40 protein-coding genes and 1 tRNA gene are annotated in these 42528 nt (G+C 63.6%); 24 read left to right on the top strand and 17 right to left on the bottom strand.

Going from position 1 to position 42528, the window contains the following annotated elements; all coding sequences use genetic code 11:
- Window positions 1-358: 358 nt before the first annotated feature.
- From cueR to F3J15_RS27205, 3 genes are all read left to right on the top strand, one after another.
- Window positions 359-763, top strand: coding sequence for a Cu(I)-responsive transcriptional regulator (gene cueR / locus F3J15_RS27215; RefSeq protein WP_069248450.1), 405 nt, complete (start codon window positions 359-361; stop codon window positions 761-763).
- A 215-nt stretch (window positions 764-978) separates the two neighbouring features.
- Window positions 979-1125: a DUF3563 family protein gene (locus tag F3J15_RS27210; protein WP_166895101.1), complete on the top strand. Its 147-nt coding sequence runs from the start codon at window positions 979-981 to the stop codon at window positions 1123-1125.
- Window positions 1126-1240: 115 nt separating this feature from the next.
- On the top strand, window positions 1241-1609 hold the full coding sequence (locus tag F3J15_RS27205; protein ID WP_174945519.1) for a hypothetical protein: 369 nt from the start codon (window positions 1241-1243) through the stop codon (window positions 1607-1609).
- Window positions 1610-1624: 15 nt separating this feature from the next.
- Here the strand turns inward: F3J15_RS27205 and rlmJ are convergent, their stop codons facing one another.
- Window positions 1625-2470, bottom strand: a complete 846-nt coding sequence (rlmJ, locus tag F3J15_RS27200) for a 23S rRNA (adenine(2030)-N(6))-methyltransferase RlmJ (RefSeq protein ID WP_069248449.1) — start codon at window positions 2468-2470, stop codon at window positions 1625-1627.
- Between the two features lie 111 nt (window positions 2471-2581).
- Window positions 2582-3553 (bottom strand): aldo/keto reductase, encoded by a 972-nt coding sequence (locus F3J15_RS27195; protein WP_166895099.1) that lies wholly within the window; start codon window positions 3551-3553, stop codon window positions 2582-2584.
- Window positions 3554-3717: 164 nt separating this feature from the next.
- Between F3J15_RS27195 and F3J15_RS27190 the strand changes: the two genes are divergently transcribed.
- On the top strand, window positions 3718-4506 hold the full coding sequence (locus F3J15_RS27190) for a 3-hydroxybutyrate dehydrogenase (protein ID WP_089446016.1): 789 nt from the start codon (window positions 3718-3720) through the stop codon (window positions 4504-4506).
- Between the two features lie 120 nt (window positions 4507-4626).
- Here the strand turns inward: F3J15_RS27190 and F3J15_RS27185 are convergent, their stop codons facing one another.
- Window positions 4627-5826, bottom strand: coding sequence for an amino acid aminotransferase (locus tag F3J15_RS27185; RefSeq protein WP_089446015.1), 1200 nt, complete (start codon window positions 5824-5826; stop codon window positions 4627-4629).
- 267 nt (window positions 5827-6093) lie between these two features.
- Between F3J15_RS27185 and uvrB the strand changes: the two genes are divergently transcribed.
- From uvrB to F3J15_RS27160, 5 genes are all read left to right on the top strand, one after another.
- Window positions 6094-8184 carry an excinuclease ABC subunit UvrB gene (uvrB, locus tag F3J15_RS27180; protein ID WP_089484321.1) on the top strand — a complete coding sequence of 697 codons (2091 nt, stop codon included), beginning with the start codon at window positions 6094-6096 and terminating at the stop codon, window positions 8182-8184.
- A 219-nt stretch (window positions 8185-8403) separates the two neighbouring features.
- Window positions 8404-8955 carry an iron transporter gene (locus tag F3J15_RS27175; RefSeq protein WP_021163417.1) on the top strand — a complete coding sequence of 184 codons (552 nt, stop codon included), beginning with the start codon at window positions 8404-8406 and terminating at the stop codon, window positions 8953-8955.
- A 55-nt stretch (window positions 8956-9010) separates the two neighbouring features.
- Entirely contained in the window at window positions 9011-9343 is a 333-nt protein-coding gene (locus tag F3J15_RS27170; RefSeq protein WP_027786891.1) for a cupredoxin domain-containing protein, read from the top strand.
- Window positions 9344-9401: 58 nt separating this feature from the next.
- On the top strand, window positions 9402-10244 hold the full coding sequence (locus tag F3J15_RS27165) for an FTR1 family protein (protein WP_069248444.1): 843 nt from the start codon (window positions 9402-9404) through the stop codon (window positions 10242-10244).
- Complete coding sequence (locus F3J15_RS27160; RefSeq protein WP_166895096.1) at window positions 10241-11638, top strand: 4Fe-4S binding protein; 1398 nt, start codon at window positions 10241-10243, stop codon at window positions 11636-11638. The genes F3J15_RS27165 and F3J15_RS27160 overlap by 4 nt, the downstream gene beginning before the upstream one ends.
- A gap of 274 nt (window positions 11639-11912) precedes the next feature.
- Here F3J15_RS27160 and F3J15_RS27155 read toward each other — a convergent pair whose 3' ends face one another.
- The 3 genes from F3J15_RS27155 to F3J15_RS27145 form a co-directional block, all read right to left on the bottom strand.
- Window positions 11913-12164: a hemin uptake protein HemP gene (locus F3J15_RS27155; RefSeq protein ID WP_166895094.1), complete on the bottom strand. Its 252-nt coding sequence runs from the start codon at window positions 12162-12164 to the stop codon at window positions 11913-11915.
- A gap of 138 nt (window positions 12165-12302) precedes the next feature.
- A complete protein-coding gene (locus F3J15_RS27150) occupies window positions 12303-12785 on the bottom strand; it encodes an SRPBCC family protein (protein ID WP_039370078.1) in 483 nt (160 codons plus the stop codon).
- 99 nt (window positions 12786-12884) lie between these two features.
- The gene (locus F3J15_RS27145; RefSeq protein WP_166895092.1) at window positions 12885-13757 is read right to left on the bottom strand and encodes a pirin family protein; all 873 of its coding nucleotides are present in this window, start codon (window positions 13755-13757) and stop codon (window positions 12885-12887) included.
- Between the two features lie 122 nt (window positions 13758-13879).
- Here F3J15_RS27145 and F3J15_RS27140 point away from each other — a divergent pair, with 122 nt between their 5' ends.
- Window positions 13880-14854: a LysR family transcriptional regulator gene (locus F3J15_RS27140; RefSeq protein ID WP_069248441.1), complete on the top strand. Its 975-nt coding sequence runs from the start codon at window positions 13880-13882 to the stop codon at window positions 14852-14854.
- A 376-nt stretch (window positions 14855-15230) separates the two neighbouring features.
- Here F3J15_RS27140 and F3J15_RS27135 read toward each other — a convergent pair whose 3' ends face one another.
- The 9 genes from F3J15_RS27135 to F3J15_RS27095 form a co-directional block, all read right to left on the bottom strand.
- Window positions 15231-15659: a biopolymer transporter ExbD gene (locus F3J15_RS27135; RefSeq protein ID WP_039370086.1), complete on the bottom strand. Its 429-nt coding sequence runs from the start codon at window positions 15657-15659 to the stop codon at window positions 15231-15233.
- A gap of 13 nt (window positions 15660-15672) precedes the next feature.
- On the bottom strand, window positions 15673-16404 hold the full coding sequence (locus F3J15_RS27130) for a MotA/TolQ/ExbB proton channel family protein (protein WP_085043642.1): 732 nt from the start codon (window positions 16402-16404) through the stop codon (window positions 15673-15675).
- A 36-nt stretch (window positions 16405-16440) separates the two neighbouring features.
- A complete protein-coding gene (locus F3J15_RS27125; RefSeq protein WP_166895090.1) occupies window positions 16441-17172 on the bottom strand; it encodes an energy transducer TonB in 732 nt (243 codons plus the stop codon).
- A 218-nt stretch (window positions 17173-17390) separates the two neighbouring features.
- Window positions 17391-17627, bottom strand: a complete 237-nt coding sequence (locus F3J15_RS27120) for a (2Fe-2S)-binding protein (RefSeq protein WP_039370093.1) — start codon at window positions 17625-17627, stop codon at window positions 17391-17393.
- A 149-nt stretch (window positions 17628-17776) separates the two neighbouring features.
- On the bottom strand, window positions 17777-18637 hold the full coding sequence (gene murI / locus F3J15_RS27115; protein WP_166895088.1) for a glutamate racemase: 861 nt from the start codon (window positions 18635-18637) through the stop codon (window positions 17777-17779).
- Between the two features lie 39 nt (window positions 18638-18676).
- Entirely contained in the window at window positions 18677-19153 is a 477-nt protein-coding gene (bfr, locus tag F3J15_RS27110) for a bacterioferritin (RefSeq protein ID WP_039370101.1), read from the bottom strand.
- Between the two features lie 194 nt (window positions 19154-19347).
- The gene (locus F3J15_RS27105) at window positions 19348-20871 is read right to left on the bottom strand and encodes a fumarate hydratase (RefSeq protein ID WP_166895086.1); all 1524 of its coding nucleotides are present in this window, start codon (window positions 20869-20871) and stop codon (window positions 19348-19350) included.
- 34 nt (window positions 20872-20905) lie between these two features.
- Window positions 20906-21529, bottom strand: a complete 624-nt coding sequence (locus F3J15_RS27100) for a TIGR00645 family protein (RefSeq protein WP_039370107.1) — start codon at window positions 21527-21529, stop codon at window positions 20906-20908.
- Between the two features lie 113 nt (window positions 21530-21642).
- Window positions 21643-22536: a DMT family transporter gene (locus F3J15_RS27095; RefSeq protein WP_166895084.1), complete on the bottom strand. Its 894-nt coding sequence runs from the start codon at window positions 22534-22536 to the stop codon at window positions 21643-21645.
- 316 nt (window positions 22537-22852) lie between these two features.
- Between F3J15_RS27095 and acs the strand changes: the two genes are divergently transcribed.
- The 3 genes from acs to F3J15_RS27080 all read left to right on the top strand — a co-directional run bounded on the left by acs (window position 22853) and on the right by F3J15_RS27080 (window position 27282).
- The gene (gene acs / locus F3J15_RS27090; protein ID WP_069248434.1) at window positions 22853-24835 is read left to right on the top strand and encodes an acetate--CoA ligase; all 1983 of its coding nucleotides are present in this window, start codon (window positions 22853-22855) and stop codon (window positions 24833-24835) included.
- 83 nt (window positions 24836-24918) lie between these two features.
- On the top strand, window positions 24919-25263 hold the full coding sequence (locus tag F3J15_RS27085; protein ID WP_089431320.1) for a DUF4212 domain-containing protein: 345 nt from the start codon (window positions 24919-24921) through the stop codon (window positions 25261-25263).
- A gap of 3 nt (window positions 25264-25266) precedes the next feature.
- Window positions 25267-27282: a sodium:solute symporter family protein gene (locus F3J15_RS27080; RefSeq protein ID WP_166895082.1), complete on the top strand. Its 2016-nt coding sequence runs from the start codon at window positions 25267-25269 to the stop codon at window positions 27280-27282.
- 65 nt (window positions 27283-27347) lie between these two features.
- Here F3J15_RS27080 and F3J15_RS27075 read toward each other — a convergent pair whose 3' ends face one another.
- Together F3J15_RS27075 and F3J15_RS27070 are read right to left on the bottom strand one after the other, a co-directional pair.
- A complete protein-coding gene (locus F3J15_RS27075; RefSeq protein WP_166895080.1) occupies window positions 27348-27950 on the bottom strand; it encodes a hypothetical protein in 603 nt (200 codons plus the stop codon).
- Between the two features lie 385 nt (window positions 27951-28335).
- Window positions 28336-28426, bottom strand: a tRNA-Ser gene (locus F3J15_RS27070).
- A 186-nt stretch (window positions 28427-28612) separates the two neighbouring features.
- Between F3J15_RS27070 and F3J15_RS27065 the strand changes: the two genes are divergently transcribed.
- The 11 genes from F3J15_RS27065 to F3J15_RS27015 all read left to right on the top strand — a co-directional run bounded on the left by F3J15_RS27065 (window position 28613) and on the right by F3J15_RS27015 (window position 42325).
- Window positions 28613-29242, top strand: coding sequence for a LysE family translocator (locus F3J15_RS27065; protein ID WP_069248425.1), 630 nt, complete (start codon window positions 28613-28615; stop codon window positions 29240-29242).
- A 45-nt stretch (window positions 29243-29287) separates the two neighbouring features.
- The gene (locus F3J15_RS27060; RefSeq protein WP_089446001.1) at window positions 29288-29701 is read left to right on the top strand and encodes a hypothetical protein; all 414 of its coding nucleotides are present in this window, start codon (window positions 29288-29290) and stop codon (window positions 29699-29701) included.
- Between the two features lie 242 nt (window positions 29702-29943).
- Window positions 29944-32721: a type VI secretion system tip protein VgrG gene (locus F3J15_RS27055; protein ID WP_089446000.1), complete on the top strand. Its 2778-nt coding sequence runs from the start codon at window positions 29944-29946 to the stop codon at window positions 32719-32721.
- 23 nt (window positions 32722-32744) lie between these two features.
- Window positions 32745-34991, top strand: a complete 2247-nt coding sequence (locus F3J15_RS27050; RefSeq protein WP_089445999.1) for a hypothetical protein — start codon at window positions 32745-32747, stop codon at window positions 34989-34991.
- A complete protein-coding gene (locus tag F3J15_RS27045) occupies window positions 34988-36466 on the top strand; it encodes a virulence factor (protein WP_089445998.1) in 1479 nt (492 codons plus the stop codon). The genes F3J15_RS27050 and F3J15_RS27045 overlap by 4 nt, the downstream gene beginning before the upstream one ends.
- Before the next feature lie 9 nt (window positions 36467-36475).
- On the top strand, window positions 36476-36739 hold the full coding sequence (locus F3J15_RS27040) for a PAAR domain-containing protein (RefSeq protein ID WP_011352637.1): 264 nt from the start codon (window positions 36476-36478) through the stop codon (window positions 36737-36739).
- Between the two features lie 128 nt (window positions 36740-36867).
- A complete protein-coding gene (locus F3J15_RS27035; protein WP_166895078.1) occupies window positions 36868-38205 on the top strand; it encodes a virulence factor in 1338 nt (445 codons plus the stop codon).
- A 430-nt stretch (window positions 38206-38635) separates the two neighbouring features.
- Window positions 38636-39739, top strand: coding sequence for a toxic anion resistance protein (locus F3J15_RS27030; RefSeq protein ID WP_089445996.1), 1104 nt, complete (start codon window positions 38636-38638; stop codon window positions 39737-39739).
- 20 nt (window positions 39740-39759) lie between these two features.
- Window positions 39760-40506, top strand: a complete 747-nt coding sequence (locus F3J15_RS27025) for a VWA domain-containing protein (protein ID WP_166895076.1) — start codon at window positions 39760-39762, stop codon at window positions 40504-40506.
- 45 nt (window positions 40507-40551) lie between these two features.
- A complete protein-coding gene (locus tag F3J15_RS27020; RefSeq protein WP_089445994.1) occupies window positions 40552-41568 on the top strand; it encodes a DUF475 domain-containing protein in 1017 nt (338 codons plus the stop codon).
- 100 nt (window positions 41569-41668) lie between these two features.
- On the top strand, window positions 41669-42325 hold the full coding sequence (locus F3J15_RS27015; RefSeq protein ID WP_039369378.1) for a TerD family protein: 657 nt from the start codon (window positions 41669-41671) through the stop codon (window positions 42323-42325).
- The last annotated feature ends 203 nt before the right edge of the window (window positions 42326-42528 follow it).

The raw sequence follows: 42528 nt of genomic DNA, 5'->3' as shown, positions 1-42528 counted from the left end.
CGAGTCGGTCCCACCCCTTCCCATCCCGAACAGGACCGTGAAACGACTCTACGCCGATGATAGTGCGGATTCCCGTGTGAAAGTAGGTAATCGTCAGGCTCCCTAAGCCAAGAACCCCCGCCCGAAAGGCGGGGGTTTTTGCATTTCAGCGGCGGAAATGCATGCATGGATGGTGAAGAGAAGAGCGCTCCATCCATCACATCCCGACGGCACATCCGCCAGATCAATCAGCTGCCATCCTGCAGTCAATCCTCACCCCGGGAACGAAATCACACGATTTGATACGATCGACGTGCCGTCGGCGATTGCACACGTCGACGTTCATGTTCGAAACCAGGGCTTGATGGAGAGGGCGGGAATGAATATCGGCGACGCGTCGCGCGAATCCGGAGTCAGCGCAAAGATGATCCGGTACTACGAACAGGTCGGTCTGCTTGCGCCAAGCAAGCGTACTGATGCCGGCTACCGGATCTACGGCGCAGACGAGATCCATATCCTGCGCTTCATCCGTCAGGCGCGACGCCTTGGCTTTCTCGTCGAGGACATCCGCAAGCTGCTGATGCTCTGGCAAGACCGTTCCCGCGCGAGCGCCGAAGTGAAGTCGATTGCCCTCGAGCATGTGGCCGAACTCGACAAGCGCATCGCCGAGCTGAGCGACATGCGCGACACACTGGCCGATCTTGCTGCGCACTGTCATGGTGACGGGCGGCCCGAATGCCCGATATTGGCGCGTCTGTCCGACCCTGTCGATGAACCAAATTAGTGCGCCCACTCGACGTCCAAATCAGGCCTCGACTCGATTTTCATAAAAATCAATGGGTTATGCGATGTTGGCGGCCAGCCATTCCGATTAGGAATGGTTTCCATGCAAGTATTTCACTAGCATCTTGGTGCGGCATCGCTATAATTCGGGATAACCCTATACGGGAAATCCCTGAACACCGATTCACCAGGGGTCCCCCTTCCTTGGAGAATGTCATGATCGCCTACATCGTCGAAAAGCTGAGCAACTGGTTCGAATCCGCAGAACGTGAACGCCGTGAGGCCTACCTTGCCACGTCGTCGGACATCGTCCAGCTCGAGAGCCGCATTCGCTCGCTGGAAATCAACGGCTACTCGCTGTAATCGGAGTCGCCGTCAGGTGCCACGTGGCACCGAACGATAAGCAAGCCCCGTATTTGACGGGGCTTTGTCTTTTTGTGCGCCGGATCTGGCGCAATCGTCAGTGCAGCGCTATGGTATGCACCTGCTTTTCATCCTGAAGGACACGATCATGCGTTTGCGTCTCGATGTGCGTCGAAGTGCCCGCGCGCGTCTCGTTCTGGGGGCGGCGGTGCTTGTCCACGGACTCGCGGCTGTTGCCGCGACGCCGTCCAAGCCGCTGATTCTCGATACGCAACGCGGTATCCAGGACGGCAAGGGCGGGCTGGTGCTGCAAACGGCACCGTTGTCTTCCGAGCCGATCGTCGAGCCCGCAGGGATGCGGGCTCCGGCCGGGCAGGCGCCGAACACGTCGGTTCCGCTGTTCGTCGCGCCGTATATCAATGTCCCCGCATGGGGTGGGCAGCCGGCCAACCAGCCGAGGCTCGCGCCGAGACCTCAGCCGTAACGGCCCGTCGCCCGATCAGTTTCCGCGGTGCTCGATCTGGCAGCGGGCGCCGCTATCCTGTCCGAGCATCTCGACCAGGTAGGGCAGTGCCTCGTTCATGCTCTGGGCGAGCGTATACGGCGGATTCAGAATGAACATCCCGCTGCCGTAGAGACCCAACCCGTCAGTCGGCGGATTCGACACCGTCAGTGTCAGGTGCAGCCAGTTGTTCGGTTGCAGGCGCTTCAACTGCTCGGGAAAACGCTGCGATTCCGTCCGGGTCACCTGCGGGTACCAGACTGCATAGCATCCCGTCGCGAATCGCTTCAGACACTCCGTCACGCAAGCCACTGTGCGCGCGTAATCCTTCTTGTCCTCGTAGGACGGGTCGATCAGCACGAGTGCGCGTCGCGGCGGCGGCGGCAGCAGCGCCTTGATGCCTTCGAAGCCGTCGCCGGCGAAGATCATCGCGCGTCGCCCTGCATCGCGAAAATTGTGGCGCAGCACGTCGATTTCTGTCGTGTGCATTTCGAACAGGCGCATGCGGTCCTGCTCGCGCATCGATCGCCATGCGATGTAAGGGGAACCCGGGTAGAAGCGCAGTTCACCGTCGTCGTTCAGCGCGCGCACTTCATCCACATAGTCGCCCAGCGCCTCCGGCAGGTTCTTTTCGTTCCACAGCCGGCCGATGCCGGTGTCGAATTCCGACGTCTTCGCCGCGTAGCCGTCGCGCAGCGAGTACACGCCGGCACCTGCATGCGTGTCGATGTACCAGTAAGACTTGTCCTTCTTGTTCAGGTAGCGCAGCAGCTGGACGACGACGGCGTGCTTGAGCACATCCGCGTGGTTGCCTGCGTGAAAACCGTGACGATAACTGAGCATGGCGGGCTGCCTGAAACGAAAGGTGAATCGATGAAAGCGATCGATCGTGCGCGGCCGTCAGGCCAAGCGCCGATGCGGGCCGCTATTGTACGCGAGTGGTCGCGCATCGCCTTACTCGTACGCGTCGCCGACCACCTCCTCGATGCGTTGCTTCACATCCGGCGTCAGCTTCACGGCAACGTCGAGCGCGCGCATGTTGTCACTGATCTGCTCGATCCGCGACGCGCCCGTGATGACTGAACTCACACGCGGATTTGCGAGTACCCACGCGATCGCGAGCTGGGCCGTGCTGCAGCCGAGCTCGGCTGCAATTGCGCCGAGCCGTTCGACGATGTCGTTGGCGGCCGGATTGGTCAGGCGGTCGCGCATCCAGTCGTAACCCTGCAACTGTGCGCGGCTGCCGGGCGGCACGCCGTTACGGTACTTGCCGGTGAGCAGGCCCGATGCCAGCGGGCTCCAGGTCGTGAGGCCGAGACCGTAGTCTTCGTAGAGCCGCGCATATTCCTGTTCGACCCGCGTGCGGTGGAACAGGTTGTACTGCGGCTGCTCGACGACCGGCTTGTGCAGGTGATGCCGCTCGGCGATCTCGCACGCAGCACGGATCTCGTCGGCACTCCATTCCGACGTGCCCCAGTACAGGGCCTTGCCGCGCACGATCATGTCGCTCATCGCCCAGACGGTTTCCTCGATCGGCGTGTTCGGGTCGGGGCGATGGCAATAGACGAGGTCGACATAGTCGAGTTGCAGCCGGCGCAGCGAGCCGTCGATGGCGTTCAGCAGGTATTTCCGGTTCAGCGTGTGATATTGATTCGGCGCTTCGGCGAGCCCCCAGAAGAATTTCGTGGACACGATGTAGCTGATGCGCGGCCAGTCGAGCGCCTTGAACGCGTGGCCCATGATTTCCTCGGACTTGCCGCCGGCGTAGACCTCGGCGTTGTCGAAGAAATTGACGCCCGCGTCGCGCGCCGCAGCCAGGCATTCGCGCGCGACCCGCTGGTCGACCTGGTTGCCGTACGTCACCCACGAACCGAGCGAAAGCTCGCTGATCTGCAGGCCGGAGCGGCCTAGCCGTCGATAGTGCATGCGAATCTCCTGCGTGACAGAACCGACCTTAAGCTTAGACGTTTTGCGCGCGAACGGCGGGGCCGATCGTGCACAATGACGGCTGGCCCGCCAGCACGATCACGCGACGGTAGCGGATTCGGCGGGCGCGTGTTTTATCGATCCGACAACGGGAGGAGACGGACATGGCAGCACATCTGAACGGCAAGACCGCAGTCGTCACGGGCGCCGCGAGCGGCATCGGCAAAGAAATCGCACTCGAGCTCGCGAAAGCGGGCGCGGCCGTCGCGATCGCCGACCTGAACCAGGACGGCGCGAACGCGGTCGCCGACGAGATCGTCAAGGCGGGCGGCAAGGCGATCGGCGTCGCGATGGACGTGACGAACGAGGACGCCGTGAACAGCGGTATCGACAAGGTGGCCGAGACGTTCGGCTCGGTCGACATCCTCGTGTCGAACGCGGGCATCCAGATCGTCAACCCGATCGAGAACTACGCGTTCTCCGACTGGAAGAAGATGCAGGCGATCCACGTCGACGGCGCGTTCCTGACGACCAAGGCCGCCCTCAAGCACATGTACAAGGACGATCGCGGCGGTGTCGTGATCTACATGGGTTCGGTGCACTCGCACGAAGCGTCACCGCTGAAGTCGGCGTACGTGACGGCCAAGCACGGCCTGCTCGGCCTGGCGCGCGTGCTGGCGAAGGAAGGCGCGAAGCACAACGTGCGTTCGCACGTCGTGTGTCCGGGCTTCGTGCGCACGCCGCTGGTCGACAAGCAGATTCCGGAGCAGGCGAAGGAGCTCGGGATCAGCGAAGAGGAAGTGGTGAAGAAGGTGATGCTCGGCAATACGGTCGACGGCGTGTTCACGACTGTTCAGGACGTCGCGCAGACGGTGCTGTTCCTGTCGGCCTTCCCGAGCGCCGCGCTCACGGGCCAGTCGGTCGTCGTCAGCCACGGCTGGTTCATGCAGTGATGCGGATGCGGGCGGGGTCGCTGCCCGCTGGCGAATGGCATAAAAAAACGCGCTCCACGGAGCGCGTTTTTCATTTTGGCAGGGCGGGGCCGATGACGGCTGCCGCCTGCTCGAGCCGCATTACTTCAGGACGGCTGCGACCGCATTGGCGACCGCGTCGAGGTTGCGCGTGTTCAGTGCTGCGACGCAGATCCGGCCCGTGCCGACTGCGTAGATGCCGAACTCGTCGCGCAGGCGATCGACTTGCGCCGAGGTCAGGCCCGAATACGAGAACATCCCGCGCTGCTCGTTGATGAAGCTGAAGTCGCGATCGACACCGCTTGCCTTCAGGCGCTCGACGAGACCATTGCGCATTGCGCGAATGCGATCGCGCATTTCACCGAGTTCCTGCACCCACGAAGCGTGCAGTTCCGGCGAAGCGAGCACTGCCGCGACCACGGCGCCGCCATGGGTCGGCGGGTTCGAGTAGTTCGTGCGGATCACGCGCTTCAGTTGCGACAGCACGCGCGTCGCTTCTTCCTTGCTCGACGTGATGATCGACAGTGCGCCGACGCGCTCGCCGTACAGCGAGAACGACTTTGAGAACGACGACGACACGAATGCGTTCAGGTCAGCTGCGGCAAACAGGCGCACGGCAGCAGCATCGGCCTCGATGTTCTCGCCGAAACCCTGGTAGGCCATGTCGAGGAACGGCACGAGGTTGCGCGCCTTCACGACGTCGACGATCTGTTGCCATTGCGCTTCGGTCAGGTCCACGCCGGTCGGGTTGTGGCAGCACGCGTGCAGCACGACGACCGTCCCTGCTGCGTAGCCGTTCAGTGCCGACAGCATGCCTTCGAAGTTCACGCCGTTGGTGGCAGCGTCGTAATACGGGTACGCAACGACTTCGAAACCGGCTGCTTCGAACAGCGCGCGGTGGTTTTCCCAGCTCGGATCGCTGATCGCGACCTTCACGTTCGGGTTCACGGTGCGCAGGAAATCGGCGCCGATCTTCAGCGCACCCGTGCCGCCCAGTGCCTGGGCCGTGACCACGCGACCTGCTGCGATCAGCGGCGAGTCGTTGCCGAGCAGCAGCTTCTGCACGGCCGCATCGTAGGCGGCGATGCCGTCGATCGGCAGGTAGCCGCGGGGCAGGCCGGCCTCGACACGCGCCTTCTCTGCTTCACGAACCGCGCGCAGCAGCGGAATCTTGCCTTCTTCGTTCGTGTACACACCGACGCCGAGGTTGACCTTGGTCGGACGCGTATCGGCGTTGAAGGCTTCGTTCAGGCCCAGGATCGGGTCGCGGGGAGCAAGCTGGACAGCGGAGAAGAGCGACATGATGATTCGGCAGTAGTGAAAAGAGGGTCAGGCTTTCAACGGGCGGGGCGGGCGCGGTGGATGAACCGCGCGCTGGCAGGCACGACGCCGGAAAGCGCAGCAGCCTAACATTGTAGCGAATTCACGCAGGCGGGGGCGGCGTTTCGGCGGCGAAATTCGGCCGGGGAGCGCGATTTCGGGCGGCCGTCGCGCGTCAGGAGCCGACAGCAGTTCGCGAGGCCGCGAAGCGCTAGAATGCTTTCTTTGCCCTCGCTCCGGCCGCATTCCATGTCCGAACATAAAGCCGAAACCGGCGACGCGCTCGACGAATCGAAATTCGTGACCTTCGAAGGGTCGCCGTTCCAGCTGTATCAACCGTATCCGCCCGCAGGCGACCAGCCGACCGCGATCCAGACGCTCGTCGAAGGGGTCGAGGATGGTCTCTCGTTCCAGACGCTGCTCGGCGTGACGGGCTCGGGCAAGACCTTCACGATGGCGAACACGATCGCGCGACTCGGCCGCCCGGCGATCGTGTTCGCGCCGAACAAGACGCTCGCCGCGCAGCTCTACTCGGAATTTCGCGAGTTCTTCCCGCGCAACGCGGTCGAGTACTTCGTCTCGTACTACGACTATTACCAGCCTGAAGCGTACGTGCCGCAGCGCGACCTGTTCATCGAGAAGGATTCGTCGATCAACGAGCACATCGAGCAGATGCGGCTGTCGGCGACGAAGAGCCTGATGGAGCGCCGCGATGTCGTGATCGTCGCGACGGTGTCGGCAATCTACGGTATCGGCAATCCGTCCGAATACCACCAGATGATCCTGACGCTGCGCGCCGGCGACAAGCTCGGCCAGCGCGACGTGATCGCGCGGCTGATCGCGATGCAGTACACGCGCAACGAGCAGGATTTCCAGCGCGGCACGTTCCGCGTGCGCGGCGATACGATCGACATCTTCCCGGCCGAACACGCGGAGCTGGCCGTGCGCGTCGAACTGTTCGACGACGAGGTCGAGACGCTGCAGCTGTTCGACCCGCTGACGGGGCGCGTGCGGCAGAAGATCCCGCGCTTCACCGTGTATCCGTCGTCGCACTACGTGACGCCGCGCGACACTGTGATGCGCGCGGTCGAGACGATCAAGGACGAACTGCGCGAGCGGCTCGAGTTCTTTCACAGCGACGGCAAGCTCGTCGAGGCGCAGCGCCTCGAGCAGCGTACGCGCTTCGATCTAGAGATGCTGCAGGAGCTCGGCTTCTGCAAGGGCATCGAGAACTACTCGCGGCATTTCTCGGGCGCGGCGCCCGGCGATCCGCCGCCGACCCTCGTTGACTACCTGCCGCCCGATGCGCTGATGCTGCTCGACGAATCGCACGTGCTGATCGGCCAGTTGAACGGCATGTACAACGGCGACCGCGCGCGCAAGGAAAACCTCGTCAACTACGGGTTCCGGCTGCCGTCGGCGCTGGACAACCGGCCGCTCAAATTCCCCGAGTTCGAACGCAAGATGCGCCAGGTCGTGTTCGTGTCGGCCACGCCGGCTGACTACGAGAAGAGCGTGACCGGGCAGATCGCCGAACAGGTCGTGCGGCCGACGGGCCTGGTCGATCCGGAAATCGAAGTGCGGCCGGCGAGCTCGCAGGTCGACGACGTGCTGGCCGAGATCAACGCGCGCGTGAAGGCCGAGGAGCGCGTGCTGATCACCGTGCTGACGAAGCGCATGGCCGAGCAGCTCACCGAGTTTCTGGCCGACCACGGGGTCAAGGTGCGTTACCTGCACAGCGACATCGACACGGTCGAGCGCGTCGAGATCATCCGCGACCTGCGGCTCGGCACGTTCGACGTGCTGGTCGGGATCAACCTGCTGCGGGAAGGGCTCGACATTCCCGAGGTGTCGCTCGTCGCGATCCTCGACGCGGACAAGGAGGGCTTCCTGCGCGCGGAGCGCTCGCTGATCCAGACGATCGGCCGCGCGGCGCGGAACGTGAACGGCAAGGCGATCCTCTACGCGGACAACATGACCGAGTCGATGAAGCGCGCGATCGGCGAGACCGAGCGGCGCCGTGCGAAGCAGATCGCGCACAACGAAAAGATGGGCATTACGCCGCGCGGTGTCGTGAAGCGCATCAAGGACATCATCGATGGCGTCTACAACGCGGACGAGGCACGCGCCGAGCTGAAGGAAGCGCAGCAGCGCGCGAAATTCGAGGACATGTCGGAAAAGCAACTCGCCAAGGAAATCAAGCGCCTCGAGAAGCAGATGGCCGACTACGCGAAGAATCTCGAGTTCGAGAAGGCCGCCGCGACCCGCGACCAACTTGCGCTGCTGCGCGAGCGCGTGTTCGGCGCGAACGTCGGCGATCACGTCAACGGCGGCCGGTAAATCTTTCCAAGCGTCACCGAAACCCTGCGGTAACGAACCTGTAAGCCTTGTCGGATCAGGGGTTTACACGGCTCGTCGTTTGTTCAGAAACAGGTTCGGTGCTAAACTTCGTGATTATTGAGAATTGTTCGCATTAACGTTCTTCGTCGCGTTAGTGTTTTCAGTGGGCCGGCTGGTGTTCGGTCCGCATGGTTCCAGATCAAATAACAAGGAGTGTCCATGTTGGGTTCTTCGTTCATCCGCACGACGGTTGCGGTAGCGGCGGCGCTTGCCGCGATGTCGGCCTCGGCTGCCGAATATCCGATCGGCAAGCAGCAGATCCAGGGCGGCATGGAAATCGGCGCGGTGTACCTGCAGCCGATCACGATGGACCCGGAAGGGATGATGCGCAAGGCGTCGGATTCCGACATCCACCTCGAGGCCGACATCCATGCGGTCAAGAACAACCCGACGGGTTTCGCGGAAGGCGACTGGATGCCGTACCTGCAGGTCACGTACAAGCTGACGAAGCAGGGCGACACGAAGTGGAAGGCTGAAGGCGACCTGATGGGCATGGTCGCGAGCGACGGTCCGCACTACGGCGACAACGTGAAGCTGAACGGCCCGGGCAAGTACCACCTGACGATGGTCGTCAAGCCGCCGATGCAGACGGGCCACATGGCGTTCGGCCGTCACATCGACAAGGAAACGGGTGTGGGCGCATGGTTCAAGCCCATTACCCTCGAGTACGACTTCCCGTTCGCCGGTATCGGCAAGAAGGGCGGTTACTGATCGGTGGCATCACGAACGGCGCGCTTCGGCGCGCCGTCGGCGTAGAGAACCCAGAATGAAAATTCCCCAGAAAATCGTTGCCGCAGCCGCTGCGTTGTGGCTTGCCGGCGCAGCGTACGCTGCCGATCTGCCGACGTTCAAGCTCGAGATGACGGACGGCAAGCTGAACCCCGCCCGCATCGAAGTGCCGGCCGGCCAGCGTTTCAAGATCGAAATCAAGAACACCGGCAAGGGCGCCGCCGAATTCGAGAGCGTGCAACTGCGCAAGGAGAAGGTGCTCGCGCCGGGCGCCGATTCATTCGTGGTCGTCGCACCGTTGTCACCGGGTGAATACAAGTTTTTCGACGATTTCCACCAGCAGGCGCAGGGCGTGATCGTCGCGAAGTAATGCGTTTTATCTGCGCGCGGGCACACCAGCCTGGTGTACTGCGCGTCAGGAGGTATCGATGGGTCAGATCTTGTTCATCGTCTGGCGGGAGAGCGTCGAAGCGCTGCTCGTCGTCGGCATTCTCTATGCATGGCTGAAAAACGGCGACGACGACGCGCGCCGCGGCTTGCCTTTTCTCTGGACCGGCGTCGGTGTCGGCCTGCTGATGGCCGTCGGCCTCGGTGCCGCACTGGTCGGTTTCACCGAAGTGCTGTCCGGCGACGCGCAGGACTACTTCCAGACCGCCATGGTGCTGATCGCATGCGTGCTGATCGTGCAGATGGTGCTGTGGATGCGCCGGCACGGCCGCACGCTGAAGCGCGACATGGAGCAATCGCTGCAGCAGAGCACGCGCGATTCGAACTGGTGGGGCGTCGCGGTGCTGGTCGCGCTCGCGATCGCGCGCGAAGGCAGCGAGACGGTGATCTTCCTGTACGGTCTCGGTTTCGGCCAGTCGGGTCACGTTGACGGCAGCCAGATGCTCGCGGTGGTGATCGGCCTGGGCCTCGCGTTCTTCACGTTCTACCTGCTGCAGCTCGGCGGCAAGTACTTCTCGTGGCGGCATTTCTTCCGCGTCACGGAAGTGATGCTGCTGTTCCTCGGCGCAGGCCTGTTCCAGACCGGTGTCGACAAGCTGATCGACAAGGAAATCCTGCCGCTCGGCATTTCGCAGGTGTGGGACACGTCCGCGATCCTCGATGATTCGGGCACGTTCGGCTCGCTCGTCGCCACGCTGACCGGCTATCGTGCTCACCCGGCGCTGACCAACCTGGTCGCGTATGCGGTGTACTGGGCGGTGGTCTGGCTGCTGATGAAGCGCGCGAGCCGTCGTCCGTCGGTTGCGGCAGGTCGCGCGGCATGAGTGTTGTCGCCGCAGCCAAGCAGGGCTGGCTCGCGCAGGCCGGCCAATGGATGCAGCGCCACGGTGCGCTGATCCGCGGCATCCAGTGGGCCGTCGTCGCCGTCTATGCGTTCCTGATCATCGTGCCGGCGGTGTTGCCGCTGCCGGACGACTCCGCGCACCTGTGGAACAACCTCACGCTGATCGCGCAATTCACGTTCTGGGGTATCTGGTGGCCGTTCGTACTGCTGTCGATGGTGATGCTCGGCCGTGTCTGGTGCGGCGTGCTGTGTCCGGAAGGTGCGCTCACCGAATTCGCGAGCAAGTTCGGCCGCGGCGGCCCGATTCCGCGCTGGATGCGGTGGGGCGGCTGGCCGTTCGTCGCGTTCGGGCTCACGACGATCTACGGGCAGATGGTGAGCGTGTACCAGTACCCGCTCGCGGTGCTGTTCGTACTCGGCGGCTCGACCGTCGGCGCGATCGTGATCGGCGTGCTGTACGGCCGCGAGAAGCGTGTGTGGTGCAAGTACCTGTGCCCGGTCAACGGCGTATTCGGGCTGCTCGCGCGGCTCGCGCCGATGCGCTATAAGGTCGACGAGGATGCATGGCGCCGGTCGTACAAGAACGGCGAGCATGGCCATCGCGTGATTCCGATCAACTGCGCGCCGCTCGTGCCGTTGCGCAACATGAAGGGCGCGGCGGACTGCCACATGTGCGGCCGCTGCAGCGGGCACCGGGATGCGATCTCGCTGTCGTTGCGCTCGCCGTCCGACGAAGTCGTGAACCTCGGCGCGCAGCAGGCGAACCCGTGGGACACCGCGCTGATCCTGTACGGCCTGCTCGGCGTCGCGATCGGTGCGTTCCACTGGACCGTCAGCCCGTGGTTCGTGCAGATCAAGCAATGGCTCGCGGGCTGGCTGATCGACCATGACATCACGTGGCCGCTCGAGACCAATGCGCCGTGGTTCCTGCTCACGCACTATCCCGATCGCAACGACGTGTTCTCGTGGCTCGACGGCGGGCTGGTCATCAGCTACATCGTCGGCACGGGGCTCGTGTACGGCACGGCGCTGCTGGTGCTGTTGGCCGGCGCCACGCTGATGCTCGGCCGCTTCGATCGCGTGCGGCTGCATCATCTTGCACAGGCGTTGATTCCGATTGCAGGCGCGGGTGTGTTCCTTGGCCTGTCGGCCACGACATTGTCGCTGCTGCGTGCCGAGCATGTACCGCTCGGGTGGGCGACCGATGTACGCGTCGCGATCCTGGTCGGCGCCAACGCATGGAGTGCGTGGCTCGCGTGGAAAGTGACGGGGCGCTATGCGGGCTGGCTGCGCCGGCTTGCGGCATTCGCATGGTTCGCCGCCGGGCTTGCCGTCATCGACAGCGCATGGTGGTTGATGTTCTGGGGTTTCTGATGCGGATCGCGTGCCGCTTCGGCGGTCACGCAGCGACGCGGTAACGAACCTGGGCGGCATGCTTCACGCATGGGCCGCCCAAACAAAAAAGCGACACGTCGAAGGACGTGTCGCTTTTTTTTCTTCCTTGTGCGAGAACCAAAAAAAGTGGCTTGGCTTGCTGCAACGGCTGCTTGAGTGTGTTTGCACGAAGGGGTCTAGATCTCGCGTGCAAGCCGTTACGCTGGCTAATGCCCAACACCTCTCAGGGAGGTGGTCCCCACAATACTCTGTCTTACTTCGTCAGGATCAGTTTGCCGAGCCGTGTGGCGCGCAACTGATAGGTCTCTCCGTTATGCGCGATGCTGACGTGGCTTTGGCCTTGCAGCAGCGCATCGCTGCTGACGACCCGCGTGCCTGCTTCGCGGTTGCCGGCAGGCTTCGCCGGCGTGGTGACCGCTGCCGTCTTCTGACGGCTGCTGCCTGCAGCGCCGGTCGTGCGGCGCAAGGTCAGCGTGGTCGGGGTCGGGCGCATGGTGTCGGTCATTCGGTTGATCGGTGACTGTCGATACGATGGAATGAATTCTAAATGATAACTATTCCCATTTACAAAAACTCTTTATCGATCGGAATGGCAAGCCTGATAGCTTGAATCAAAGGGGCGGCCCGCGGGCCGCCACCGGGTTCAGTGCAGCGGATCGGGGTCCTTGCGGCCCTGCGCGTACTCGCGGATCAGGCGGACCGTGTCGATATCCGACGTGCGGTACGCTTCCTTGACGATCCCGTGCGTTTGACGCGCGTCTTCGCTGTCGTCCGTGACGACCAGCGTCGTGCGGTATTCGAAACGCAGGAACAGCTCGTGGTCGTCGCGCTCCTCGATCGTCATCGTCAGCGAGCCGCCGATCTCGCCGTCGGCGGCGAGGATGTCGTAGCGAACCTGCTGGTTCGGCGTGAACGTGACGTGGTCGCGCACGGTCGCGTGACCGTAGTGCAGCTCACGTTCGAGCGTCGTGTCCGTCCGTTCGTGGACGACACAGCTGTCGAGACCGAGCACGAACAGTTGCGGCTGTTCGGCGCGCAACACGAGACCTTCCCAGAGTTGGTCGCGGGTGAGGGTCGGCACGGCCGGATCGTCGGAATTGATCTGGATCAGATGTTCGAAGTTCAAGGGGACGGGTTCCTTCTGGTGGCGGGCGGCCACGTGGTTCAAGAAGTCATTGTGACGCAAAACGGGCGGTTTCGCGGCACCTGCGCGCCCGTCCGTGCGTCATGCTTCGATGCGCCCCATGCGACCGGTCTGGTAGTCGACGACCGCCTGCCGGATCTCTTCCTCGGTGTTCATCACGAACGGGCCGTAGCGGACGATCGGCTCGTTGAGCGGCACGCCGCCGATCAGCAGCAGGTCGAGCGGCGTGTCGCCGGCGGTGAACGTGACCGTGTCGCCGTCATCGCAGTACACGACCATGTGTCGCGCATCGACCGCCTGCCTGGCGGGCCCGTAGAGGCCCGTTCCGTCGATCGGATAGGCGAACACGCGATAGCCGGCCGGGACGGTCTGCGTGACCGTTGCGCCCGGCTGCAACGTGAAATGCTGGTAGAGGATCGGTGTACGTGTCTCGATCGCGGCGCGGACGCCGAACGCTTCGCCGGCGATCACGCGCACACGTGCGCGGCCGTCAGGTGAGGTCGCGGTCGGGATGCGGTCGGCAGGGATCTCCTGGTAGCGCGGCGCGATCAGCTTGTCGCGGCGCGGCAGGTTGACCCACAGCTGGAAGCCGTGGGAGCGGCCGCCCGTCTGCGCGAATTCAGGATCGGGCATCTCGCTGTGCACGACGCCGGCGCCCGCCGTCATCCATTGCACGTCGCCCGGGCCGAGCGTGCCGGCATGGCCGGACGAGTCGCGATGGCGGAAGCGCCCGTCGAGCGCGTAGGTCACGGTCTCGAAGCCGCGATGCGGATGGTCGGGCGCGCCCTTGGCTTCGCCGGGCGCGTAGTCGACGGGACCCATTTCGTCGAGCAGCAGGAACGGATCGAAATCCATCAACAGCCGGGTCGGGAACGGTCGATGAACCACGAAGCCGCCGCCTTCGGTCGTGCGAAGCGCGGGGTAGGTGCGGTCAAGCGAGCGAGCGGTCGTCATGCGGATACCCTCGAAATGATCGGAATAGCGTTATTTTTGAAACATAGCGCTATTATATTGGGCGTTTTACCGTTCGATTCGCGACGGTGCGCAATGGATTGTTCTGAAAATGGAACGATGAGATGAATATCGATGCACACAACCTGAACGACCTCATGTACTTTTCGCAGGTCGTCGAACATGGCGGTTTCTCGGCCGCGGAGCGCGTGCTGGGCATCTCGAAATCGCGCCTGTCGCGGCGCCTGACCGAACTCGAGGCGGCGCTCGGCGTGCGCCTGCTGCAGCGCTCCACACGCAAGCTCGCGCTGACCGAGGCGGGGGAGCTTTTCTACCAGCATTGCCAGGCGATGCTGGCCGAAGCGCAGGCGGCGATGAACGCGGTGCAGCAGTTGCGCTCATCGCCGCGCGGCTCGGTGCGCGTCAGTGTGCCCGTGACGCTGTCGCAGACGATGCTGTCGCGCATCCTGCCCGAATTCCTGCGTCGCTATCCCGAGGTGAAGGTGCACGTCCGCGTGACGAATCGCGTGATCGACCTGTTCGAGGATTCGATCGACGTCGCGCTGCGCGTGCGCTCGGAGCCGCCGCAGAACGCGAACATCGTCGTGCGGCCGCTGTGGCGCACCGAGCAGATGCTGGTCGGCGCGCCGAGCCTGCTGAGCCAGAATGCGCCGCCGCTGGTACCGGATGACCTGAGCGGATTCGAGACGCTCGATACGCCGAGCGTCGACGGGCGGCACGTGTTCAACCTGATCGCACCGGACGGTACGCGTCACGTGCACGAGCACGACCCGCGGCTCGTGACGGCCGACCTGATGACGATCCGTGAAGCCGTGCTCGATGGCCTCGGCATCGCGGCACTGCCGGAGATGATGTACGGCAACGCGCTGCGTGCGGGGCAACTGTCGCCGGTGATGCCGGGCTGGACGCTGCCGGTGCCGCAACTGTATGCGGTGTTCGTGTCGCGGCAGGGGATGCCGCCCGCGGTGCGTGCGTTCGTCGACTACCTGGTCGAGAAGCTCGATCATGGCGCCTACCAGGATCCGGGGTGTCCGGAACGCGCTAAGAAGGAAGCGGCGGCCGATGTTTCGGCGACCTGAACACGACGCACACGGCGACGCAAATTTGTTTTGTCATTGAAGCGTCGCCTGCAATCGCAAGTTTCAATCGCCGGAACCTTGAATGCGCGTGCGGGCGGGCCTATATTGAAATCCCATTTCGTGAAGGAAGTTCTGAGCGAAATCAGGTGGCCGCATATATTGTGAGCCAGATAGGGCAGAACGCGCAGTCCGTGCAGACCACGGCAGAGTCGCATTTGCGTTGCTCGAGGCGCAACCGATACCGCCAAAGAGCCCGCCGCCCGAAGGCGCCCGCGTGCGCATGAAAAAAGGCCTTCATCTGGCGATGAAGGCCTTTTACTTTGTGTGTGGCCGGCGAGGTGCGATCGGCGATGCGCTACCGCAAGACGTGCGCGCGTTACTTCGCTTTCGCGCCCGGCTCCGTGACGAAGCCGAGCTTCGTCAGGCCGCCTGCCTGCGCATCCGACATCACTTCCGCGACGTGTTCGTACGCGACCTTGCGATCCGCACGAAGGTGCAACTCCGGCTGCGGCGTGCGCTTTGCCGCTTCCGCGATGCGTTCCTGCAATTGTGCGCGCGTGACCGTGTGGTCGTCCCACAGGATCGTGCCGTCACCCTGGATCGCGACGTCGACCGTCTGCGGCTTTTCGTCGACGGGCTGGCTGCTGGCGTGCGGCAGGTCGATCTTCACCGCATGCTGCATCGCCGGGATCGTCACGAGGAAAATGATCAGGAGTACGAGCATGACGTCGACGAGCGGCGTCATGTTGATCTCGCTCATCACTGCATCGTCGTCATCGTCGCTGAAACCGGTGTTCATTGCCATGGTTCACCCCGCCTCAGCTGGCGCGCGTCGCGAGACGCAGGCCGTCGCGCGTCGACGACGAGGCAAGGCTCGCGCCCGTCACGAAATACGCATGCAGACCGTGCGCGAAGCGACGCAGCTTGCTGACGACACCCTTGTTCGCGCGGGTGAGTGCGTTGTAGCCGAGCACGGCCGGGATCGCCACGAACAGGCCGAAGGCGGTCATGATCAGCGATTCGCCGACCGGGCCCGCGACCTGGTCGATCGACGTCTGGCCGGATGCGCCGATCGCGAGCAGCGCGTGGTAGATCCCCCAGACCGTGCCGAACAGGCCGACGAACGGCGCGGTGCTGCCGATCGACGCGAGGATCGCGAGACCGCTCTGCATGCGCGAGATGCCTTCGTCCATCGTGTCCTTCAGGCAGCGCGTGACCCAGTCCGACACGTCCATGCGGTCGTGCAGGTGCGGTTGCGTCTGGTGGTGGTGATCGGCGGCTTCCTTGCCCGATAGCGCGAGTGCGAGGAACGGATTGTCGTTCGGCGTCGATGCGGCGAGGCCGAGCTTCTTGACGCCGTCGTCGAAATTGTCGGAATGCCAGAATGCCTGTTCGGCGTTCTTCGTCAGGCGGTTCAGGCGGATCACGTTCCAGCCCTTGATGACGATCACGATCCACGACAGGACCGACATCACGAGCAGCGTGATCGCAATGGCGCGCGTGACGAAATCACCTTGCGCCCAGACGTGCGCGATACCGTAGCTTTGCATTTTCTTGTTTCCTTTGAATCTACCGAATATGACGGGTTAGTCGTCAAGCGTGAAGTTGAAGGGCAGCGTATGGGCGGCGCGGATCGCCTGGCCGTTCTCGATATACGGCGGGCAGGTGCTGGCGCGCGTCGCCTCGAGTGCGGCTTCGTCGAGGCGCGGGTAGCCGCTGCTCTTCTGCAGCTGGACGCTTTCGATCTTGCCCGTCACGCCGATGATGAAGTGAACATAGGCCGTGCCCGTTTCGCCGCGACGGCGCGACATCGACGGATAGGTCGGCTTGACGAAATTGCAGGTGAGCGCCGACACGTTCTTCGGCGCGCTGACCTGCATCGTCTCGCGCGCCGGGCCGGGTGCTGCAGCGGGCGCAGCAGGCGCCGGCGCGGCGGGAGCCGGCGTCGGATCGGCCACTGCCGGCGCGGGCGTCGGCGACGGTGCCTGCGAGACGGGCTGAGGCGTCGGGACCGCTTTCTGCACCGGCTTCGGCTCGACCTTCGGCTTCACGCGCGGCGTGGGCTTGGGCGGCGTAGGCTGCTGCGCGGCCGACTGGACCGCGACCGGCTGGGCGGGAGGCGCAGGCGCAATGAGCTGCGCGGTGATCGACTGAACCGCGATCTCCTTCGGCGGCGGCGGCGCGTTGCGATGGAGCCAGGCGGCCGTCAGCATGATCGCATGTGCGGCAAGCACACCGACCGCGACGACGATCACTCGGGGATTCATACGTGGTGCTGCCGGCACGGCGCCGGCAGGAGCGAGATGCGAAGCCTGCATGTTAGCTTGAAAGAACGATGTCGCACCCGGGGCGCGGCGGGTGAATCGGCATCACTTGCGGAAGATCAGCAGCGAGATGCAAACGGTGGTCACAAATCCGATCAGCAATTCCATGACAGGCTCCTTGGCAGGTAAGCCGCTGGCTCGCGCAGACGGTGGCTTGCTGACGGTCAAAACAAAAAATGCGGCCTGGGCCGCATGCGCACACTCGGCGCCGGTCAGGCGGCCTTGCGTTCGTAGAACGTGACCGGGATCGGGTGAGCATGATGCTCGACACCGCACCGGCTCGCGCAGACGCCTTGTTCGGCCATGAGGTCGCGTACGGACTCCTCGCACTTGCCGCAGCACGTGGCCACGCCAAGCTCGAACTGGAGTTCATCGAAAGAGTTCACGCCCTCTGCGAGGGACGCGCGAATCTTGCGATCGGAAACGGACTTGCACACGCAGACGATCATGATGAGTTGCGATAGCTAACGGTAATGCGAATTATTATCATTAAATTTGCGGACGTTGACAAGCCTGGGGCGGGCTTTTTTTAAGGTCATCGGACCCTTGAAACGTCGGGGTGGTGGAACGGCACGCGGAAGAGGGCTGCCGGCCGGTGTCAGGCGGTCGCGCAGGCGCGCGCGTTCGGCGAGGAAATGGTGACGGATTCGATTGGCGCTGCGAGGCCGAGCAGCGTCGATGCGAGCACCTGCAGTTGACGGCCGTCGCTGGTCGAGCAGAAGCGGGGCGGTGCCGCGCGCGTGCCGGCCGGTGCGCGCAGGTTGCGTTCGTCGAGCACGCGCACGAGCTGGCGCGCGATCGCGTCGCTGGTGTCGACGAGCGTCAGGCGGTCGCCCACAAGGTCACGAATCGTTTCCGTGAAGAACGGGTAATGCGTGCAGCCGAGTACCAGCGTATCGGCGCCGTCGTCGAGCATCGGTTGCAGGTAGCTGTCGAGCAGCGCGCGCAACGCGGGCGAATTCGTATCACCGCGCTCGATGGCTTCGACGAGCCCGTGGCCGGGCTGGCAGATGAAGCGGCGGCCGGCGCCGTAGCGGTCGAGCAGCGCCTGGAAGCGCGGGCTGTTCAGCGTCGACTGCGTGGCGAGGACGCCCGCGACGCCGCTCGCGGACACGGCGGCGGCCGGCTTGATGCCCGGCTCGACGCCGACGAGCGGCATCGACAGGTGTTCGCGGGTTGCAGCGATCGCGCGTGCGGTCGCCGTGTTGCACGCGATGACGAGCGCTTTCGCCCCTTCGCGGGCCAGCCACTCGCCGATTGCCAGCGTGCGTTCCGTAATGAATGCCTCGTCGCGCGGACCATACGGCGCATGGTGCGAATCGGCGACATAGATGAACGATTCGTCGGGCAGCTGCGCGCGCACGGCGCGCAGCACCGACAGGCCGCCCAGCCCTGAATCGAAGATGCCGATGGGGGCGACGGTCGTGGCCGTCGCAGGAATAACGGAAGGTGTCGACATGAACGGGCCGGGGGCGGTAACAGGAAGCGTGGAGCGAGTTTACTCCGGCGTACCCATCATCGTTTGCTGGTAGTTCTGCAGGCCGACCTTGCCGATCAGGTCGATCTGCGTTTCCAGCCAGTCGATGTGCTCTTCGGTGTCGTCGAGGATCTTTTCGAAGATCTCGCGCGACACGTAGTCACGCACTGATTCGCAGTAGGCGATCGCTTCCTTGCAGGTGGACTGCGAGATCTGTTCGAGCTTCAGGTCGCACTTCAGGATCTCTTCGGTCTCCTCGCCGACGAGCAGCTTGTGCAGATCCTGCAGGTTCGGCAGGCCGTCGAGCATGAAGACGCGCTCGATCAGCCAGTCGGCGTGCTTCATTTCGCCGATCGACTCGTCGTACTCGTGCTTGCCGAGCTTCTCGAGGCCCCAGTGCTTGTACATGCGCGCATGCAGGAAGTACTGGTTGATCGCCGTGAGTTCATTCTTCAACTGGGCGTTCAGATATTCGATGACTTTCTTGTCGCCTTGCATGGCTTGTTCCTTGTTCAGTGGGGCTTCAGAAACCGAAAGATAATCGCTCGAACGAGAAAAGCCAAGCCTCGAAGCCTTGCCGGGCCTGCCTTTTGCATGTAATGAGAATCAGCCTCGAACAACCGGCCACACACAATAATGAGAATGAGAAGTAAAAAGGCCGGACACCCGTCCGGCCTTTCGTTCGATCGCGCTTAAGCGGCTGCGACCGGGATCTTGCCGATCTTCGCTTGCCACTCCTTCGGACCGGTCTGGTGCACCGACGTGCCCGACGAATCGACAGCAACTGTTACAGGCATGTCCTGCACGTCGAACTCGTAGATCGCTTCCATGCCGAGGTCTTCGAACGCGAGCACCTTCGCGCCGCGGATCGCCTTCGACACGAGGTACGCCGCACCGCCGACGGCCATCAGGTAGGCCGCCTTGTGCTTCTTGATCGCCTCGATCGCGACCGGGCCGCGCTCGGCCTTGCCGACCATCGAGATCAGGCCGGTTTGCGCGAGCATCGTCTCGGTGAACTTGTCCATGCGCGTGGCCGTCGTCGGGCCTGCCGGGCCGACCACTTCGTCGCGGACCGGATCGACCGGGCCGACGTAGTAGATCACGCGGTTCGTGAAGTCGACCGGCAGCTTTTCGCCCTTCGCGAGCATGTCGGCGATGCGCTTGTGCGCGGCGTCGCGGCCGGTGAGCATCTTGCCCGACAGCAGCAGCGTTTGGCCCGGTGTCCAGCTCGCGACTTCTTCCGGCGTCAGCGTGTTCAGGTCGACGCGCTTGCTGGTTTCCGTGTTCGGTTCCCAGTTGACCTTCGGCCATGCGTCGAGCGACGGTGCTTCAAGCTTGGCCGGGCCCGAGCCGTCGAGCACGAAGTGCGCGTGGCGCGTTGCCGCGCAGTTCGGGATCAGCGCGACCGGCTTCGATGCCGCGTGCGTCGGTGCAGCCATGATCTTCACGTCGAGCACCGTTGCCAGGCCGCCGAGGCCCTGGGCACCGATGCCGAGCGCGTTGACCTTCTCGTGCAGTTCGACGCGCAGTTCCTCGACCCAGTCCTTCGGGCCGCGCGCGATGATTTCCTGGATGTCGATCGGCTCCATCAGCGATTCCTTCGCCATCAGCATCGCCTTTTCGGCCGTGCCGCCGATGCCGATGCCGAGCATGCCCGGCGGGCACCAGCCCGCGCCCATCGTCGGGACCGTCTTCAGCACCCAGTCGACGATCGAGTCGGACGGGTTCAGCATCACGAACTTCGACTTGTTCTCCGAGCCGCCGCCCTTCGCCGCGACCTGCACGTCGACCTTGTCGCCCGGCACGATCTCGTAGTGGATCACGGCCGGCGTGTTGTCCTTCGTGTTCTTGCGGGCGCCTTCCGGCGGATTGACGATCGACGCGCGCAGCACGTTGTCCGGGTGCGTGTAACCGCGACGCACGCCTTCGTTGATCATGTCGGTGAGGCCCATCGTCGCGCCGTCCCAGCGCACGTCCATGCCGACCTTCACGAAGATCGTGACAATACCGGTGTCCTGGCAGATCGGGCGCTTGCCTTCCGCGCACATGCGGCTGTTCGTGAGGATCTGCGCGATCGCATCCTTCGCGGCCGGGCTTTCTTCCAGCTCGTACGCGCGGCCGAGGGCCTGGATGTAGTCGAGCGGATGGTAGTAGCTGATGTACTGCAGCGAATCCGCGATGCTCTGGATCAGGTCTTCCTGTTTGATGACGGTCATGGCTGAGACTCTGTGGGGACTGTGGGGAATGCGTTTATGCGTTGACGGCTGCGTCGGCCGGCTTGCGGGGCTCGTTCGCCGCGGGCGCGTGCGCGCCGTGGGCGTGGGGCTCGTGGAAATGGGCCGGGTGCGTGTGCGTCGTCAGGCGGTCGACCCACGCCATCACGAGCGCCGACACCAGGAACGACACGTGGATGATCACCTGCCACATGATCGCGTGCATCGTGTGCTGGTCGGGGTTGATGAACGTCTTCAGCAGGTGGATCGACGAAATGCTGATCAGCGCCATCGACAGCTTGACCTTCAGCACGCCCGCGTTCACGTGGTCGAGCCACTCGGGCTCGTCGGGGTGGCCCTCGATGCCGAGGCGCGACACGAACGTCTCGTAGCCGCCGACGATCACCATGATCAGCAGGTTCGAGATCATCACCACGTCGATCAGGCCGAGCACCGCGAGCATCACGCTGATTTCGTCGAGGCTCGTCGCATGCGACAGCAGGTGCCAGACTTCCTTCAGGAACAGGAACACATAGACGGCTTGCGCAACGATCAGGCCGAGGTAGAGCGGAACCTGGAGCCAGCGGCTCATGAAAATCAGCGCGGGAAGCGGGCGAAGCGGGCGACGCGCGGGGCGGCCGGGCGAATGCGGGGCAGACATGGTGGACAGTCGAGCGCGGTGCGCTGGTATCGGGGGTAATCTTGAAAAGGCGCGCTATTGTAACGCGTCGGCCGGCGCGACTGCAGTGACGCGCCGGCAGTGCCGGGGACGGATCAGGAGGCGGCAGCCGGCACGCGTTTCACGCGCAGGCTGGCGAGCACGATGCCGGTGACGACGCACGCGAGCGCGATGCCGTGCGCGAGCGTCGGGCGCTCGCCGAGGAACGCGATGCCGTACGCGGCGGCCGCGACCGGCAGCACCGCGCTGAACACGCCGGCGAGGCTGCCCGGGACGTGCCGGATGCCTTTCATCCACAGCCAGAACGAGAAGATGCTGGCCGACAGGCCATACCAGACGACGAGCGCCCAGGTGCCGGCCGGCACGCTCGCGTAATCGAAATGCCACATGGCCGTCGCGCCGAGCGGCAGCATCAGGCACAGGCCGAACAGGTGCGTGTACGCGCAGATGTCGATCGGCGCGAGCGTCTGCGTGAGGCGGCGCGACAGGATCACGTAGATCGATTCGCAGCACACCGCGCCGAGGATCAGCAGGTTGCCGGTCAGCGACGACGCGCCGTGCCCGGCCGCGCTGCCGTTCGCGAGGTTGATCGTCACGACGCCGGCGATCGCGAGTGCAATCGACACGAGCGCACGGCCGTTCGGTTTTTCACGCAGGATCAGCCACGCGAACAACGCGACGATCGCCGGGATCGTGCTGGTGATCACGCCGGCGGCGACCGCGCTCGTGCGCTGCACGCCGTTCAGCATCAGCAGCGTGAACATGAAGGTGCCGAAGAACGCCTGCATGAACAGGTTCAGCCATTCGCCGCGCTTGACCGTGCGCATTTTCACCGGGCTGAACAGCGGCCACAGCACGGCGATCGCGATCACGAAGCGCAGCGTGGCGAGGATGGCGACGGGAACGAAGACGACGATCGATTTACCGATACCGACATTGCTGCCGACGAACAGCATCGACAGCACGAGAAAGAAAGCGTAGCGATTCAAGCTGGAATCCGGAAGGCGAGTTCAGTTAGGATTGTAGGGTCGCGCTCGTTACAGCGTAAAGCTACAAGCGGCGCCGCCCGACGGGCGAAACGGCCGTGCCGCGTAAGTGACGGGTAAGTTGGAGCGCTTATTGTGGAAACTGTCGGGCCGCCCGGTCGCCATCGTGCGATGTGGTGCGGCGCAGCATCGCGCAGCAGCCTCCGGGCCGTGCGCGGGTGGTGGGTAGGAGACAGCGGCGCGCTTGCGCCGGCCAAGACGCGCGGTGCGCACGATCGCGCCGCCATGCAGAGGATTCATGTTCACCAAGGGGTAGTCGATGTCTGCGATTGAATCGGTTCTTCACGAAACCCGTCAGTTCGCGCCGCCCGCGGCGCTCGAACAGGCGGCGACCATTTCCGGCATGCCGGCCTATCGTGCGCTCGCCGCCGAAGCCGAGAACGATTACGAAGGATTCTGGGCGCGTCTCGCGCGCGAGGGTCTTGCGTGGCACAAGCCGTTCACGAAAGTGCTCGACGAGTCCAACGCGCCGTTCTACAAGTGGTTCGACGACGGCGAGCTGAACGCGTCGTACAACTGCCTCGACCGTCACGTCGAAGCCGGCAACGGCGAGCGCGTCGCGGTGATCTTCGAAGCCGACGATGGCACCGTCACGCGCGTCACCTATGCGGATCTCCTCGCGCGCGTATCGCGGTTCGCGAATGCACTGAAGAAGCGCGGGATCGGCAAGGGCGACCGCGTCGTCATCTATATCCCGATGTCGATCGAAGGCATCGTCGCGATGCAGGCCTGCGCGCGCATCGGCGCGACGCACTCGGTCGTGTTCGGCGGCTTCTCCGCGAAGTCGTTGAACGAGCGGCTCGTCGACGTCGGCGCGACGGCGCTCGTCACCGCCGACGAGCAGGCGCGCGGCGGCAAGACGCTGCCGCTGAAGAGCATCGCGGATGAAGCGATCGCGCTGGGCGGCTGCGAGGCCGTGAAGAGCGTGATCGTCTATCGCCGCACCGGCGGCAAGATCGACTGGCACGCCGAGCGCGACCTGTGGATGCACGAACTGACGGCCGGCGAATCCGACCAGTGCGAGCCGGAATGGGTCGGCGCCGAGCACCCGCTGTTCATCCTGTATACGTCGGGCTCGACCGGCAAGCCGAAGGGCGTGCAGCACAGCACGGGCGGCTACCTGCTGTGGGCCGCGCAGACGATGAAGTGGACCTTCGACTGGAAGCCCACCGACGTGTTCTGGTGCACGGCCGACATCGGCTGGGTCACGGGCCACACGTACATCACGTACGGCCCGCTCGCATGCGGCGGCACGCAGGTCGTGTTCGAAGGCGTGCCGACCTACCCGGACGCCGGGCGTTTCTGGAAGATGATCGGCGACCACAAGGTCACCGTGTTCTACACCGCGCCGACCGCGATCCGCTCGCTGATCAAGGCGGCCGAGGCCGACGACAAGGTGCATCCGAAGAGCTACGACCTGTCGAGCCTGCGCATCATCGGTACCGTCGGCGAGCCGATCAATCCGGAAGCGTGGATGTGGTATCACAAGCACGTCGGCCAGGAACGCTGCCCGATCGTCGACACGTGGTGGCAGACCGAGACGGGCGGCCACATGATCACGCCGCTGCCGGGCGCGACGCCGACCGTGCCCGGTTCGTGCACGCTGCCGCTGCCGGGCATCATGGCCGCGGTGGTCGACGAAACCGGCCAGGACGTGCCGAACGGGCAGGGCGGCATCCTCGTCGTCAAGCGCCCGTGGCCCGCGATGATCCGCACGATCTGGGGCGACCCGGAGCGTTTCAAGAAGAGCTACTACCCCGAGGAACTCGGCGGGCGGCTGTATCTGGCCGGCGACGGCACCGTGCGCGACAAGGACACCGGCTACTTCACGATCATGGGCCGGATCGACGACGTGCTGAACGTGTCGGGCCACCGGCTCGGCACGATGGAAATCGAATCGGCGCTGGTCTCGCACGAACTCGTGGCCGAGGCGGCCGTGGTCGGCCGTCCGGACGATACGACGGGCGAGGCGGTGGTCGCGTTCGTGGTGCTGAAGCGTTCGCGTCCGGAAGGCGAGGAAGCCGCGGCGCTGGCGAAGACGCTGCGTGACTGGGTCGGCAAGCAGATCGGGCCGATCGCGAAGCCGAAGGACATCCGCTTCGGCGACAACCTGCCGAAGACGCGCTCGGGCAAGATCATGCGGCGCCTGCTGCGTTCACTCGCAAAGGGCGAGGCGATCACGCAGGACACGTCCACGCTCGAGAACCCGGCCATCCTCGAACAGCTCGCCGAAGTGCGCTGATCGTACCGGTTGCGCATCACGCGCACGAGCCCCTGCGCGGCAATCCCGATTGCCCGCGCAGGGGCTTTTTGTTACATAACGGCATGACCGTTCCGACCCGTCCCGCGCCTGCCGCGCCTCCCCCCGTTCCCGAGCCGCTCGCGCGTGCCCACGCACGCTACTGGCGCTTCAACGTCGCGCTGATCGCGGTGCTGATGGTGATCGGCTTTTCGGTATCGTTCATCGTGCCGTTCTTCGGGCCCGCGCTCGCAGGGATCCGTTTCGCCGGGTTCAGCCTGCCGTTCTACGTCGGCGCGCAGGGCGCGATTCTCGTGTATCTCGTGCTGATCGTCGTCTACATCGGGTTGATGCAACGCGCGGACCGCACGCTGCGCCGTGCGTACGACGATCATGCGGCACGCGCCGGCCACGCGAACGGTGGACGCTGATCCATGCTGACGCGCCGACTGATCCGCGCCTACGCGCTCTACACGCTCGGGTTTCTCGGGTTCGTGTTGCTGATGTGGCGGATCGAGCGGGCCACCGGCTCCGGCGTCTGGATCGGCTACGTGTTCCTGTTCGTGCCGATCGCCGTGTATGCGGTGATCGGGCTGCTGTCGCGCACGTCCGATCTCGTCGAATACTACGTGGCCGGGCGGCGCGTGCCGTCTGCCTTCAACGGGATGGCGACGGCGGCCGACTGGCTGTCGGCCGCATCGTTCATCGGCCTGGCCGGATCGCTCTACGCGACCGGCTACGATGCGCTCGCCTACGTGATGGGGTGGACGGGCGGGTTCTGCCTCGTCGCGTTCCTGCTCGCGCCTTATGTGCGCAAGCTCGCGCGCTACACGATTCCCGATTTTCTCGGTACGCGCTTTTCGAGCACGGCCGTGCGTGCGCTGGCGGCCGGTGCGGCGATCCTGTGTTCGTTCGTGTACCTGGTCGCGCAGATCCAGGGGATCGGCCTGATCGCGACGCGCTTCATCGGCGTCGATTTCGCGATCGGGATCTTCTGCGGGCTCGCGGGCATTCTCGTGTGCTCGTTTCTCGGCGGGATGCGCGCGGTCACGTGGACGCAGGTCGCGCAGTACATCATCCTGATCAGCGCGATCCTGATTCCGGTGTCGCTGATCGCGATGAAGAACGGGCTCGGCCCCGTGCCGCAGTTCAATTACGGCAAGCTGATGGAGCGTGTCGCGGCGCGCGAGGCGCAGGTGCGCGATGCGTTCGACGAGCAGCAGGTGCGCGACGCGTATCGCCGGCAGGCCGCGGATATCCAGACGCGGCTCGACCGGCTGCCGGCATCCTATGCGGACGCCCGCCGGCATCTCGCCGACCAGCTGGCCGACCTGCGGCGCCACAACGGACCGCTGCGCGAGATCAGCCAGCGCGAGCGCGAGCTGGCCGACTTCCCGCGCGATCCGGCGGCCGCGCGTGTCGCGTGGACGCAGGCGCGCGACGATCTGCTGGCGCGTGCCGAGCCGCCCGTGCCGATGCACGAGCCGTTTCCTGCCGCGAGCGAAGACGAACGCAAGCCGCGCGAGCGGAATTTCCTCGCGCTGCTGCTGTGCCTGTCGCTCGGCACCGCGAGCCTGCCGCACATCCTGACGCGCTACAACACGACCACGTCGGTTGCGTCGGCACGGCGCTCGGTCGGGTGGACCTTGTTCTTCATCGCGCTGTTCTACCTGAGCGTGCCGGTGCTCGCGGTGCTGATCAAGTACGAGATCCTCGCGAACCTCGTCGGGCGGCCGTTCGCCGAATTGCCGGCGTGGGTCACGCAATGGCATCACTTCGAACCCGACCTGATCAGCGTCGTCGAGGTGATTCGCGACGGCATCGTGCACTGGTCGGAAATCCAGATGCAGCCGGACATGGTCGTGCTGGCCGCGCCGGAAATCGCCGGGCTGCCGTATGTCGTGTCGGGGCTGATCGCGGCCGGTGCGCTTGCCGCGGCGCTGTCGACCGCGGACGGGCTGCTGCTGACGATCGCGAACGCGCTGTCACACGACGTCTATTACTGCATGGTCGCGCCCGATGCATCCAGCCAGCGGCGCGTGACGATCTCGAAGGTGCTGCTGCTAGGGGTCGCGCTGTTCGCGTCGTATGTCGCGTCGCTCAATACCGGGAAGATCCTGTTTCTCGTCGGCGCCGCGTTTTCGCTGGCGGCATCGAGCTTCTTTCCGGTGCTCGTGCTCGGCGTGTTCTGGAAGCGCACGACGACGCGTGGCGCGATCGCGGGGATGGTGACGGGATTGGCGGTGTGCGTGTACTACATCGTGTCGACCTATCCGTACTTCACGCAGCTGACGGGGTTCGCGGGCCGCACGTGGTTCGGGATCGAGCCGATCAGTTCGGGGGTGTTCGGGGTGCCGGCGGGGTTCGCGGTGGCGATCGTGGTGAGTCTGCTTGACCGAAAGCCGGACGAATATACGCGGGCGCTGGTGGATTACATCCGGCACCCGTGACGCGAGTGTCGATCGGCATTGCTCAAGTGTCGGGCCCCGTCCGTGTTGGCGCCGTGACGGGTGGGTCAGAGCGCTGAAATGCCGAGCTCGGCTCCCTTGGTCGTCCGCACCCGGCTGAAATCACAGCTTCCATCCGTCACGCCTTTGGCGTTCGGTATGGCGACGCAGACATAGGCATGGATGCCGTGCGGCAAGGCCACGTGGCGGAACTCGCCAACCTTGATCGTCGCGACCCGATCGACGGCAAACTGATCGTTGATCGGCGTCACGCCGGACGGGATCGACATGGTGACTTCCGACGTGGCGTTCCCGGCTTGCGATGTCAGCGTCTGGCTGCTGCCGATCTCTCCGTTGACCGAGAAGCGGATCGCTGCCTGTCCTTCGGACACACGCTGGACCGTGACCGCGAGCGTCGGCTTGGCGATTCCCGCCGCGCATTTGGCGGCAGCGCATTCGCGAACGGACAGAAGCGTGCGGAATGGAGATGCGGGCTGACCAATGACCGACAGGTCGGTCGACGATCCGCCGTCGCGCGGCGATTTCTCGACCGGTGGGGGAGCGGTCACCGCGATGGTGGTGCTGATCGACGCGGGCGAAAATGCCGTCGCGCAAGCTGACAGCATCGTCGCAGCAACAGCCAGCATGGCGAACCGTGGACTCAATCGCATGGATCTGACTCGCGGTGATGAAACCCTGGATATCGTCAGGAGAATACGCTTCTTTAGCGTGGGGTGTTTGGGGATTCGCTGTGTGCTGCACGCTCGGATCAAGCAGGGAAGCGGGCCGGCTGCGCAGGGGCGGGGCCGCCACCTGGTGATCAGTTTGAACCGAATTTGTCGATCGGCAGATTGACTGCGCTCAACTTCCACGACCAGAGGTCGTCACGTTTGAAGATAAACGTCACCTCGTCGTCCGTTCCTTTTCGAGAGGTTGCCGCGACGGTCGACCCGTTCTTGTAGCCGACCGAATCCCTTCGAATCCCCCGCGCCAGACGACCTGTCGGCTTGCTTCTCTCCGGAAACGAAAATGCCCGCTGGCGCGGGCATTGAATTCTGGCGGAGAGAGGGGGATTCGAACCCCCGATAGGCGATTAACCTATACACGCTTTCCAGGCGTGCGACTTAAACCACTCATCCATCTCTCCGGAAGACCGAGAGTATAGCAAACTCTGGGGGCAGTTCGCCACTCCGTCCGACGATCCATGCAAATCGGACGGGGCGCGAGGTCGGCGGCCCGCCAGACAACCGTCGAGCGGGCGGTCGCGCCATCATGCGATCATGCTCCGTCCGCCTCCATTTTCCAGCCCTTCGTTCAACAGGAACGCCCCGCCATGTCGCTGTCCGCCTTGCTCGCTTTTGCCCTGATCCTGTCCGTCGGCGTCGCGACGCCCGGCCCGACGGTGTTGCTCGCAATGAGCAACGGCTCGCGATACGGGTTGCGTCACGCGATGGTCGGCATGCTGGGGGCCGTCACGGCCGATGTCGTGCTCGTTGCGCTGGTCGGGTGCGGTCTCGGGATGCTGCTCGACGCGTCGGAAACGGCATTCGTCACGCTGAAGCTGGCCGGCGCGGCGTGGCTCGCCTATGTCGGCGTACGGATGCTGCTGTCATCCGGCGGTTCCGCCGCTGCGCAGGCGCTCGATCACGCGACGCCCGATCGCCGGACCGCATTCCTGAAGAGCTTTTTCGTCGCGATGAGCAACCCGAAGTACTACCTGTTCATGTCCGCGCTGCTGCCGCAGTTCGTCGACCGGTCGCATGCGATCGCGCCGCAGTACGCGATCCTCGCGGCGACGATCGTTGCGATCGACGTTATCGGGATGACCGGCTATGCACTGCTCGGCGTGCATTCGGTGCGCGTGTGGAAGGCCGCGGGGGAGAAGTGGCTGAACCGCGTCAGCGGGTCGCTGCTGTTGATGCTCGCGGGCTACGTCGCGCTGTATCGCAAGGCCGCGAACTGACGCGGCGATGCTTCGGGAACAAGACCTCCACCAACTGGCCAGGCGATGAAGCCGATCGAGCGCTTCACGCTCGAAACGCACGACGGTCCGTATGAAGCGTGGCCGTCGCGCACCCATGTGCTCGTGAACGGCGAACGTTGCGGCCTCACCGTTTCCGGCTATGTGCTGCTTCGCCAGTTCGAGACGCCGGCCGCCTATCTGCTCGTCACCGACTACGACTGCCTGTTCGAGGAGGCCGTCACGTTCACGCTCGTGTCGAAGGATCCGTTGAAGGAACTCGCGCGGCGCACGGTCGGCGCGATGTACGCGTCGTGCCATCTGGACGACATGACGTGGGCCGACGACCGGCATTTCAGCGCGACATTCGTCAACATCGAAGGACGGTGGGATTTCACGATTCGTGACCGATCGGTGCCGTTCGTGTTGCCGCGGTTAGGCATGCGGCAAGTGCCTGCCTGAGCGACGCCATGACGACGATCGGGCGTCGCCGGACGAGGCGCGATCAATTCGAAAGATTGTGAAATTTTAAATCTGGTTAGAAGCATTACACAAAGCGCACCAAAACCTTTCAAAATTTCGTCACTCGCCTGACAAATTTGATATGCTCGCGAAAAAACAGGCGGGCGGCACTCCCAGGACGGACCAGCGGGCGTGATTTCCCGGTGAACAACGAAGTAAAACAAGATCCTGAGAGTCACGCTGTGAATACAGCCGAATTGCTACGCACATTTGCGTCCGGGGTGGTCGATCAGAACAATCGACCGGTTCGCATGAACTGGGGGCCTGCCCAGAAGACGCTCGAGCAGGTGCTCGCGCTCCAGTATGCCGATATCCGGGAAGGGTTGATGACGGGCATCGAGGGGCATCTGACCTGCGTGTCCGCGCGGGCCGATCTCCCGATCCGCAGCTTCATCGGGCTACCGGTTTCCGTCGAGATGACGACCGATCGCGGGCATCTCCATACCATCAACGGCATCGTCACCGACGTCCGCACCGGACAGTCGGACGGTTCGCTCACCTGCTACCAGTTGACGATTCGCGACGTGCTGTCGGTGATGGAGCGGCGAACCAATTCGCGACTGTTCCGCACCAAGAACCTGCCCGACATCCTCGGCGTGCTGCTCCAGGAGTGGCGCCAGCGCAGCTCGGCGCTGGCGGGCGCATTCGAATTCGACCTGTCCGGCCTGCAAGGCGAACGCTACCCGGCGCGTGAACTCACGCGGCAGGTCAACGAGTCGGACGCGCACTTCATCCGGCGGCTGCTGCGGCGCGATGGTGCGACCGTCTTCGTCAAGGCCGGCAAGGCCGGCGAGCGGGCGAACGGCAACGCGAACGACACGCCGGTTCATACACTGGTCTTTGCCGACGATTCGATGAAGTTGCCCGAGACGATTGCCGGTACCGTTCGCTATCACCGCGATGCGGCCACCGAAGAGCGCGACTCGATCACGCTGTGGGCGACGAGCCGCAGCCTGATCCCCGGCAAGATCGTCCGGCCGACATGGGATTACAAGACCGGCCGGATGTCGCAAACCGAACAGGCGACGATCGTCGACCAGGGCGACGGCGGCAACGATCTCGGGCGTTTGCTGGCCGACAGCGTCATCGATATTCCGCACGCGGGAAATTCGTCGTCCGATCTCGACCGGATCGGCAAGGACCGCATGCTTGCGCACGAACTGCGCGCAGAATCCGTCGACGGCGTGAGCAATGTGCGCGATCTGGCCGTCGGCCACTGGTTTGCGCTTGCCGAGCATCCGCAGCTCGATACATTGCCGGCCGAGCAGCGGCAGTTCGTCGTCACGTCGCTTCATCATCGTGTACGCAACAACCTGCCGAAGGAACTGAACGAGCGCGCACAGTCGCTGTTCGCGGCAAGCCGCGTGCTGTTCAACGCGGTGCCGACCGACGTGAGCAGCACGCCGGGCGATGAAAACGACAGGCGCTACGAGAACACGTTCTCGTGCGTACGACGCGGCGTGCCGCTGACCCCGGCCTACGATCCCCATGTCGACCTGCCGGCCGTGCATCCGATGACGGCCGTCGTCGTCGGACCCGACGGGGAAGAGGTGTTCTGCGATGAAATGGGCCGTATCCGGGTGCAGATCCAGGGGCTGAACGCGGACGATCACGCGCATGCGCAGGGCGCCGGCACGAGCGGCACGCCGACCGACAGCGCGCCGGTGCGCGTCGCCTGCGCGCTCGCCGGGCCGAGCTTCGGCGCGAATACCTTGCCGCGCGTCGGCATGGAGGTGCTGATCGGCCATATCGGCGGCGATCCGGATCGGCTCGTCGTGATGGGCGTGCTGGCCAACGGGCCCAACATGCCGGCGACCTTCAGCCACACTGGCGCGCTGCCGGGCAACCGTTATCTGTCCGGCACGAAGACGAAGGAAATCAAGGGGCAGCGGTACAACCAGATCCGCTTCGACGATACGCCGGGGCAGATCAGCAGCCAGCTGGCGAGCGAGCATGCGCATAGCCAGCTGAACCTCGGCTATCTGACGCAGCCGCGCGACAACGGCCAGGGGACGGCGCGCGGCGAGGGCGCCGAGTTGCGCAGCGATGCGCACGTGGCGATTCGCAGCGGCAAGGCGATGCTGATCTCGGCCTGGGAACGGCTGCGCGCGAGCGACGGCCACCTGGCGCGGGACGAGTATCTGCAACTGATGCAGGAATGCGTCGAGCTGTTCAAGAGTCTCGGCGACTATGCGGGCCAGCATCAGGGCGTGGCGCCCGATACGCAGCCGCACGACGCGCTGATGACCACGGTGAAAGGCTGGCCGAACGGGGAAGTCGCCGGTGGCGGCGAGTCGTCAGGCGCGTCGATGGCGGCGATCGGCATCACTGCACCGGCCGGGATCAGCATCGCGACGCCGAAGACCGTCACGACCCATGCGGGCGGCAACGTCGACATCGTCGCGCAGAATCACCTGCAGTACACGAGCGGACAGCGGATCAACCTGCAGGCCGGCCATGGCGTGGCGATGTTCGCGCACAGCGAAGGGATCTCGGCGATTGCCAACCAGGGGAAGGTGGCGCTGCAGAGCCAGAACGACGATACGCAGATCGATTCCGCGAAAAACATCCAGATGACGGCGGGGGGCGGAAAGCTCGCGGGCATGGCCAGCGAGCAGGTCGTGTTCGTGACGTCGGGCGGCGCGTATCTGAAGCTGCAGGGCGGAGATATCGAGCTCGGGTGTCCGGGGAGTTTCACCGTCAAGTCCGCGTCGCATACGTGGGCCGGGCCGGCGAGCATGAGCACCGATTTTCCGAAGTTCGACCAAGGTTCGCTGGGGCGGGTGCCGAAGCTGGTTCGGGCGACCGACGGGCAGCCGGTCGAAGGGATGGAAGCCGAGGTGCGCAAGGCATCGGGCGAGTTGATCAAGGGGAAGACCGACGCGCAAGGCAAGCTGGCGCCGGTCAGCAGCGATCAGTTCGAACAATTGGCGGTGCGCTTCTTCAAGTCGAGAACCTGAGCTGAGTCTTCAAGAAAAACAACATGTTCAACTACAACTTTTCGCAGAACCCGGACGACCCGTCGAAGATGGCGGTGGGTGGTGGAGCGGGGACGACGCTGTTCAATCGGAACGACCTCCAATGCGTGATGCAGATGCCGCTGCCGGGCGTCGTCATTTTCGTTCACGGGGTGAATTCGGAGGGCGAGTGGTTCACTGCGGCCGAAAAAGGGCTTTGCGATGGATTGAACCGGCGCATGGGGCGGTATGACGATCAGTTGTTCCAGTGCGGGCCGTCGGCCGGGCAGATGAAGCCAGTCAGTTATATCGACAGCCTGACGCCTGACGGATTTTTGAATCCGGAAATGTCCTCGCGGACGTACATCAAGCCCGACCCCTCCTTTTCGCCTGTCATTCACTTTCGGTGGGGCTACTCCGCGAATTTGAAGGAGCTGAAAGAGTATGGCGACAAGATCATGCTCAACGAGAAGAACTACTGGGGTGGCGGGCCGTTCGCGGGCGGCTGTTCGAGTTTGCCGGATTTGTGGAACGATGGGTTGCACGACCGACTTTTTCTGTGGCTGACCGTCCAGCACATGAATTCGATCGGCAATCGCAAGATCTATTCGACGCCGCCGCGTACCTACGGCGTGCTGGGTGCACTGCGACTTGCGCGCCTGGTCGAATCGATCCGCAAGCGGCAGGCCGACGTGCCGATCACGATCGTGTGCCACAGCCAGGGAAACATGATCGGGCTCGCCGCTGCGTTCCTTGGCGACCGGTTGCCCGAGGTGACGGATCAGTGGGGCAAGAAAGGACGCTGCGTCGCAGACACTTACGTTCTTGCCAATCCCCCGTACAGCCTCGTGGAGAGCAACTTCACCGATACCTGGGCACAGCGCGGGGTACGCGACAAGAACGGGCATGTGGGGCGCGAGACCTATGTCGCACGCAAGGAAACGCTGAGGGAGTACTTCGATATCCTGCGCGCTCGTGCTGATCTGGAGATGCCAGCGGAGGATCTCGATCGCGCGATGGAAAACGCAAGACCGTCGAAGTGTGGGGGGAAGCCGTATAGCGCAGCCAAGGACCGGGAGGCGCATGGGTTGTACGGGACAAACACCTACGGAAGAGTGACGCTGTACTGCTGCCCGCATGATCAGGTCATCTCAGCCCTGACCGTTCAAGGGATCGGCTGGCGCGGCATGAGTATCGAAGAGATCAGTGCGACGAACGCGTGGGGTGTTTTCTCGCAACGCGTGTTCGCGTCGAATTTCGAGGTCGGCGGTGACAACAAGCTATACCGGTATTGGGAGGATGACTGGCGTAGCAGCAAGAACAAAACGGAGGGTTTTTGGTATCCGCCATCACCGCCCGCGCGGTACGGGTTTGCGCGAGGCATGCATTCAAATGAATGGTGGATCGCGAAGTTTTTCACGCTTGTAACGAGCCCGGCTCTCTACCTGTTCAACTTGTCGGACATGGAGGTCAACGCCTTACCGCCGGAAAAATGGGAAATCCCGATTACCGCACCGATGCTCGACAAGGAAACGCGCTTCTTTCCAAAGGCGTTGCGCTATGGCAAGCCATCGGGCGCGTGCGATGCGGACGGGAAACGGCTCGAAGAAGGAGCCTTCAACGAGGGCTATGATCCGCCGTCGGCCGGGCTCGATGCCAACAAGGAGAACAAACGGGATGACGATCCATACGACAACTTCGACAAAAAGTCAGAAAAATTCGCGACGCCCGCGGGCGACGCGCTGAAAGCGAAGGGCGACGCAGCATCCGAGGCTGCGCAGCGATACGAGGATCATTCCATTCTCCGGATGGAGGCGCGGAGATCAGGGAATCGCCGCTGGGTCGACAAGGACGGAAAGGTGATCGGAGAGGACGATCCGGACGCAGCGAGCGCTGACTATACCGAATGGCGGAACAAGGAGATCTTCGAGATTCTGAACGGCGGGGACAAGAATAACCCCACCAATCATTCGACCATCATGACCAACAAGGACCATGCTGAAAATGCATTGGCCTATGATGTGGCGATTGGGGTTTGTTATTTGACGGAGAATGACTTCTACAAGCTTCGTATCGAGGCGGACTGGAGGTTTGTCGAGGATCTGGGTGACAGTAATCCGAGCCAAAAATTCTATGAATATTTTTCTTACGGCAAATATCAGAAATTATTCCTTCAAGATTGGGTGAAGGTCGATAAGGATGCGATGATGCCGTCGAAAATACATGACGAACGCGATGGAGGGTTGTTCCTCAAAATCGGGGGCATCTTATGAGGGCTATGATTGCGACATGGCCTCGTCGTGCAGGGATCGCTGGCGTTGCGATGGTCGTGTCCTCAATCGTTTCACTGGTGCTTTTGATTTCAATCGGTGATTCGACAGGCGGGTTAACAAATTGGGGGGAGTTGATGAAGCGATTGGTGCTGCTGCCGGGGCTTCTGGCGATTGTGGTGTTGGCGTTGACAACAGTTCTTGCAGTGCCCAAAGCGGTAGCTGCGCCGGCTGCCAACAAGGCGGCAGGCACGGGGGCGGAGTCTTCAAGACCCTTTGTGGCGCAAGTGGTCGGTCTCGAGTGGATGAATCCACTGCATCGAAGAGACTATCCGACAGAGTGGCAACTGTTGTGGACGCTCGGGTTGGTCAAGCCGAACAGCAACGACGATATGGTTCGGACGAACCCCCAAAAATATTCGTCGTTGCAAGCAATTTCCATTGTGGCGGACGGGCAGCGGGGCAGTGAGTCGTTTACGGGGTTTTATAAGAAGTATATTCGTAAGCTGCTTGTGTTGTTTCGTACGCGTTACGTGACAAGCTCGGATTATTTTTATACGGTTAAATCTGATAATAAAAATGAATGGCGCGAGTTGGCTGGTATTCGCGTCGAGCTTGCCATTCCGAGTGCTCGTCTGGATCCGGCGCTTGCTGGAACGTTTTTGCGCGATGAAATGGTCAATGCTTACGAGATCGGGAATCCATCCGCAAAAGATCTTTGGAGCCGCGATACGCCACCCGATATACACGTGACATCGGGGCACGGCAATGCCGGCTTCACGTCATTGAATGCTGCGCTGGATTATCTGGCTACACACCCTGACAAAAGCGTCTGGGTGATGAACTGGGACGCACCCAGTTTCCCGCCGAGTGACGGACAGATCAACGAGAACATGGTGGTGCTGTTCCTTGCGGGCCCTGACCTGAAGACCGAGCGTGAGCCGCTTGCCTGGATCGGCAAGGCTGCACGAGGCAACGTCAAGGATTTCGAGGCGAAGCAAGGCGCGAGCCGTGCGGTACAGGCATGGAAGTCGACGATCGATACGGCGGCGAGCAATGCGGGCGTGTCAGTCTCGTCATTGAATTACATCGTGCACGACGCAGGCAAGGGTAGTGATGCTGCATCGACACGGATTGCCTCGCTATCGCAAACGCTGACGGAAGTGCTGCCGGAATACGATTTCCGTACGCAGACCTTCAACACATCGGCGCTGCTCGGCGACATGGGCGCCGGCGCCGCGCTGACGGACGTGGCGCTCGCCATCGGCCGGGCGAATCATCTCGGCGGAAACGTGCTCGTAGCCGGAACGACCGACACCGAGCATCCGACCGCGGTGGTGGTGGTCGCACCGTCGAAGCTGACGCCGATCGACGCGGGCAAGAACTGGTTCCGCGCACGCGGTGAAAACAACGCGTACTTGCCGTGGTGGGGCCGCCGTCACGATGCGCGTCAGGCATCGCAGGGCTATTCGGAATAAGGAGCGCGCATGCGCGGAATCATTCGGGTCGGCGATGCGACGAGCCACGGCGGTCAGGTCGTGACCGGCAGCGCGGTCAGTGAAGTGATGGGGCGGCCGGTCGCCCGGCTCGGCGACACGTGCGTCTGCCCGATCTCGGGGCATCAGGCCTGCTTTATCGCCGAAGGCGATCCGCAGGTGATCGTCGACGGAAAACCCGCGGCGTTCGATGGTCACAAGACTTCGTGTGGCGCGACGCTGATTTCGAGTCTGGCGTCGTCCGGGCGGGAATGAGTCGTTGGGACGGTTGTCACGACTTACTCGCCATTGGGAATGAAGACGGGGGTTCCGGTTCCGGCCGGGCTCCGGTGCCTGCTGGTCGACAGCCAACGCATTGCTGACCAGCTTGATTAGGAATATTCATGTCCCGTCTCACTCTTGTCAGACACGTCGGATCCGTTGTGATCGCGGCGGCGACAATCCTGTTGGTCTTGCCGGTGCGTGCGGAGATGAACGCCGCATCGACGCAAGCCGTCGAGGGTGCGTCCTCAGCGCCCTTCGTTGCCCAGGTCGTCGGACTCGCATGGCTCAATCCGCTGCAACGGCGTGACTATCCGACTGAGTGGCAACTGCTGTGGACGCTCGGGCTGGTCAAGCCGAATAGCAACGACGATATGGTGCGGACCAAGCCTGCGAAATACACGACCTTGCAACCGATATCCATCGTCGCGGATGGTAGCCGGGGCCGTGAGTCGTTTTCCGGGTTCTATGAAAAGTATGTCAACGAACTCCTGGTACTTTTTCGCATTCGCTATTTCGTGAACAGCGACTACTTCTATACCGTCAGCTCGCGCTGGCGGTGGAATTGGAGAGAACTGGCTGGCATACACGTCGAGCTGGCCATTCCCGGCGATCGACTGAACCCCAAGCGGGCAGCGTCATATTTGCGCGGCGAGATTGCAAGCATGTTCGAAATCGGCAACCCGTCCGCAAAAGATCTATGGAGCCACGATACGCCACCTGATGTCCACGTGACGTCAGGTCAAGGCAACGCCGGCTTCACGTCGCTGAACGCCGCACTGGATTATCTAGCCGCTCACCCCGACAAAAGCGTCTGGGTGATGAACTGGGACGCGCCGAGCTTTCCACCGCAGGACGAACAGATCAACGAGAACATGGTGCTGCTGTTCCTTGCCGGCCCGAATCTGAAGACCGAGCGCGAACCACTGGCGTGGATCGGCAAGGCTGCACGAAGCAATGTCGGCGATTTCGAGACGAAGCAAGGCATGAGCCGTGTGGTGCAGGCATGGGCATCGACGATCGACGCGGCGGCGAGCAACGCAGGCGTCACAGCCTCGTCACTGAATTACGTCATTCACGACGCAGGCAAGGGCAGCGATGCCGCGTCGACAAGGGCCGCCGTGCTGTCGCGATCACTGACCGAGGTGCGGCCGGGATATGACCTCCACGCACAGACCTTCAATACGTCGGCACTGCTCGGTGACATGGGTGCCGGCGCGGCGTTGACCGATGTCGCACTGGCGATCGGCCGCGCGAATCACCTCGGCGGAAACGTGCTCGTGGCGGGAACGACCGACACCGAGCATCCGACGGCGGTGGTAGTCGTCGCACCGTCGAAGCTGACACCGATCGACACCGGCAAGAACTGGTTCCGCGCACGCGGTGAAAACAACGCGTACTTGCCGTGGTGGGGCCGTCGTCATGATGCACGTCCGGCATCGCAGGGCTATTCGGAGTAGAACCCGCCACAGAACGATTGTCACAATGCATCGCGTGTCTGCATGACGGGATTCGCCGGATTTATCGCCGCCCGATGCATCGCGACAATGGTTCTCGCCGCGTTAAGCAATCTGTAACAATCAGTGGAATAGAAAGAGGTCGTTTCTTTCAAAATACTTTCTATTACTCGCTGCCTACGTTTCCCGGGAAATCCGGATTCACGCTCCATCAAGGCATTTGTCCTCACGTCACCCGGAGCCGTATCGAGACCTCCATCGCATACATTACAAAGCGTATGGATATTGAAAGATTTGCATCTCTTGACGCACCGCGTCGTCGCCCTTATTGTCCGTCTGCCGCCCGTGAGAGAGCACGGCGGCAATCGCGGATGCGCGCCTCACGCGCATGACAACACGCAGCAGAAAGCAGAAAAGGAAACGTGGTAGCCACATGAAGCCGCTCTTCGACGACAAGAACTCCGATGCGGTCAGCGATCGTCCTTCCACCCCGTCTTCGTCACCCGTTGCAGCGCCCGCCACCGTGCCTGCCGCCGCCGTTGCCATGCCGGCTGCACGCCCGGCGGAGAACGTCCGCCTGATCACCGTCGACGAGATCGACCAGCTCGGCGCGACGCAGGGCACGCGGATCGCGGCCTTCTCGCAGCAGATTCTCGCGAGCGTCCGCGCGTCGGATGCCGACCAGTTCGGGGACAAGCTCAACGAACTGATCGCGACCGCTAAGGGGCTCGACCCGCGCGGCGCCGACAAGGGCGGGCTGCTCACGCAGGTCACGCGGCTGTTCCGCTCGACCAAGGAGAAGCTGCTGTCGCAATACGAGTCGGTGAGCAAGCGGATGGACACGCTCGTCGTCGAGCTCGAGAACCATGCACAGCGCCAGAAGGCCGGCATCGACGAGCTCGAGCGGATGTACAACGACAACTACGCGCTGCATCAGGAGCTCGCGCAGTCGAAGGCGCACGGCGAAACGGCGCTCGCGACGCTGCGGGCGCATCTCGCGGCCGGCCAGCAACCGGTGGACGACGCGTTCGCCGCACAGCGCCTGCTCGACGTGAAGCGCAAGGTCGACGCGCTCGAAAGCAAGCTCGACGACCTCGACCGCGCGATGCTGATGTCGAAACAGCTCGCGCCGCAGATCCGGATGGAGCAGGATCAGAAACGCACGCTGACGTCGAAGTTCATGACGATCAAGACCGTGCTGATCCCCGCGTGGACCAACGCGTTCGCGCTCTACCTCGAGCAGCTCAGCACGAAGCGCGCGGCGGCGCTCGCCAATGCGACGTACGACGCGGCCGACGAGGCGATCCGCGCGCAGGCCGACCTGAACCGCCAGAACGCGCAGGAAGTCGCGAAGCTGAGCCAGCGCCCGGTGATCTCGACCGACACGTTCGAATACGCACAGCAGCAGCTGTTCGGCGCATTCGACGACATCACGCAGATCATCGCTGACGGCAAGCGCCAGCGTGAGCAGGACGCGCCGCGCCTGCGCCAGCTCGAACAGGACCTGATCACCCGATTCGCTCCGAAGCACAACTGAAAGAACCGAGAGAACACCGCATGATTACGCTTGAGAAACGCGCGGCGAAGGTCGCGATCGTCCTCGAAAAACGCCAGATACTGAAGCCGCCCGTCGTGCGCGTCGGCGCGGCGCTCGACATCTCCGGCTCCGCGAAGCCGCTGTACCAGTCGGGCGTGATCCAGGACACGCACGACCGGATTCTCGGCATCGCATTGAAGTTCGATGACAACGGCGAAGTCGACACGTGGACCTTCACCGAAGGCTACGACCGCCTGCCGACCGCGACGCCGGACAACTACGGCTCGTACATTTCCGATCATGTGCTCAACGCGCGGATCGACAAGTGGGGCGGCACGCAGTACGCGCCGGTGATGAACGACATCGTCGACTTCTTCTTCCGTGCGCCGGAGCCGTCGCCGAAGCGCGAAGAGAAGCGCGGCTTCCTGAGCCGGCTGTTCGGCGCAGCGGACGAGACGCCCGCGCCGGCCGCCACCGCGCCGGAGAACGGCCACCTGCCCGCATGGGTGCTGTTCGTCACCGATGGCCAGAACCCGAAGAACGACCGCAAGCGCGTGCGCCAGCTGCTCGCCGAGTCGCAGCACTACCCGCTGTACTGGTCGCTCGTCGGCGTCGGCGATCCGAGCGAATTCGACTTCCTCGCGGAAGTCGCGGACGAGATGCCGAACGTCGGCTTCCTGCATCTCGAATCGCTCGACGTCAGCGACGAACAGATCTACGAACAACTGATCACGCAGGAATTCTGCGACTGGGTGCGCGCGAAGTAAGCGCAGCCCGCCCGCCTTTTATCCCGAACTCGATTACCCCCAATCATGTTGAAAGACTTCAAGATCCCGTTGTCGCTCACGGTGCTCGCGCTGATCGCGGCCTATCTCCTCGGCGGCGTGAAGGACATGCTGATCGTCGCGGTCCTGTCGGTGCTCGAAATCTCGTTGTCGCTCGACAACGCGGTCGTCAATGCATCGGTGCTCAAGAACTGGTCGGAGAAGTGGCGCAACCGCTTCATGGTGTTCGGCCTGCCGGTCGCGGTGTTCGGCATGCGGCTCGTGTTCCCGCTGCTGATCGTCGCGGTGATCGGCCACATCGGCATGTGGGACGCGCTGAAGCTCGCGATCGAGTCGCCGGCGCAGTACGCGTCGATCCTCACGTCCGCGCATCACCAGGTCTCCGCATTCGGCGGCGCGTTCCTGCTGATGGTGTTCTTCAAGTTCATGCTCGACACCGAGAAGGACGAGCACTGGATCGGCTTCCTGGAAGGCCCGATGAGCCACCTCGGCCGGATCACGGCGCTGGAAGTGGCGCTGACGCTCGCCATCATCATCGTCGCGTCCCTCTACGTGCCGGCGGCCGAGCAGGTGGCCTTCCTGCTCGCGGGGGCGTTCGGCGTGATCAGCTTCGTGATCGCGCACGGCATCGGCGACCTGATCGGCGGCGAGGAGACGGGCACGCGCGTGGTGCGCGAAGGCGTCGCGGGGTTCATGTATCTCGAAGTGCTCGATTCGTCGTTCAGCTTCGACGGCGTGATCGGTGCATTCGCGCTGTCGAACAACATCTTCCTGATCGCGCTGGGCCTCGGCGTCGGCGCGGCCTATATCCGGGAGATGACGCTCGTGCTGCTGAAGAAGGGCACGCTCGCGCAATACCGCTATCTCGAACACGGCGCGTTCTGGGCAATCGGTGCGCTCGCAACGATCATGTTCCTCGGCGTGAAGTTCGAGGTGCCCGAGGTCATCACCGGCCTGGTCGGCGCGGCGATGATCGCCGCGGCCGTATGGTCGTCGATCGTCGTGCAACGCAAGGAAGACCGGACTGCCGTGGCGGGCGAGTGACCCCGCGTCACGCGCGGGTCGAACATCGTCAACGAGGGGCCGCGCAGGGCGGCCCGGCATTGCCGCCGGCACAACGGCGGTTCCAGCAGAAGAGGTTCAGATGATCAATTTGTCGAAAGGCGGTCGCGTCAACCTGTCGAAGGAAGCGCCCGGAACGCAGAAGTTCCGCATCGGTCTCGGTTGGGATGCGAACGCGACGGACACGGGTACGGACTTCGATCTCGACGTGTCGGTGTTCCTCTGCAAGTACGACGCGCAGAGCAATCCGAAGCTGATCTCGGATCAGCACTTCGTGTTCTACAACAGCGAAGTGCGCACGATGGAGCGCAAGGACACCTTCATCCAGCCGGGCGACGATTTCCCGAAGCGCGGGATGCCCGCGTCGAAGTGCCTGGGTGTCGTGCATAGCGGCGACAACCGCACGGGCAGCGGCGACGGCGACGACGAGGTGATCTTCATCGACATGACGAAGCTCGCGGCCGACGTCGAGGAAATCTCGGTGGTCGTGACGATCGACCAGGCCGAAGCGCGTCGCCAGAATTTCGGCCAGGTGCGCAACAGCTACATCCAGATCGCCGACGAAGTGTCGGGCGCGGTGATCGCGAAGTACGCGCTCGAGGAAGACTTCTCGATGGAGACGTCGGTGCAGGTCGGCAGCTTCTATCGCCGCGACGGCCACTTCATGTTCAAGGCGGTCGGCGCCGGCTACAACCGTGGCCTGGGCGACTTCGTGCGCGCATACGGCGGCGCGGTCTGACTGGCGGCAGCCCGGCCGGCGGGATACCGCCGCGCCGGGCAGGAAGCAGCGATGACGAATCCGTCCGACGAGCCGAAGCGGCTCGAGTTCGATACGACGCCCGAGCGCACGCCCGGGCGTCTTGCGTTCGACGCGCCGCCCGCGGCCGCGGCGCCGGTTGCGCGCGGTCCCGAGCGGCCCGCGCCGCAGGCGCTCGACTTCGG

Source organism: Burkholderia sp. Ap-955 (assembly GCF_011753045.1).
GTDB classification, from domain to species: Bacteria; Pseudomonadota; Gammaproteobacteria; order Burkholderiales; family Burkholderiaceae; genus Burkholderia; species Burkholderia lata_D.
This window is presented reverse-complemented; position numbering and strand designations above follow the sequence as displayed.

Excerpts from the sequence above, each read along its gene's own strand:
- F3J15_RS27020 (WP_089445994.1), top strand. The coding sequence starts at position 40,552 with ATGTTGAAAGACTTCAAGATCCCGTTGTCGCTCACGGTGCTCGCGCTG.
- F3J15_RS27080 (WP_166895082.1), top strand. The coding sequence starts at position 25,267 with ATGCTGACGCGCCGACTGATCCGCGCCTACGCGCTCTACACGCTCGGG.
- F3J15_RS27015 (WP_039369378.1), top strand. The coding sequence starts at position 41,669 with ATGATCAATTTGTCGAAAGGCGGTCGCGTCAACCTGTCGAAGGAAGCG.
- F3J15_RS27040 (WP_011352637.1), top strand. The coding sequence starts at position 36,476 with ATGCGCGGAATCATTCGGGTCGGCGATGCGACGAGCCACGGCGGTCAG.
- F3J15_RS27175 (WP_021163417.1), top strand. The coding sequence starts at position 8,404 with ATGTTGGGTTCTTCGTTCATCCGCACGACGGTTGCGGTAGCGGCGGCG.
- F3J15_RS27125 (WP_166895090.1), bottom strand. The coding sequence starts at position 17,172 with ATGCAGGCTTCGCATCTCGCTCCTGCCGGCGCCGTGCCGGCAGCACCA.
- F3J15_RS27100 (WP_039370107.1), bottom strand. The coding sequence starts at position 21,529 with ATGTCTGCCCCGCATTCGCCCGGCCGCCCCGCGCGTCGCCCGCTTCGC.
- F3J15_RS27130 (WP_085043642.1), bottom strand. The coding sequence starts at position 16,404 with ATGCAAAGCTACGGTATCGCGCACGTCTGGGCGCAAGGTGATTTCGTC.
- acs (WP_069248434.1), top strand. The coding sequence starts at position 22,853 with ATGTCTGCGATTGAATCGGTTCTTCACGAAACCCGTCAGTTCGCGCCG.
- F3J15_RS27170 (WP_027786891.1), top strand. The coding sequence starts at position 9,011 with ATGAAAATTCCCCAGAAAATCGTTGCCGCAGCCGCTGCGTTGTGGCTT.
- uvrB (WP_089484321.1), top strand. The coding sequence starts at position 6,094 with ATGTCCGAACATAAAGCCGAAACCGGCGACGCGCTCGACGAATCGAAA.
- F3J15_RS27120 (WP_039370093.1), bottom strand. The coding sequence starts at position 17,627 with ATGATCGTCTGCGTGTGCAAGTCCGTTTCCGATCGCAAGATTCGCGCG.
- F3J15_RS27195 (WP_166895099.1), bottom strand. The coding sequence starts at position 3,553 with ATGCACTATCGACGGCTAGGCCGCTCCGGCCTGCAGATCAGCGAGCTT.
- F3J15_RS27135 (WP_039370086.1), bottom strand. The coding sequence starts at position 15,659 with ATGGCAATGAACACCGGTTTCAGCGACGATGACGACGATGCAGTGATG.
- F3J15_RS27035 (WP_166895078.1), top strand. The coding sequence starts at position 36,868 with ATGTCCCGTCTCACTCTTGTCAGACACGTCGGATCCGTTGTGATCGCG.
- F3J15_RS27025 (WP_166895076.1), top strand. The coding sequence starts at position 39,760 with ATGATTACGCTTGAGAAACGCGCGGCGAAGGTCGCGATCGTCCTCGAA.
- F3J15_RS27075 (WP_166895080.1), bottom strand. The coding sequence starts at position 27,950 with ATGCGATTGAGTCCACGGTTCGCCATGCTGGCTGTTGCTGCGACGATG.
- F3J15_RS27060 (WP_089446001.1), top strand. The coding sequence starts at position 29,288 with ATGAAGCCGATCGAGCGCTTCACGCTCGAAACGCACGACGGTCCGTAT.
- F3J15_RS27210 (WP_166895101.1), top strand. The coding sequence starts at position 979 with ATGATCGCCTACATCGTCGAAAAGCTGAGCAACTGGTTCGAATCCGCA.
- F3J15_RS27190 (WP_089446016.1), top strand. The coding sequence starts at position 3,718 with ATGGCAGCACATCTGAACGGCAAGACCGCAGTCGTCACGGGCGCCGCG.
- F3J15_RS27160 (WP_166895096.1), top strand. The coding sequence starts at position 10,241 with ATGAGTGTTGTCGCCGCAGCCAAGCAGGGCTGGCTCGCGCAGGCCGGC.
- rlmJ (WP_069248449.1), bottom strand. The coding sequence starts at position 2,470 with ATGCTCAGTTATCGTCACGGTTTTCACGCAGGCAACCACGCGGATGTG.
- F3J15_RS27065 (WP_069248425.1), top strand. The coding sequence starts at position 28,613 with ATGTCGCTGTCCGCCTTGCTCGCTTTTGCCCTGATCCTGTCCGTCGGC.
- F3J15_RS27105 (WP_166895086.1), bottom strand. The coding sequence starts at position 20,871 with ATGACCGTCATCAAACAGGAAGACCTGATCCAGAGCATCGCGGATTCG.
- F3J15_RS27165 (WP_069248444.1), top strand. The coding sequence starts at position 9,402 with ATGGGTCAGATCTTGTTCATCGTCTGGCGGGAGAGCGTCGAAGCGCTG.
- F3J15_RS27205 (WP_174945519.1), top strand. The coding sequence starts at position 1,241 with ATGCACCTGCTTTTCATCCTGAAGGACACGATCATGCGTTTGCGTCTC.
- cueR (WP_069248450.1), top strand. The coding sequence starts at position 359 with ATGAATATCGGCGACGCGTCGCGCGAATCCGGAGTCAGCGCAAAGATG.
- F3J15_RS27185 (WP_089446015.1), bottom strand. The coding sequence starts at position 5,826 with ATGTCGCTCTTCTCCGCTGTCCAGCTTGCTCCCCGCGACCCGATCCTG.
- F3J15_RS27085 (WP_089431320.1), top strand. The coding sequence starts at position 24,919 with ATGACCGTTCCGACCCGTCCCGCGCCTGCCGCGCCTCCCCCCGTTCCC.
- F3J15_RS27050 (WP_089445999.1), top strand. The coding sequence starts at position 32,745 with ATGTTCAACTACAACTTTTCGCAGAACCCGGACGACCCGTCGAAGATG.
- F3J15_RS27140 (WP_069248441.1), top strand. The coding sequence starts at position 13,880 with ATGAATATCGATGCACACAACCTGAACGACCTCATGTACTTTTCGCAG.
- F3J15_RS27045 (WP_089445998.1), top strand. The coding sequence starts at position 34,988 with ATGAGGGCTATGATTGCGACATGGCCTCGTCGTGCAGGGATCGCTGGC.
- murI (WP_166895088.1), bottom strand. The coding sequence starts at position 18,637 with ATGTCGACACCTTCCGTTATTCCTGCGACGGCCACGACCGTCGCCCCC.
- F3J15_RS27145 (WP_166895092.1), bottom strand. The coding sequence starts at position 13,757 with ATGACGACCGCTCGCTCGCTTGACCGCACCTACCCCGCGCTTCGCACG.
- F3J15_RS27155 (WP_166895094.1), bottom strand. The coding sequence starts at position 12,164 with ATGACCGACACCATGCGCCCGACCCCGACCACGCTGACCTTGCGCCGC.
- F3J15_RS27030 (WP_089445996.1), top strand. The coding sequence starts at position 38,636 with ATGAAGCCGCTCTTCGACGACAAGAACTCCGATGCGGTCAGCGATCGT.
- bfr (WP_039370101.1), bottom strand. The coding sequence starts at position 19,153 with ATGCAAGGCGACAAGAAAGTCATCGAATATCTGAACGCCCAGTTGAAG.